A 57,671-nucleotide genomic window follows, 5' to 3' on the forward strand; every position below is an offset into this window, starting at 1 on the left:
GTCCAAAGGGCTGGGTGAGATAGCGATCGTAGGTGTGGCAGCAGCGGTCGCCAATGCTGTTTTTCATGCGACGGGTAAGCGGGTCAGGGAACTGCCGATCACGGTTGACAAGCTGATCGCATTTCTGATGCTGATCGTGTGTTTATCGGGCTGTTCGCAGAAAAAGAATGCGGCGGAAATGGATATTGACAAGACTTTCAAACAATACAATAATGCAGAGAGCCCTGGCTGTGCAATAGCAGTCGTGCAGCACGGAAAGGTCGTTTTTACCAAAGGATACGGGACTGCGAACCTGGAATACGGCATACCGATCACGCGCGCAACGGTTTTTGATATTGCGTCCGTTTCCAAGCAATTCGCGGGACTGGCCATTTCTACATTGGTCCAGGAAGGCAAGATATCACTCGATGATGATATCCGGAAATACCTTCCCGAGGTTCCGAAATTTAAGAAAACGATCACAATCGGGCACCTGGTACACCACACGAGCGGACTCCGCGACTGGCCCGAAGCACTCCGCATTGCAGGCTGGCGCTGGGACGAGGTGATTTCATTTGAAGACATTATGCGCATGGTTAGAAACCAGCGCGACCTCGATTTCGAGCCGGGTGAAAAGTTCTCCTATTGCAATACAGGCTACAATCTTCTTGCTGCAATCGTTGAGAAAGTGAGTGACCAGTCTTTCACAAAATGGACAGAGGAACATATTTTTCGGCCGCTGAATATGAAAAACACCTGGTCGCAGGACGATTATACGCGGCCCATTAAAAATGTTGCCTATTCTTATTCGAAAAAGGATGGTCAGTTCGTGAAAGTCCCGGGCTCGCTGGCGGCCTACGGTTCCAGTTCACTTTTTACTTCGGTGGAAGATCTGAGCAAATGGGTGATCCATTTTAACAAAGAAATTGCAGACGGAAATCCGGTATATACCAACATGCTCAAAGACGGGGAGCTGAATAACGGGGATAAGGTGGAATATGCGTTCGGGCTGGCGCGGGATGTGGAAGGCGGCCTGAAAACCATTTCGCACTCGGGCGGCTGGCAGGGATACCGGACTATTATCATGAATTATCCTGAAAAGCAATTGTCTGTGATCCTGCTCAGCAATTCGGACGATTTCAGTATCGGCAGGTTCGCTTCGGAGGTGGCGGCGCTGTATTTGCAGCCGGGTAAAAAAGTAGAAGAAAAGGCTGGGAATGAGCCAGATGTACGGAATATGCCTGTGGTAAAATTGGATACCGCATTAGCCCGAAAATACACGGGTACCTATGAACTGGGGCCGGGCTGGGCGGTGACATTTACACTCGAAAATGGAAAGCTGATGGTGCAAGCCACAGGCGAGCCTAAGTTTCCAGTCGAGCCGAAATCTGATTCTCTGATCTGGATCGATGCATATAGTGCGCCGATGACTTTTGTAAAAAACAGTCTTGGCAACATCAATATGCTTAAATATAAGGATATTAAGGCCAACCGGATCTATGTGCAGCTGCCCGACCGAAAAACGTTCGCGGCGCTCGCAGGTAGCTATTACAGCCCTGAACTTTTGACAGAATATAAAGTGGATATGAAAGCCGATACGCTGCGGATGCACCACATGAGAAACGGCGATTTTGAGTTGATCCCGGACCTGACAGGAAGCGGGCAGTTCAGCAGCAGGATCGGCAGTGTGAGTTTTGTGAGGGATAGCGCGCAAAAAGTGACGGGGCTTACATTTTCGGGCGGAAGGGTCAAGAATATTTGGTTTAAAAAACAATAAACAGTCTATATGAAAAACACTAAAAACCTGGCTTTACTGGCATTAGTCGGCGTGGCCGCATTGGTTCAGATCAGTTTTGTTAAAAACGATTTGTCCAAAAAAGCATTGAACTGGAAAACCGGCGTGGCGCTCTATTCCTTTAATAAATTCTCTTTTGCTGAGACGATCGAGAAAGCGGATAGTGCCGGGGCTAAGTTCGTTGAAGGTTTTTTCTTCCATAATCTGGGAAAGGATTTCAACGGTCACGCTATTCCAAACCTGAACGACGAGGAGATTTCGAAGATGAAATCAATGCTTGATAAAAAGGGCATTCAAATGAAATCGTTGTATTCGGGCAACGGGAAGAATTTGGAGGAATGGAATACCTATTTCACTTTTTCCAAGAAAATGGGTATCGAGTTCCTGACGTGCGAGCCGGAAAAGAAGGACTGGAATTTGCTCGACAGCCTGGCCGGTGCCTACAAAATGAGAATTGCGATCCACGAACACGCCAAAGGATCGAGCTATTACTGGCACCCTGATTCGGTGGTTGCCGCGATGAAAGGCCGCCCGAACATCTGGGCCTGCGCCGACCTCGGGCACTGGGTCAGAAGCGGACTTGACCCGGTAAAATGTTTGAAAACCCTGGAAGGGCGCGTCATTTGTGTGCACGTAAAAGACCTCGACGGGGCTAATAACCTGAAAGCAAACGACGTAGTGGCAGGTACCGGCGTACTCGACTATCCGGCGATTGTAAAGGAGCTTAAACGCCAGAACTTCAATGGAATGGCCTATATAGAGCGGGAAGGCAACTGGAACAACAATATGCCCGACGTGAAGCAGGCGCTCGAATACCTCTCAAAACTGTCGCGCTAGCTGCGGCCGGGGCTGCTTGTATTTTCGTCGTAAATCCTTATCATTAATCCATAAACCACAACATTCCCGTGTAGCAGTTTTCAGGAAAACGGGTTTTGGAATGGATTTTTATATTGATCAGCTACAACTAAACTAAAACCGGATCAGCATGCGCCCTCGTATCAGCATCTTCTTAATCGACGACGACATAGACGATCAGGAAATACTGGCTACTATTATGGAAGATTCTTTCGAGCATGCTGAATGCACCTTCGCCAGCGATGGAATGCAGGCGCTGCACCGGTTACAGGACGAAACGTTTTTCCCCGACGTCATTTTCGCCGATATCAATATGCCGCGGATGAACGGTATCGAATTTCTGGTGGAGTTCAAAAAAATGCCCCGCCTGGCAGAAGTGCCGGTTTTTATGTACTCCACCTCGGATGAGAAGGAGATCGTTAGTCAATGCACGGATCTCGGGGCAACCGGTTTTGTGAAAAAATATGCAGACACGGATGAGGTAAAGAGGGAGTTTCAAAAAATTATCCACACCATTACCTCACGCTCTTAATGGATCAGGTCGCGGTAACATCACTTGAATTTCTCGTTGGCGGAGGCGAAATGGGCGAACGCATACGCCGCTTTCCCTGGGATAAATCTCCGCTCGGTCCGCCGGAACAATGGCAACAGAGCCTGAAAACGTGCATTCGGATCATGCTCAGCTCCAAGCAGCCGATCTGGATCGGGTGGGGCGAGCACCTGATCAAGTTATACAATGACGCTTATGTGGATATTGTGAGGGGAAAACATCCCGGCGCATTGGGACAGCCCGCTTCCGTAGTATGGAAGGATATCTGGCGGGATATCGAACCGATGCTTTCGCTCGCAATGACCAGAGACGAAGGTACTTACGTGGAATCGCAGCTGCTTATTATGGAGCGCAGCGGCTTTCCTGAGGAAACCTATTATACATTTTCCTACACGCCCGTGCTTGGCGAAGACGGTCGCCCGGCCGGGATAATATGCTATAACACAGCCGATACCGACCGGATCATCAATGAAAGGTCGCTGCGTACGATGCAGCAGCTGGATAGTTTGGCACAGCGGAAAACGGAACAGGACGTGTATGCACAGGCGGTCAAAGCGCTGGGCAGTAACAACAGGGATTTTCCTTTTAGTGTCATTTATCAGGTAAACAGCGAATCCAATACCGCCGAAATCGCCGCGATGTCGGGTATTGGTCCTGAAAATCTTACCATTAACGCGCCTGTTGACCTTGATAACGCCCGCGAGGAAGCTATCACTGTTTCGGAAGCCGTTTTTGGGAACAAAATCGTAGAGTCGATTGACCCAAACAGGTGGCATTCTTTGCCAAAAGGGCACTGGGATGTGGTGCCGCGTCAATTTGTGGATGTTCCGATCAAATCTGCCAACCGGAAATTCCCGCTCGCGATCCTGACGATCGGTTTGAACCCTTACCGGAATTTTGATGATGCATACCGCAATTTTATACAGCTCGTAGCAGACCAGATTTCGCTCGGCGTAAATAATGCGTTGGCCTATGAGGAGGAACGCAAGCGTGCAAAAGCGCTGGAAGAACTTGACAAAGCAAAAACGCTGTTCTTTACCAATATAAGCCACGAATTCCGGACGCCGCTGATGCTGATGCTGAGTCCGCTGGAAGAACTGTTGAGCAAGCCGCTGATCGGGTTAAGTACCGACGAAAAGCATAATCTGGAAGTAACGCACCGCAATGCGATCCGGCTATTGAAACTGGTTAATACTTTGCTTGATTTCAGCAGGATCGAGAGCGGCAGGAATATGGCCACTTACGTGCTGACCGATATTGCCACGTACACCCAAAACCTGGCTGGTAACTTCCGCTCGGTCATTGAAAAAGCCGATTTGTATCTGCATGTGAACGTGCAGCCGATCAGCCAGCCCGTGTATGTCGACAAGCAAATGTGGGAAAAGATCGTTTTCAACTTACTGTCCAACGCATTCAAATATACCCTTGAAGGAGGTATTAAATTGTCGGTAGAGCAGATAGGGAACGAGGTACAGCTGGTCGTGGAAGATAGCGGTTTGGGCATTCCGGAACATGAGCTTCCGCATATGTTCGAGCGTTTTCACAGGGTCCAGAACACGACCGGCCGGACTTATGAAGGCACCGGGATCGGGTTATCGCTGGTAAAAGAGCTGGTGCAGCTGCATTGCGGCAATATAAACGTTCAAAGTGAAATAGGGAAGGGTAGCAGGTTTACGGTGACGATCCCCACAGGCAGTGCGCATCTTGATCCCGCTCAGGTATTTGCGGCAGCACCTGCTTTCGAAGAGATAACTTCCAGTTTTTTTGTTGAAGAAGCGGCTACCTTACTGCCCTCGGAAACTCCGCAGGCGAACGCTGTCTCGCTTGCATCGGCGCCCGACAGGACTGAATATGAGACGATTCTGGTCGTAGATGATAATACGGATATGCGTGAGCACATTCAGTCACTGGTTGGCCCGTGGTACAAAACGATCGGCGCGGTAAACGGGATCGATGCTTTGGAAATGATCCGGAAACACCGGCCTTCCCTTATTTTAAGTGATATTATGATGCCCGAAATGGACGGTATCGAACTCCTCAAACATGTAAAAGACACGCCAGAAAGTGCGCAGATACCGATCATTCTGATCACAGCCCGTGCAGGTGAAGAGTCGAAAATCGAAGGTTATGAGATCGGCGCTGACGATTATCTGGTCAAACCGTTCTCTTCCAATGAATTATTGGCAAGAATTAAATCGCAGCTGAAAATCGCGAAAACGCGACGCCAGTTTACAGAGGAGCTGGAAAACGAAGTGCGGAAGCGGACGGAAGAACTGACCAAGGCGAACAAGGAGCTGGAATCGTTCAACTACGTGGCAAGCCACGATTTGCAGGAGCCGCTGCGGAAAATCCAGACTTTTATTCATCTCATCGAAAAGAATAAGGAAAACCCGGAAGCAGTCGAGAAATACTTTCAAAAGATCAATTCCTCGGCCCAACGCATGAGCGAACTGATCCAGTCGGTGCTGACTTACAGTAGGTTGTCAAAGTCAGGAGAAGACTTTTCAGTTGTCGATCTGAACAAGATCGTGAAGGATATTCAGATCGATTTCGAATTGCTGATTGAGGAAAAAGGAGCGGAAGTGATTTGCGGCGATCTGCCTCAGATACGCGCCAACAAATTCCAGATCAACCAGTTATTCTCAAACTTATTTAGTAATGCCCTGAAATTCTCACAGACCAATCCGCGTATCACGATCACCTCACAGCTGGTCGCGTCTTACGAGACCAAAGATCCGCACTTGCCGGTTGACGGACGCACTTTTGTTCACCTGACGTTTTCGGATAACGGAATCGGTTTCGAGCCAGAGTTTAATGAGAAGATATTCAGTCTGTTCCAAAGGCTGCACGGGAAACACGAATATTCGGGTACCGGTATTGGGTTAAGTATTGTGAAAAAGATCGTGGAGCAGCACGACGGATATGTGTCAGCCGAATCCCGCCCGGGCGAAGGAGCGACGTTTCATATCTGGCTACCGGTTATTTGAAACGCTATCCTTCCTCTTCGGTATTCTTGATTTTCATGAGCAAAGCATAAGCATTTTTGATAACGAGCCGGGTATCTCCATTTATCCCGCCTCCTTCAATTTGCTGCTTGCCGCCGCTGATCGTTCCCGGCTTTACTTCCACCATTTCAAATTTCCCGCTTCCATTATCCGTAAAAACGTAAAAGTTATTTTCCCAGCGCACAATCGCCTCTTCGGGTACTGTTAATGCTTTGGTACCATTGATCGCCACTTCTCCGTTTACAAACATTCCAGGCACAAGCAGCGGATTGTATTTTTCAAAATGGCAATGCACCTCCGCCATCCGGTCATCGTCCAGGTTCCGGCTGATGAGTATAATTTTTGCCTGAAATTTCCGGTCAGGATCGCCATTTGTATAAGCTGTCACACGCTGACCAACGGCCAGAGTGCTCAGGTCTTTTTCAAAAACACTTAATGCAAGGTGAATATCTTTCGGGTCGACGAGCTCGAAAAGCATATCAGTAGGTGCCGTGTATTTACCCACATTCACATTGACCTTTGAAACAAAACCGTCGATCGGAGAAATGATAGAAACCGTTTTGGAGATATTATCCGGTTTGAGATTGGCGGGGTTGATGCCAATCACTTCTAGTTTTCGTGCCAGTGCGTGCGTCAAAATCCGCTGCGTTTCCATCTCTGCCCGGGCTTGCTGGAATATTTTGTCGCTGCTCGCTTTTGTCGCATTCAGGTCTTTCTGACGGTTAAACTCACTTTCTGCCAGTGTAAACTTTTCTTTCGCGGTGAGATAATCCTGTTGCAGCTGAATAAACTGCATATCTTCCAATTCCGCCAATACCTGGCCTTTCCGCACGTGCATACCGGGCAGCATGCGGGTGGACTTCAAATACCCGCCAAGCGGAAAGCTGAGGCTGATGGTACTTTGCGGCGGCACGTCGATTTTGCCGTGGAGGTTCAGTACGCCGCTGATATTTTCCATTTCAGGCTGCCCGACCTCGATTCCTACGTTTTCTAATTGTTTGGAGCTGAAAGAAACCACTTGCGCGGAGGCGGCGGAATCAGGTTTTTCGTTTTCGATATTATCTGTTTTGCTACCACACGCGGTGAGCAGCCAAACGCAAATGCCAGGAATGAGGTAAGTCTTCATATTGGTTTTCACAGATTGTTAAGTTTGAGTAACTGGATCACAGCCTGGTTGTAGCTGCTGAGTGATTGAATGTATTCGCTGCGTATTGTAATCGATTGATTGACAAGGATAACCCATTGTAAATAATCGATTTCGCCTGCCTGGAACTGTTCGTCGGCGGTGGTGATAATGGCTTCTGCGTTTTTCAGGCCCTGGGTTTCGAAATAGTCGAGGCTTTGCAGGAATTTCCGGACCTGGGTTTGTGCATTGTCGCGCTCGGTCAGGATTTGCTGCGTGAGGTATTGGATTTCTTTTTGGGTCTTTTCAAACTCCGTTTTTGCTGCTGCTGCCCGCGCTGACTGGGCTTTGAAAAATAGCGGCACTGCAATTCCTGCATTGACATAACTAAACCGGTTCTTGCTTGTATAAGTGAGTTCCTGCCCATTTACCAGCTGTGACCCTACAATACTGAGATTGTTATAACCGAGAGTCAGCTCGGGTAGCAGTCGCGCTTTTTCCGTTTTCCAGCGGAATTCGGAAGCTTGCTGCTGGCTTTTCGCAAAGTCGAGCAGAGGAAAATCTTGCAATGCGGAGTCCTGGACTGTCAACACATTTTCAATGCGCGCGCTACCGATCCTGGGCACATACTGAATGCTGTCGCGAATGAAGAGATTAAACGATCTGACCGTGACAGCCAGGTCGCTTTCCAGCATATTCAGCTGATTGCTTACTTGCTGCCGCTGTGATTGGGCTGCGGTTTTTTCCAGCACATTGGCTTCTCCTTTTTCAAAACGCAGGTTGGACTTTGTTTCAAAAAGTGTGAAAATACTATCGGCGTAAATGAGCAGTTTCCTGCGCTCGGTCAAACTGGCGTATTCATAGAACAATTGACGCAGGCTAGTGCGGATTTCAAGCTCGGTCAATCGCGTTTGCGCCTGCGCTGCTGTAAAATTAGCTTCCAGTGTTCGGCGCTGATTAGTGTAGACGGCAGGGAAACTGAACGTTTGACTCACCCCGAAACGGGTGTCGTTGTTGACACTATTAAACTTTCCGATATCTGCATTGAAATTCGTTTTGGCAATATCAAACGCGCTTTTCTGCAACTGCTCACTGCTTTTTTCACCCAGCCGCGCACTTTGTACTTGCAGGTTTCTTTGTTTGGCAATTGTGATCGCGGCCGGCAGGTCGATTGGTTTTGGCTGTGCATGGGCCAGGGTAGCCGCAAACAGTAGTGGGAGTAAAGCCAGCGACTTCGGCACCGATGCTATCTTCTTTTTACCCTCAAACAAAAGATACAAAGCCGGTAATACAAACAGCGTCAACAAGGTAGCGGTGATTAGCCCGCCGATCACCACGGTCGCGAGCGGTCGCTGCACTTCTGCCCCGGCGCCATTGCTGAGCGCCATTGGTAAAAATCCCAGCGAAGCTACGGCGGCGGTCATCAGTACCGGACGGAGGCGGTTTCGGGTGCCGGTCAATACCAGTTCCAGTGCATTGGTGATTGTGCCTTCCGTTTTGAGCCGGTTGAATTCCGAGATCAGCACGATGCCATTTAAAACAGCAACTCCAAACAATGCGATAAAGCCTACGCCGGCCGAGATACTGAAAGGCATACCGCGCATCGCCAGCGCAAACACGCCGCCGATCGCCGAAAGCGGGATCGCCGTGTAGATCAGCGCGCCTTCGCGGATTGACGAGAATGCGCAATAGAGCATGACGAAAATCAGCAGCAGCGCCACCGGAACTGCGATGATCAGCCGCGATTTTGCCTGTTGCAGGTTTTCAAAAGCGCCTCCGTAAGTAACGGTGTACCCTGGCTCGAAGCGGATCTTTCCTTCCACTTTTTGTTGCAGCTCCTCCACGATCGACTGTACATCGCGGCCGCGGACGTTGAAACCGACGATGATCCGCCGCCGCGTATTCTCCCGCTGGATCTGGTTCGGGCCTTCAATTTCCTGGATTTTGGCAACCTGATAAAGGGGTATCTGCATGCCCGAAGGCGTGGAAATCGGCAGGTTCTGCACATCGGCAATGCTCTTGCGGCCCTCACTTCCAACTCGTACTACCAGGTCAAATTTCTTCTCTCCTTCATAGATCTGGCCGGCGGCTGCTCCTGCGAATGCCGCATTGATCGTGCGGTTGATATCGTCGATATTCAATCCGTATTTCGCGATCTCGCGCCGGTTGAATTCAATGACGATCTGCGGCATGCCGGTCACCTTTTCGACGTACCAGTCGGCAGTACCTTTTACGGTTTTCGAAATAGTACCCAGGTGCTCGGCGTAGGTAGCGAGCTTGTTCAGATCTTCGCCAAAAATTTTACACACCACATCCTGTTTTGCGCCCGTCATCAGCTCGTTGAAACGCATTTGTACGGGATACTGGAAGCCGGTGGTAATGCCCGGCACCACTTCCTGGGCAGTTTGCGCCATTTTATCGGCGAGTTCGGTGAAAGTCTCCGCACTGGTCCATTCGGATTTGTCCTTTAAAACAATGATCATATCCCCGCCCTCGATCGGCATGGGGTCAGTCGGGATTTCGGCGCTGCCGATCCGGGAAACTACCTTTTCCACTTCGGGATATTGCGATTGCAATCTTTCAGAAACGCGGTTGATCGCATCTATCGTCGTACTCAGGTTGGTACCCACCAGCAACCTCGTTTCAGTCGCAAAATCACCTTCTTCAAGCTGCGGAATGAATTCTCCGCCCATTTGAGAAAATACAAAAGCCGCTATTCCGAACAATGCAAATGCAGCAACTACCATAGTCTTTTTGAAATGCAGCGCTCGGGTCAGCATGTTATGGTAACCGCCTTCGAGCTTCGCCATCATCCGGTCGGAAATGTTCGGTTTGTACGTGACTTTCTTGCCGATAAAAAGCGCGCTGATCATCGGCACATAGGTAAGCGAAAGTATGAATGCACCCAGGATTGCGAAGGCGACGGTCTGCGCCATCGGCTTGAACATTTTTCCCTCAATACCTGAAAGAGAAAGGATCGGCAGGTACACGATCAGAATGATGATCTGGCCAAAAACGGCCGCATTCATCATGCGCGACGCCGAGCCGGTGACTTCACGGTCCATTTCATCCTGTGAGATTGCCTGCATACCTGCATACTTTTTAGAGGAATGCAAGTGGTGTAAAATCGCTTCAACGATGATCACCGCACCGTCTACAATCAATCCAAAATCAAGCGCGCCAAGGCTCATCAGGTTACCGCTCACGCCGAAAGTGTTCATCATTGTGATCGCGAAAAGCATGGAAAGCGGGATCACGGATGCTACGATCAGGCCCGCGCGAAGGTTTCCCAGAAACAGTACCAATACCAGGACTACGATCAACGCGCCTTCGGATAAGTTCTTTTCAACGGTGCCAATCGCGTTATTGACCATTTTGGTGCGGTCGAGAAATGCCTCAATCTCCAATCCTTCGGGCAAGGTTTTCTGGATTTCAGCAATGCGTTTTTTGACATTTTTGATCACATCCGAAGAGTTGCCGCCTTTGAGCATCATCACAATTCCCCCCGAAACTTCACCGGTACCGGCCATAGTGAGCGCGCCGTAGCGTATCGCCGAGCCAAGCCGCACTTCGGCAATATCGCGGATCAGTACGGGCGTTCCGTTCGCGTTATTTTTGACCACAATATCCTGAATATCCGCCTGCGAACCGGCTAAACCGACGCTTCTGATGTATAAAACAGCGGGACCCTTCTCTATATACGCACCGCCGGTATTCTGGTTGTTTCGCCCCAATGCAGTGAACACGTCGCTGATCGTGAGATTGACCGCTTTCAGATTGGCCGGATTTACGGCTACTTCATATTGCTTGAGCTCGCCGCCGAAGGTGGAGACGTCGGCCACGCCGGGGGTGCCGAGGAGCTGGCGTTTCACGATCCAATCCTGGGTGGTACGCAGGTCGGCGAGTGAAAATTTCTTCTCAAATCCTGCTTTCGGCTTGATCACGTATTGATATATCTCCCCCAAACCCGTCGTAACAGGCGCTAGCTCAGGCTTTTCGGCATTTTCGTCGATCTCTACCTGGGCGAGCCGCTCGGTAACCTGCTGCCGCGCCCAGTAAATGTCGGAACCGTCTTCAAAAACGATGGTGATCAGGGAAAGTCCGAAACGCGAGAGGCTTCGGCTTTCTTTCAAGCCAGGAATGTTGCTGATTGCTTGTTCGATCGGGAACGTGATTAGTCTTTCCACGTCTTCGGCGCCCAAAGCAGGCGCGGTGGTGATCACCTGTACCTGGTTGTTGGTAATATCGGGAACTGCGTCGATTGGTAATTGCGTCACTTCATAAGTACCGTAGGCAACCCACAGCAGCATGAACAGACCAATTACCAGTTTATTATGAACTGAAAATTGTATGATTTTATTAAGCATAACCTATTGAGTATAAATACATAGCAAACAGGCTACGGGCTCAGCAAACGGCGAGCGCATAGTCGTGACAGGACAGAACTATCCTGCTGTATGTTGGTATTTAAACTCGCGGCGGGCGAAAAAGAGAGCCTAATGCGGCATTGTAATGTCCCTGTGGCTGGTCGGGACCGTAATCCGGCTTGATTGGCCAGTAGGTATTTTTGAAAGTAAAAGAATTTGAAAAGGGTACGAAAAGGAAACTGGTATGCTGGATCTCAAATTTCTTGAAAGGCAGTTGCATGTCCTTTTCGTCGTCATTATCATCCATATCATCGCCCCAGTAATGCATGGAGAGGAAATCCATGAAGCTGATATTCTGGTTCAATGCCTTATGCTCAACATAATGCCGGAATAGCGTAGGAGCCTTGAAAACCTGATACAAAGAAGTTGTATCCAGGATCAGGATCGTCAGCATGATATGTAAAATGAGCCTTTTCACGATACTAAATTAGGTCGGTATCGTGGCTTGTGCAAGGATTAGTTTTGGAAATGACATTAGCGAAAGGGTCGGGAGGCCCCAGGCTTATAATAGAAATTGCATCATTTTGGCAGGGAAACGGTATTCCACCAAAAGTTATGCAGACTTTTGAAATCGCTTTCCCAGTCCGCTATATCGACGCCTTTTACCATATATCCGTTCGCATTGTTCTGATAGCTGGCATGAATATCCCGGGGATCGTCGGAGTAGCTGAAAACGATCAGCGGGATACTGAGTAATTTGTGCATGATCAGTATTTCCCGTACCCTTTGCAGCAGATCTATCCCGGCTTCCCGACTTGGAAAATACAGATCCAGTAAAACCAGATGCGGTTTTTGCGGCATTCTCGGAAGCTCGGTCCTGAAAAAATCCAGCACTTTGGCCTCCTCGCTCATTGTAATCACTTGTACATCGGGCATGCTCTGACGGATAGCCGCACGGATCAGTAACAGATGATCTTTGTTGTCCTCAATCACCATAATACTGGTGTCTTTCAGATTCGGCTTGTCGGGAGTATCCTGAATATGGAGGTTAGAGTGCAAAAAACAAACGTCGATCGACTGGGCCAGATGTGTGAATTCGGCAGAGCTCACCGGCTTGACGATGTAGGCATTGATCCCCTCTTCGTATGCTTTCCTGACCAGCTCCTGGCTGGATGTGGTCGACATCATCAGTACTGGAATATGCTGCGTGTCGGTATCGGCTTTTAAAACTGAAAGTGCTTCCAGCCCATTGAGGCGGGGCATATTCATGTCCATCAGGATCAACTCCGAATCCGCAGAGCCTTTCTGGGAATTGATCATGGCCAGCAGACTTTCTCCATCGCTCACTTCCAGTATCCTCACGTCGTGAATGACGCGTTCGATCGCTTCGCGGATCAGCATCCGGTCGTCTTCGTCATCATCTGCCAGATATATTGTCTTCAAAATGCTCAGTGGAAAGTTAGTCGGCTGTTAGTGATTTCGCTATTTTGGACAAAATACCAAAAAATCGCGCCTGAGTAGCTGACGCTTTTACCCCCTAATATCGCCGTAAACACACCCTGCTTTTAGGTTATAAGACGCGCAAATTTGTAATATGTTACCGGTGTGCAACATACGGATTGCAAACTGCCGATAAAACGCCCCAGCCAATATTTGGAGATTCTGTCATGGCCATTTTCCCCTTTCTTACATTTAATGGCAACTGCAAAGAGGCGATGCGGTTCTACCATTCATGCTTCGGCGGCAAATTGCGGTTTACCTACCTGGGCGAAGCGCCTTTCGGTCGCGACCTGCCCGAGGATATGCAAACGCTGGTCGTGCAGGCCAGTCTGGTATCCGAGCATATTAGTCTCTTTGCGTCTGACATGAGCAGTAACGAAGGGTTGTACGCGGGGAACAGCATTTCCCTGCTGATCAGCATGAAAAGAGACGAACAGTTGAAAACGATCTTTGCCAGACTTTCCCGCAAAGGTGAAGTAACAGGTCCCTTGTCGCACGATATTCAGACAGGCGAATGGGCGACGCTGACGGACAAATACTCAGTGCAATGGATATTTGAAATACTTGACGAGTAAGGAGGGCGATTGGCTACTTTTACTTTTCAATGTTATTACAATTTCAAATGAAGCTATTACACGGATTGTTACTCCTGATTACACTATTTGGAGCTCACTTGCTGACAGCCCAAACAGTCACCGAAATTTCAAGTTTCCAGGTCGCCGAAGCAAAGCAGGCAGTGGCGGTGGACGCAGATTTCTTTTATGCGATCAACAATAGTACGATCAGCAAATACAGTAAAAAAGATGCGAAGCTGATCAAGACCTGGGATGGTGAAAAGGAGGGGATCAAGCACCTGAATAGTGGCGTAGTGATCAAAGGGAAGCTTTATTGTGCCAACACCAACTATCCTGAAATTCCGATGGCCAGCTCGATCGAGATATTCGACGTGAAGACGATGCAGCATATTGATAACCATAGTTTTGGCATTGCTCCGCACGGGTCGCTGACCTGGATTGACCAGAAAGACGGATTCTGGTGGGCGGGTTTCGCGCATTATGCGGGCAAGGAAGCCAGCGAGGGCAGGGATGTGCGCTGGACCGCCCTTGTGAAATATGATATGGAGTGGCGCGAGCTCGAATCCTGGGTGTTTCCTAAAAATCTGATCGCCCTTTTTACACCAAAAAGTAATTCCGGCGGCGGCTGGGGAAACGATGGAAAGCTCTATTGCACCGGCCACGACCGGGCTGAATTGTATGTGCTGAAAATACCTAAATCGGGCTACACCCTGGAACATCTGGCCACTTTGCCGGCGCCTGTTGAAGGCCAGGGTATTGCCTTTGACCAATCTGTAAAAAGTGGGGTGATATTGTATGGAATTAAAAGATCGGCTAATGCTGTAACTGTTTCTAAAATCAATTAAGGACATGTTTATGATTAGATTCTCTTCGCTATTAATTGCAATTCTGAGTATAAGCTTTTCTCAAAATTTTGTTTTTGCTCAAAAAGAAAAGTCCGCCGGGACGAACAGGAACAAAACACTGATCGTGTTTTTCGACGGATTGCGGCCGGACTATATTACGCAGGAGCAAATGCCGAATCTGTTCGCGTTCAAGGAAAAAGCCTGTTTTGCAAAAAATCACCACAGCGTTTTTCCGACGGTGACGCGGGTCAACTCCGCTTCTTATGCCACAGGATCTTATCCTGGTACACACGGTTTGCTGGGAAATGCGATTTACATTCCGGAGGTGGATGCGTCGAAAAGCATCGGTACCGGCTATCCGGATCTGAGTAGAATACCCGCTGCAACCGCCGGGCCGATTTTAACTGCTGCTTCAATGGGTGAAATCCTCGAAGCGGCTGGGGAAAAAATGATGGTATTCAGCTCAGGGACTACTGGACAGGCTTTTTTGCAAAACAATAAAGTGAGCGGCGGCGCGATCGTTAACCCAGATCTGATTTTGCCGGAAGCATTCAAAGCGCAGGTTTTGGCTGATATAGGCGAAATTTCCAAAGACGGGGACAAAGATTTTAACCGGCATAAATGGGTAACAGATGCATTGCTGAAATATGGATTGGCGAAAGACGGTCCGCTGGTGAGTGCGATCTGGCTCTCGGACCCCGATGGTGCCGCCCACGAACATGGGATCGGCTCGCCCGAGGCTGTGGAAGCGATCAAGTTTGTTGACGGTCAGTTTGGACGGATCCTGCAAGAGATTCAGAATAAGGAGCTTACAGAGAAATTCAATATCATTATCTCAACGGATCACGGTTTTGTGAAACAGATCGGAAGTATGAGCGTGACCGATTTCCTGATTCAGGAGGGATTGAAGAAAGACAAAGAATCGGACGATGTGATATTGGCGGAGGGGAGTATTTATGTTAAAAACCATGATCCTGAGGCAATCAGGAAGATCGTCGCAGCATTGCAGGAGGAAGAGTGGATCGGGGCGATTTTCACAAAGGCCAAGCAGGAAGGCGACGTAAATGGCTGGGTGGAAGGCACACTTTCGTTTGATGCAATACACTTTAATCACCCGCAGCGCACGGGAGATATCCTGGTAGCGCCGGCCTGGAACGATGTGAAAAATGAGGCGGGTTTTGCGGGAACCGACTATTCAAAAGGCAAGGCGGGGCACGGCGGTTCGAGTCCGCACGAAATACATATTAACCTGTTTGCCAAAGGCCCCGATTTTAAGAATGCCGCAGTGACCGAGCTGCCCACTTCCAATATCGATATTGTGCCTACGATACTCAGCATTTACAACATTCCCCAGCCTGAAAAAATGGACGGAAGAGCAGTTTCGGAGCTCTTGAAAAAGTCAGGTAAAACAATCGGCAATGCAAAAAAGGAATTGATAAAAACGGAAGTAACACATCCGTGGGGAACCTATTTTCTGTCATTGGAAATGACTGTTTTAGGTAAGTATCGTTATTTTGATTTCAGTAAAACAGAAAGGATATTTAAGAAGTAATATTACATCATTCAATTAATTAGGGCGGGCAATTTCCATTGGAAATTGCCCGCCTTTTTTTGCTATACCTTTTATTAAGTCATCGGTTGCCGTTCAATCATTATCACCGTTCGAATTACAAATAAACTTCATATTGCCGGCGAAGTAACTGCTGAATTATTTGCGAGAATAATTTATAAGCGCTGCTTATAAAATCATCATTTATCATCTAAAAAAAGAAGCCATGAATCAAACGATTGTGTACGAAAGTCAAACAATTTATGCCCGCAGCTCCGCATTAGCTGGCCTGTTTGCGGTCGATTTACATTTAAATCTTTACTGAAATGAGAAAGCTGAAATTACTATTAGTTGCTATTGCTCTGGCAAATGCAATAGGAGGGTGCAAGCCCAAGCAAATACTCCCCGAGCCAACGCAAGAGGGCCTGAACACCTTCGGAGTAAAGATCGATGGGAAGGTTTGGCTGCCGGTATATCCGTTCTCGCTATTAGGCGGTCCGCCAACCTTGCGAGCGTCTTTCAAATCCGGAATATTAGGCATTGAAGCTAGAAAGAAATTCTTCGACGAAGCTATTGTCCTGATAGTTACCGGGGTGCATTCAGAGGGTACGTATAAATTGAAAGAGGACGATTCCGGAGGTATAGGCGCATCGAAATATGACGGAGACTTGGTCGATGATAAGTACTATCCAATTCCAGGCGGGATTAACAAGCTGACGATCAGCAAATTGGATACGATCAACAAAGTCGTTTCCGGAACATTTGAAGTTCAGTTACAAGGCGAGAAGAATAAAAATTTCAAAAATTTCACAAACGGAACTTTCGATTTAAAACTATGGAAATGAACACTATCACCGCAAGATTTATTCTGGTCTTTTTAAGTTTTATCTCATGCACAGCATTTGGGCAAGGAGCTTTCCCCATTACTGCAAATATCGGTTATGCTGCTGCAATGAATGAAGTCAAGACACATTTTTCAGTACCTGGGGCGACGCCCGGCTCTCCCGGTGATCCATATTCTTATCAGGTGGCAAGCGGTAGTTATTCCGTTTACTTCGCTCCAAACAATACCTCGGGAAAAATAATGAAACCGATCATCATCTCTGAGGGCTTTGATCCAACTCAACAATATAGTTGTGACAAAGTAATTGCTTTGTTGAACGGAGCTACCGATGATTTGCAAGACAACCTCGCAGACCAATTGCGTTTGCAAGGTTATGATTTGATTGTGCTTGACTACCAGGATGGAGGCCAGCTGATACAAAGAAATGCATTCCTGTTAATGAAGCTTATCCAGCATATCAATGCAACAAAAGCTTCTGCTTGCCCTATTATTTTAGCAGGATTCAGTATGGGCGGAATTGTTTCCAGATACGCTTTGAATTATATGGAAGCGAATGCGCTGCCCCATAATGTTGGTCTTTTCTTCTCGTTTGATGCTCCTCACAAAGGGGCCAATATCCCGTTAAGTATGCAGGATATGATCGACTGGTTAGATAACAATGTAGTAACATACGGTTTGAGCACAGAAATTCAGGAGCAGGCAAGGTCCATGCATTCCTATGCAGCGCAGCAAATGCTGATTTATCATACAGATTATATTGTTGGTGATGTCGTTAATGTGAATCCAGCGTTTACATCATTTTATGCTCAAATGAAGGGTCTGATTGGCGGAAATGGATATCCGAAGAAATGCAAAATGATTGCAGCCAGCTTGGGAAACTGGACAGGGCTTGGGCAGGCATATATGAATAATGCGAACAATTGGGTGGACCATAACGGCAGTCTCCTGCCCACCAATCCGCTTGCTTTCAGCTTTTCCGGGGCTAAGAACGCACCTTTTATCGGATACGCACTATCTGGGATTGCCTCCCCACTTCCTTACAATATTACAATACCGGTTTCTGGTTTCCCTTTCGCCATCATGTACATTTCAGTAGCTAGTGCGATTTTTAATTCAAGCCACATTACAGGCTATTACAATGCGCCGATACCTGCTGATGTAATGCCTGGAAGCTTCACACCAATATTCCAATTGGTGGCAAATAGTTTGAATGGGGTAGGCGCTAATTCAAATATTCGTATGCCCAATGGATGCTTTATACCAACCGTGAGTGCGCTTGATTTTAACACAGATAACTGGTACCACAATATCGCTGCCGATGCAAATCGCCTTACGAAAACACCATTTTCATCCATATTTGCTACTGTTGGTAATTTTGATCACAGAGATCCTCTTGCGCAACATTCAGAGTTAGCAGATTGGGTTATGAATGAAGTTTCAATTTTTAATGCGACTGTCGATGCTTGTGAAGATGAGCCGCTGCCGGTGAAGTTGAGTAGTTTTCGTGCGAGAAAAGAAGGTGAAACTGCCTTACTGAATTGGAAAACGGTTTCAGAGGTGAACTTTGATCATTTTAGCATTGAGCGGAGCGGGACTGGGAAGAAATGGGATGATATTGGAAAAGTGTTTCCAAATGAAGACCTGACTTCTGAATACAGTTTTTCAGATCAAATTCCTCTTAAAGGTGAGAGTTACTATCGCCTGAAAATGATTGACAAAGACGGTTCGTTCGCGTACAGTCAGATTCAAAAGCTGGAATTTGAATTGGAGAAAACCTTCATCTATCCAAATCCTGCTGGCGGCGACGATCATATTCGCCTGATGAATGGTGACAAAATCATTTCCGAAGTTCAGATATTCGATAAAGCCGGTAGGAAAGTATACCAATTGAAGCAGCCGGACGCGGAAATTGATATCAGGGAGCTTGCAAGTGGACATTATATCATGAAGGTCATTTTTGAAAACGGATCGGAGAGTAGCCAGCTTTTTGTAAAGGAATAGTAACTTTTAACATCGACTTGATTTAAACACAAAAAGACCAGCTGCTGATCACTTTCAGGTAGCTGGTCTTTTATAATCATTATTCTCGAAACCTAAAACCAGATCACCTCGATCGGATTTTTCTGTTAATCGGTAGATTTTTTGCAGTCATTAAATACCGGATCGTCAATATTACCGGAATTCCTAATGTCAGCCAGGATAGCAGATCGTAGAAACCGTCGCCGGTCAGTGCGGATAGTAGACCAATGGCCGACAATATGCCGATGATCACAGGAAGGCCCCAGACTTTCCAAAAATTGCTTTTCATAATTTCAAGAGATTGGATTAAGCGTTTTCACTTTGCGCCTGCACGGTCAGGATTTCAGATTCGACTTTATTGATCCGGCTGATATGTGCTCTGGTCGCCTTATTTCTCGCAAACCACAGATACAAACCACTTCCCAATATCACGATCGTCGCGATATCGAACAGCGCCCAGATGATTTTCATCGGTAACCCACCGTAATCGCCGAAATGGAGCGGCTGCGAGATAAACAATGCATTTACATACCAGGGCATATCGCGCAGGTCGGTCAGCCCGCCTTTGCTTGCGTCGATCAACGCAGGTTTGATAATCCGTTTGGTTAGGGGCGTTTTGCCTTTTACAAACACTGCGTAATGATGCTGGCTGGAAAAGGGCGTTCCGGGATAAGCGATGAGCGACGGTTCCATGTCGGGTGCGGCCTGTTTGGTGAGTGCCACAGCCTGGTCAAGTGAGCTGAGCTTGCCGGTAAGCGGTTTTGCATCTTTATAAGGCGCTGTCATTTCAGAAAGCTGGCCTGTTTGCCAAAGTCCCAGCACGATTTCCGAGGCTGTATTAATAACCCCGGTGAAGCCTACCACAACGCCCCAGACGACCGTGACCACTCCGAGCAGATTGTGCAAATCCAGCCATTTCAGTCGGGTCGAACGTTCCGTGCGGACCATTCCGAAATCAAACCTTTTCATGATCGGACCATACAACATAATGCCCGAAACGATTGCCGCGATAAACAACAGGCCCATTAATCCCAGGAAAAGCTTGCCGCCGATTCCCATGAACATATCGACGTGCATTTGAAACATAATGTACATGAAGCCTTCCTGGTAGTTTGGTTCTTCCAATACTTCGGCCGTGTGATCGTCCATGATCACCGTCGTGTAGTTTTCGGGCGCCGCATTGATAGAGTCGGAAAGACTGAATGCGGTGGTATTCGGCTCGTGCTCGTCCCAGTAAATGTAACGGATAACCTTCGTAGGGTACTTGGCCAATGCATTTTCAGCCAATTTGTCCATACTCGCAACCGGTGTTCCGGCCGGGACCTGCTTTGCCAGATGCGGCTTTCCTTCCAGTTCCTCAATCTCTTCGTGAAAGATCAGCGGAAGGCCGGTAATGCAGAGCATCAGCAGGAAAGCTGTGCATATCAGGCTCGTCCATTTGTGGATATGGAACCAGGTCTGGATTTTTTTTACAGAGCTCATACTTCGAAAGGTTATCCGTTAAATTATAAGTCAATTACTCACTAATCCGGGCAAAACCTTCGATCGTGCCGTCGTGGTCTACCTTAAATACAGATGTTGCCTTGTTGCCGTCTACCATATAATATCCGTCTTCATTAACAGTGACAACAGTTCCATTCGCCGTGGTATTACGCACCCAAAGGTATACTTTGCCGTCAATTTCCGTGATCGCCTGTTCATTGGCATACGCGTAATCGTGTAGCGGCATGCCCTCGATTTTAGTCGATTGCTTCGTTGCAAAATCATAAACGAAGTATTCGAAAATACTCAAGGTAAGATTTGTATAGTCCGTTTTTAAAGGCGTTGTAGCGATTTCATAATACAACTTTCCACCTTTGATCAGGGCCATCACCACCGAGTTGCCATTTGGTGTAGTGAGTATCCACTCTTTGTCAAAATCAGTTTCTCCCTTTTTGATACGAATGATCGACGACTTTTCGAACGCCATCTTACCCAGTCCGGTCGCATAAAAATACAATGCACCGTCGTCGCCGACAGACCACATTTTGTTACCCGACGATCCCCAGCCAAGACTTCTGAAACCATCATATTTGATCGTTTTTTCGTATTTATCAGTCGCAATATCAATAACAGCTACTTCGATCGTATTGTACAGATCGTCACCGTAGCCGGCACCAGCGGTTGTTCCGTAAGTGATACCCGCGTAAAGTTTACCTTCCTTGGCCGCTAACGTATGCTGACCAACCGACTGGAATTCAACTCCTACTTTTTTCAGACTCGAAAGGTCAATTTCGCCTGTGCGCAGCATCGTGGTAGGGTTGAATTTTTGCAGTTTCAATGTCCCGCGTGTCAGGTCCAGGTAATAGCCGCTGGTTTCGCTGAGTATTAGAAATTGGGTCGATCCTGCGATAAAACCTTCGTCTCTCATGCTTCCGTCTGCATTGACCGTAAATTTCTGCAAACCCTCATCTCCGGCTGCATTGGTACGATTGAAAACCCATTTCCCGAACGTCCGGAAACCAAATGCGGTTTTCAGGCCCAAAGTTTTTTCATTTGTAGAATTCACCGTACCAGAAGGAATACCCGGGAGACCGGTCAGGTAACCGTCGCCGAAACGGGAAACGTTGGTCATCAGGACAAACTTGTTATTATCCTTAGGTCCAGGCGTTTCGCCACCATTATCGTCGGAACAGCCAGCCAGCGCGGCAACAGCAAAAAGGAGAGAAAGAAACTTAAAACGAGATTTCATAAACATGAATTGATTTGTAAAAACTATATTTTATTTGAGGGTATAATTGACTTTGAAATGCAAACTGCGGCCTGCGTTCTGAATGCGGAAATTGTCGTAAACGCGTGCATTCAGGAAGTTTTTGGCTTGGAAACCGATAGAAAAGCGATCGCCTGCAGGACTATAAGTGAAACCGGCAGAATGCAATCCCTGGTCCGGGATAATGTTGGGTGCATCGAATTTGGCACGTCCCCACAGTCCCATAAAACCGTCGGGTTCCAGCGATTTAGGCACGTAATCGAGATAATATTCCCGCACAAATGTGAAGTAATAATAGAGATTGAGCTTACCGCGACCGATGTTGCTGAGCGTACTGTTCAATCCCAGATTGGCAAAGAAATAAGGTGTATTACGCAGCCTCGATTTCTCTTTCAGCCGGTTTCCGGTGTCGAAAAGGCGGAAATCCTGGTAGGTGAAATTCCCATTTGCGCGCAGCCAGCGGGTTAGTGAAACGCTCAGGTCAGTTTCGAAACCCAGCCCTTTTACACTTTCCACATTTTGGTTTTGGGTAAATAAAAAGTCGATCGGCATGCGGAGGATCAGGTCTCTCGTGATCCTGTAAAATGAGTTTACTTCCAAACTGTAAGCATTTCTTCTTTCGGTGCGGAAGCCGAGATTGATATTGGTGCTTTTTTCAGGTTTTAACAGAAAATTGGAGCGATGAAAATTGCCGTCGCCAAACATCTCGTCCTGCTCGGGAAGCCGGGTAGCAGCCTCGGCCGAAAACCTGAAAAATGTGTTGGGTGTCAATGCAAATTTCAGCGCCTCTGCAATGCCAAAGCTATTCTCCGACGTTGCCCGGTGCGCGCCCAATGCCGTTCCGTATATATCAACATTGATAGTGGAAGTGTTATAGTGGAAAAACTTGGCGATGAGATTGTTGGTTAACCTCTCATTCAAAAAAGTAGACTGGATACCCGCCGCTGCAACGACTTTGTAGTACTTCGCCGGAAGCGACAAAATATCCTCACCGGTTTGCGGCAACTTCAGGCCAAATGGATCGCGACCGCTGCGGCCGATATTCGTTGAAACCACATTCACTTCGGCGAGATGGTTTTGGCTTATCCTGTAACCCAAATGCGTGCGGGAAGTGAAATAGGAAAATTTAATATCCGACAACGATCCCTGCATGGAAATTTCACCATTACGCGACGGGCTCGGAATAAATTTGCCGTACCAATCGTACGTGCCTTTCGCCGTATCTACCTGCGCGGTATTAATATTGCTCACGGTCAAAAACTGGTCAATACCCAGCTTTCCGAAGTTTTTCCGGTAACGAAGTGTCGGTATCACCGAATGCTGCCTGCTCACCGAAGCGCCAAAAGGTTGTGACATGGAAGCGCCGTACTGGTTTTGGCGATCGATCTGAAACCAGGTCACACCCACGCGCAGCTCGTCCACCCATTTCAGGTTGGTCAACCCGCCGTAAGCTTCGGTATAAAAGTTGGTAAATTGATTGTGGAACAAACGAACAGTTGCAGGCGTTCGTGCGGCTGTTTCCTGGTCGGTAACAATTACATCAACCTTATAATTGTTGTCTGATCTGTTTAGAAATGCATCTGCGCCCACGAAGAGGTGGCGCGTGGTATCGGTATATAATGCATTTAAAGACGCACGGTGCGTGTTAAACGAGGCAATTTCGTAAGAAGCTTCTGCGTAGCGATGGAGTGATTTTTTGGTCACCATATTCACCGCGCCGCCCAATGCGTCTGCCCCTAATGCTGTGGGCAAAACGCCTTTATAAACCTCCACACGTTCGAGCATATTCACCGGCACGAGCGAAATGTTGTATCCCGCGCCCAGGTAATCGAGCGGGATACCGTCGCGGAAATTCTTGATCGCGCGATCCTGAAAACCGTTCATCATCAATCCCGCATTCGAACCGAGCCCGCCCGTTTGCCGGATGCGGATACCAGCCGACCTGTTCATCAGTTCCACCAGCGTAGAAGGTTGTTCCTGCACCGCTTTTGTGTTAATGATTTCGGCTTTAATCGGTTGCAGTCGAGCCTGCTGCGTCTCTGTTTTGCCGGTTACCTGCACCTCCGAAAGCTGGGTATGGTCGTCTTCCAGCGTGAGAACCAATTCTTTTCTGCGTATATCCCTTTGCGAAATGGTTTGGATGAGTTTTTTGAAGCCGATATATTGAATATGGATCGTGTAAGATTCTCTGGCTGGGGCAGCGATCAGAAATTGGCCGCTGCTGTCTGTCAACGCACTTTTTTCCAAACCTTGCAGCATTACTGCGGCACCGGTCAGCAGTTCGCCGCGGCTGTCTTTCAGAGTTCCGCGCACGATCCGGGCTTCCTGGGCGTACGTATTTATTTGATTTAAAATCAGGTAGTTTATTAAAATGCAGAAGAGGAGTCGAATTCTTGTCAAATCTGTATAGTTTTGTTATTAAGACTGTTTAAAAATAATGCAAAAGTAAGGGTATCCCTTCCGCTGGGTTAACGCCAAAAGCAGTATTAATGCCGCCAAAAACAGGAGTTCGATGAAAGTTGTATTTAAATCCGAAGATTTCGCCGAGCTCAACCACGTGAGAGAGTTTGATGAAGGGTTTGAAGTGCGTGACAAATCGCAGATCAGGGAGGTGAGGGAAGAGTTTAATCACGAGGGAATGAATACCCGCACTCACCGGATATATTGTCCCGGCATGATCGTTTCAATGATCGAAGGTTCATTGGAAAAAGACCTCGTACACTTGCTGGAAAGCGATTTTCCTTATCTTCAAATGCATTTCGAGCTTTCGTCGACCGGCTGCCTGTATCACCCGCAAGCCAGAGCGGAGATCGATACGGTGATTTACAATGGATCTCACTCGCTGCTTTTTTATCCGTCGCTGAAAGGCAGGCTAAACTATCTCAAAAAGCCGCTCTCGCAAAGTGTGGAAATTGAACTTTCGCTGGATTTCCTCAGGCGCATCTTCAATAATGACCTTGAAGTACTCGAAGAATTTGGCAGGAATATCGAGAAAAATCATCCTGCGATCATGGGCGGACAGAGCTTTCCTATTACATCGGCAATGCGGCAGATCCTGGGACAGATCCGGGATTGCCAGTTTTCCGGCCAGTTGAAAAGGCTGTTTGTAGAAGCAAAAGTGATCGAGCTGCTCACTATCCAGATCAGTCAGATCAATGCGATCGAAGACAAGCGGAAAGTGCTAAAAAAGACGGATGTTGACAAGCTGCATGAGATTAAAGAGCTGTTGCTGAGGAATATGTACGACCCTTTTTCAATCGAAGAACTTTCTCGCCTGGCCGGAATCAACCGGACTAAATTACAGGAAGGGTTTCGCCAGCTTTTCGGCACCACGATCTTCGGCTACATCACCGATTCGCGGCTGGACGAAGCGCATAAACTGCTGGCTGAAAATAAATTCGGTGCCACGATAGCCGAGATTTCAGCTATTTCGGGCTATAAGAACCCACAGCATTTCACCGCCGCATTCAAACGAAAGTTCGGATACCTGCCCAAAGACCTTCGCAAATAGTTTAGGAGAATCAGGAGCCTCAGTATACACCCGGCTACTTGCCGCTTGATTTTGTAATATACGTTGTTTTATTTTTCAGATTCTAAGGTTATATTTCTCCTGATTATCAGCCTACTCTATGAAAAAACTTTTGCTTGCCTCGTTCATTCTCCTATTTATCGCCTGTAAAGAAAACAAGGTCGATATTCCGGATAAAAATATGGAGCCGATTGGTGTTGATCCATGACTTCAAGATTACGCTGACCCACACCGGAACTCTTACCCATATTTTCGACGCAGCTATTTCATTTTACCGGTTCAATATTACTAAGTTACCGGCCGGCAAATACGAAGCTTATTCCGTTGTAGGCGAGGAAGCGCCGACGATGACTGAAAAATATTATCAGATCCTCCACATTCAATAGCCAATAGCCTGAAACGATGAAAAAGCTCTTACCAGTGTTTTTGATACTATTTCTGGGTTGTAAAAAGGAAGAGTTTACGCTGGCTCCGGTTGTGAGTTATGTTGATTTTTCTATCAAGGAATTGCGGATCGCCGGGGTTCCGGATGGGAATATCAAGTTTGGAGGGACTTCCATTTTCGTTACACTGCCAGCCGATTATCCCCATGGGAATGTTCTTAAAGTAGCGATCAAAACCAATCGGGATTTCGTAGTCGAAACAGATTTGAGCAACGGCATCAACTTTGAGGCAAAAGATGTTTTGCTTTCGGTTGCGAGCCCGACTTTCAGCAATGCATCCTTTCGAATGTTTGTGAGACCGACGGCTCCATTGAAGGTAATCCCACAGGGAGCTCGTGATGTTACAGTCGGCGCAGAGGCTTATGTAAGTTTGGCTTTTCAAAATTTAGGGACTATATCACCACACGGTGCAGACTACGTGACACGAGATAAATTGAAGGTTACCCTGAAAAACGCAGCAAGTGGTGACACAATTGTGCTTGAAAAATACCAGGTGGGTCACGATTCGCTGGATCGCGGGATTGTGATGCTCAATCTGCCGGTAACTGCCTCGGCCGGCAAATATGAAGCGGAGGTTCAGTGGGGGAATCGTTTGGCAAAGGTTCCGTATCCTATCAACATTAAATACGGTAAGCTTGCATTGGATGCGAAACGCTGGTCATTCGATCGTAGCAAAACAGATAAGATATTGGTTTCAGGATATAATATTTATCCAGACAGTAAATATGAGATATTGATCGAGAACGATTTCATGCCGCTAAGGAGATACCAACTTACCCGAGACAGTTACAATTTATTAAGTCTCAAATTGCCCGGCGAGATCAAGTCTGGCAATTACAAAGCGCAGATTCTGGTTGATAATAAACCTTATCATGTTTCAACTTATGAGGGTGATCCGGCGACAAATCTGTTGATCAACTCTTCCGAAAACCAGCCCGTCATTTCCTTTGTTTCTCAGCCATCGCTATTGATATCCAGCGGGTGCAATTATTACAAACCGACGAATACCATATCCCGAACACAGGATATTGTCAGTAAAAGCTGGGCGGCTGGGGAAAGCGATATCAAGTTGAAATTGGTAAACAGGGCGACCAGGAAGGCGTTTTTGTTGACCAGCAATAACCCCAGATTTAATGTTATGTGTTTCGGCCCCACATTCGACCAGTACACAATACCAAAAGAAGTGCCAAATGGAGAATATGAAATTTACTCAGCTGTGGAATCCGCGCCGGTACGGACTAGCGAGCCGCTGGGTCAGATCATTACAATTAAATAAGTCTTCTGCAAAATGGCAAAATCAAAGTCTCAGACAATCGACGAATACATCTCGACTTTCCCAGAGGAGGTAGCTGAAAAGCTGGAACAGATCAGACAGATAATCCGCGAAGTTGCTCCCGATGCAGAGGAGACTATTTCCTACGATATGCCGACATTCAATTTGAACGGAGGCTACCTGATCTATTTTGCCGGATGGAAAAAGCATATTGCATTGTATCCGATTTCGGTACAGTTGGCCAAAACGTTGAAAGAGGAGCTGTCGGGCTATAAAGGGACGAAAGGATCAGTGCATTTCCCATTGGATAAGCCACTGCCGCTCGATCTGATCCGGAAAATCGTGGCGCTCCGGTTAGCGGAACAATAAGATGTTTATGCTTTTTTAGAATAGTTTTTCAGTATTTCTTCAATGCGCGGGTCGGGGACCAGGTCAGTGACCGCCAAAATTTTCACCCTATTAAACTCTGGATGCAGCGTATTGATCACATAATTATAAGCTTCGGGCATTACAGCAGAAGGTACCTGTAAAACAAGGGATTGCAGCATCCGAAACCAGTGATCGCCCACTGGCTGGCATCCTGAATAATCATAAGGATCTCGCCAAGCTGACCCCAGATCGTACATATTCACGGTTTTAAGTGAAAACGGCTCCGGCACTTCGAGAAACATGATCTTGAAATCTCTATTAAACCCGACACCCTGTCTTCTGAAAAAATTTTCTAGTAGTGCGAGGGGGATAGATTCAGAGGCATAGATTACTTTGCTGCCTTCCCTGTTCCACCGGCCTGCGACGCCCGAAGCCAAAAGATTTGAGCTGTAAACCCGGTGCACAATTCTGTAAACAAGCATATCAGGCAGGATATCCCTGAGCCAGACGATCCAGCTCCGCGCTGATAAACCCGACACCTCCGCTGGTGGTTAGCCAGCTCACCGGCTTCTCGGCCGAGTTCCAGGAAGGCTTCGCCAGCCAGTAATTAAACTCACTCGTATTCCCGAAAAGGAGCTCCCCCTTTTCATAAAGTGCTATCAATTTTAATAAATGCTCTCCCTGAGGAGCGTCCAGGTTCTTGCCGGCTTCGCTGTAATTGCTGATTGTTCTTGAAGACAGATTGATCATAGCTGCTAAGTTTTTTTCGGGCATTTTAATCGCTTCTGCAAACTCATAAAATACTTTCGTGTGTACACCCTTACGCGCTAAAACGATAATCGCGAAATCGCTTGATAAGTCAAGATCACTGAATATTGTTCCGACGCTTTTCATTTCCTTTTTCATTGTTGAGTACCCAAATGTATGGAATTTTTTCTGATTTGAAAATGAATTTTTTCAACTATATTTTTTCGGAACTGTCATAATTTGATCCAGCTGGGATACGAAATGCGCATAAGTAAATTAGTAATCGAGCTTTCTTTTGATTTTATCCCCAAGATATTCCTAACCTAATTGCCAGTTTATGACCTCGTTTCGCATTATTGTTGCCTTATTGATAACTGTTGCGGCGACATCAAAAATCCCTGTGGCTGCCCAAAAGTCGAAGGCTGCCGCAGCGAAGACCACCACTGCCAGACAGGACACCGGAAAGTTTGACAGGGACTTTGCATTGGAAGCGACCATGCTCGGCTTCTTCGGGCCCGACGGTGCACGAAATCCTACATTAAAGGCAAAAAAGGGAGATAAGGTACGGATCAAAATTACCAACGGCGAGCTCATGACGCATGATATCGCTTTGGAAAAACTGGGGATAAAAAGCAAGGTGATACTGGAAAAAGGATCCAGCACTACCATCAATTTTGTCGCCAAAGACAGCGATACCTATTTCTGCTCAGTGCCCGGGCACCGCGCCGCGGGAATGGTCGGGAGCTTTGAGGTAGTAGAAGGTGAGATCAACGAACAAACGGTAGCGGGTCAGCTCCCGATGAAGGACGGGCAGCCTTTGAACCTCAATTTCGAATCGGGTTCCCTGAAAGACTGGACCGCGACGGGAGAGGCTTTTGCGAATCCATTGATCAGCGCCGATCCTTCGCCGGTTCACGACAAAGATTTACACATTGGATTTGACGGTAAGTATTTCCTGAGCAGCGGCGGCAATACGAATGCAAAGCTGACAGGTACATTAATATCGGCTCCGTTTAAGATTACCCAGCCTTTCGCTGCATTTAAAGTGTCGGGCGGGGCATTGCAGGATACCCGCGTGGAGCTGGTACTTGCAGGGACGGACAGCATTATTTACCACATAACCGGGCAGGGTAGGGCCACGCTGCAACCCGCTGTGGTGGATTTGCAGAAATACCTCGGACAGGAGATTTTTATCCGCGTTATAGACAATGAAACCGGAATTTCTCAAATCCCTTACATTCCGAACGATAAATGGGCACACATCAATTTTGATGAATTCCTGTTTTACCCAAGTCGACCTGCATTTGCCAATGAATTGAAGGCGGCCGATATCATTATTCTTCCTCCGCTCGATCCCGTTTTGAATGCGGGATTATCGGGAGAGAAAGCCGCTGCGGCTATGACGCCCCCGAAAGGTTTCAAGGTTACGCTCGCAGCTTCCGAGCCGGAGATAGTTAAACCAATTGCATTCACAATCGACGCAAAAGGCAGGTTATGGGTGGTGGAAAGCCAAACTTACCCGGTGCGCGCGCCGGAAGGGCAGGGTAGGGACAAGATATTCATTATGGAGGATACCGACGGGGATGGGAAGCTAGATAGCAAAAAGCTTTTTGCAGACAAACTGAACCTGATCAGCGGCATTGAAGTGGGAATGGGCGGCGTTTGGCTGGGCTCTGCACCCTATTTAATTCTTATCCCAATTGATCCAAAAACGGATAAACCAGCTGGCCCGGCGCAGACCTTACTCGACGGCTGGGGACTGGAAGATACGCATGAAGTACTGAATAGCCTTCGCTGGGGACCCGACGGCTGGCTGTACGGCACGCACGGCGTTTTCACGCATTCGAATGTGGGCAAACCGGGTGCGCCTGATTCGGAGCGGACGAAACTGAATGCAGGTGTGTGGCGGTTTCATCCTACTACGCAGAAATTTGAGGTATTTGCAGAAGGTTCCAGCAATCCGTGGGGTATTGATTTCAATGATTACGGTCACCCGTTTATCACGGTTTGCGTGATCCCGCACATGTACCACGTGATCCAGGGCGCACGTTACCAGCGGCAGGCAGGCAAGCATTTCAATCCGTATACTTATGATGATATCAAAACGATCGGCGACCATGTGCATTGGCTGGGTGAACGCGGGCCGCACGCAGGTAACTTCCGCTCGGCGGCTGCTGGCGGCGGGCACGCACACGCAGGCGCAATGATTTACCTGACCGACAGCTGGCCAAAAGAATACCGCAATGAGATATTCATGAATAATATCAATGGCGCGCGGATGAATATCGATCGTTTTGAGAAAAAAGGGTCGGGGTATGTGGCGCAGCATCGGCCGGATTTCATGGCGATGAACGATTCCTGGTCGCAGTGGCTGAACTTTAAGTACGACGCCAGCGGCTCGGTTTGGGCGATTGACTGGTACGATAAAAACCAGTGTCACAGTCCCAATCCCGATGTGCATGACAAAACAATGGGGCGGATTTTTAAGATTTCCCACGAAAATGATAAATGGGTAAAAGTAGATCTTACAAAAGCTTCTGACCTGGAACTGGTTAATTATCAACTCAATACAAACGAATGGTACGTTCGCCAGGCGCGGACGATCTTGCAGGAAAGGGGGCCGAACAAAAAGGTACACAAAGCTTTAAAGGAGATTTTGGCTAAAAACCCGGACGCAACCCGCAAGCTGCGCGCACTTTGGACCTTGCATGTAACGAAAGGTATCGACGACAAGGAGCTTACCGAACTGCTCACAAATGAAAGTGAATATGTAAGAAGCTGGGCGATTCAATTGCTGACGGAGGACAAAAGCCTGTCTCCCGAAACACTAAAAAAGTTTGCTGAAATGGCGCAAAACGATAGTTCTGCATTGGTACGGTTGTACCTCGCCTCGGCGATGACCAGAGTTGAACCGGCGCAGCGGTGGGAAGTAGTGGAGGCATTAATGCAAAAATCAGAAGACAAAGACGATCACAATATGCCGCTCATGGTGTGGTACGCAGCCGAACCACTGGCGGCAGTTGATATGAAGCGCGCTTTGCAAATGGCAGAAAAATCGAAACTGCCCAAGATCCTGCCTTATACGATCCAGCGGGTTGCAGCGATTGGAACGGAAGATTCTAAAAAGGTTTTAAAAGAATTGAATGAAAAGCTTGGTCATGCTGGCTCGCATGAAAATCACGAAAGCCAAATGCTGATCGGCAAGATGCTGAGCGGCGGAAAATAAAGAAAGCCCGGTACGACGATTTTAGTATCGTACCGGGCTTTTATCAGTCCTTTTTGTTTTCCCGTTTCTCCTTACGTTCTTCTTTCCGCTCCGCTTTTTTCTCTTTCCGCTCTTCCTTCTTCTTCTCTTTCGTTTCTTCCTTTGCGCTGTTTTCCGGCTTATCGTCTTTGCCGAACACCTTTTGCAGGAAGGTTTTCTTATCAGCCCCGGGCGACTCTACCGAGCCGATACTGATCTCATTGTCGATCGAAGGCTGCAATGCACTGATGAAAGCATTTTGTAAAATAGTGGTGATAGCAAGCCAGATATTCGTTTTCGGGTCGTCCAGTTTGCCCTTGAAAGGAATTTTGGTTGCGACCTGATCTTTGCGCTGATTTTCGAAAAGCTCTCCGACACCTCCCGCAACTGCTTCCCACATTTTCTGGAAGAGATTGTCTTTCCGATCTTCTTTACCCAGAATGTCAAGGTTCTGGATCAAAGGTTTAATGTAACCGGTAAATGCATTATCCTTTGCGGCTACCTCGGTGTATAACCCAAATCGCCCGTCGTTCACGTCTATTTTTGCATACGCCTGGAAGAAATCATTCATTTTGACCAGGTTCGTGTTTTTTAGCTCCGCACTCATATCAAATGTCGGATCGTCGCCCAGCGGATTTAGTTTGGCATCCATGCGAAGGGTACCTTCATAAATGTCTGCCGTAGCATTGACACTAGCGGGAAGCAGTGCCGTCGAATCGTAGCTGTTGCGGAGATTAAGAGCGACCAGATCCAGGTTTGTCATGGAAATGCCCACATTCGGTTTGCTGGTGAAATCCTTGTATTCAATGATACCGTTTTGCAATTCGCAACGGTTGATACTCAGCGGCATAAATTTGTCAAGTACCTTCCGGAAATCTGCCGAATCCTGCACTACTTCTTTTGGCTCCACTTTATCCTTTGTAAACCGAAGATAGGGTCGCTCGAAAAGTACCTGTCCAACTATTTCACCCTTGAAAAGCGCTTTCCATTCAACTGCCAGGTCGATCGCCTTCGAAGCGAAAAATGGGGTTTGTTTACCTGTGATCGTATCTGCTTTGTTCAAATAAATACTATCAATCCGGTAAGCGCCGCGGATAATCGCCAGGTCGATGTCTTCGATGTGTCCGTAATATCCACTCATATTCGCCAGACTTTTATTTGCAAAATGAAGTACTACATAAGGTAAAATTAGCCGGATCGTTACGATCAGGATAAGTAGTCCTATGACGATTTGCGTGGCGCGTTTTCTTTTAGTTGTTCTGTGTTTGATTGGTTGAGTTGCCATATTCCGGGTTATTTGATCGTGTGTCGCTCGATGCTGCGAGGGATTTAAACAATCGTACCAAGGCGCTTTTGCAATGGTTTGAAATGCTTTTTGAGATAAAGCAAAGTCATTCCAACCTCACTTCGACAGATCGTGTCTTTTTTCTGTACTCAATTTCCAACTGCTACCATGAAAAAAATGCTACCTTTTCTGTTGTTATTGCTGGTAATTTCCTGCAAGGAAAAAAATCCGAATGCGGAGCTAAGTGCCTGCGGGGTAACCGATCCGGTCCGAAACCTTCCCTGGCTGCGGGACCTCGTCGAGAAAGCAAAGGCAGACAAGCAGGCGGACATCATGACGATCAAACTGGTAGAGATCGCAGGCGAGCCGGTCATCAATTATAACCTGTCTTATTTCTCCTGCATAGGCTGCATTACCTATAAATGCGACGGCAGCAGGCTGGACTGGGAAAAATATAGCCAGGAGGAGTTAAAAGAATTTCAGGAGAATATTTCGGGAGATAAAGGAAAGCACGTGGTACTCTGGCCTGAGAAATAGTTTATTTTTGCTGTCGACAAATTATTACTCAACATACGGATAGCAAATGAATCAGAACCACCTCCAAATCCGGGCAGCTACTGCCGAAGACCGTGAAATAGCTTATAAAATGATATGCGGACTGGAAAATATGGTTTTGGACCGGCATAATTTCAACGTTGTATTTGACAGAAACCTAAAAAATAATAACATACGCTACTTCCTGGCATTTTATGAAAATGTCGCTGTGGGTATTGTCAGTTGTCATATTCAGTCTCTGCTGCACCATGCTGCACTGGTTTCTGAAATCCAGGAAATGTATGTGGAGCCAGAATTCCGGTCTCAGAATATCGGCAGCGTATTGATCGCGCGGGCTATTGATTTTGCTACAAAAGCGGGTGCTGTGCAAATGGAAGTAACTTCCCGCAGCACCCGAGAGCAGGCACACCGGTTTTACGAGCAGGCGGGGTTTGAAAAGTCGCACGTAAAGCTGGTGCGTTATTTTAAAAATGAGGAATAAAAAAAGCGCCGGACCAATGATCCGGCGCTTTTTGCATTACCCTAAACCTTCAACTGCCATAAGAACTTAATATCTGTTTCTGCGCTCGCGAGCCCAGCCCTCACCCCGGCGGCTGCTCAATCTTTGCGTATCGGCCATTAATCTTTCAAGATCGTGGCGAATGATTTTTGATTCACGCGGCGACAATCTTCCGCGACGACTGAAACTGCGCTCTCTGGCCTCGATTCTTTCATATTGGCCAATTAATGCATTTGCTTCCCGGGAATTAAGTGTGCCCCGCTCTACACCCTGCGCGATCTGCTGGCGCGCCTGCCGCTGCATATAGTTGATATCCGATCCACCTCTGTTTCTGGCACTGTGATCGTAACGGTCGCGGTTGTCGTAGCGATCGCGACTGTCGTGGCGGGGACCATATTGTGCAGAAGCTGATGTGAATCCAAAAGCAAGTAATGCGACGGCAAAAAGTATCTTTTTCATGACCAATAAATGTTAAAGTTCGTGGGTTAGAGAGCCGCGAAGCACATAGGTTTAAAGTGCCGTTGTTAACAATTGTTAAGGCAAGTATACCCCTAAAAAGTCATGAAAATTGACCTCACTTTTTGATGAGTAAGTGATTGAAAACCAGCGTAGAGCAGCTAGCTGACCGTAATTCGGATTTTTTTTCTGATTTCTTCCTGCGCCTCAGCCAGGATCTCTTCAACCTTTTTTCCGGCCGGTTCAATACCCGGCAGTACTGTCCAGCTCAGGTTGGAAAAGGATTTGAGGGGGAAAATTCCTTTCGGGTTGAATGCGCCTGTTCCATCGATTGCGATCGGCACGATCAGCGCATCTGGTGCGCGTTTTAACAAGGTAGCAACACCGCCGGTCACGAATGGTCGCATGATCCCCGAGGCGGTGCGGGTACCTTCGGGGAAAATGATAACGGAAGCTTTTTCGTCCTGGATCAGCTTGCCCAGCCGGGCGATCTCGGTAACAGCCTGCTTACCGTCCTTGCGGTTGATCAGCGCCGCGCCGCTCTTCCTCAAATTGTAGGAAATCCCTGGAACACCTTTTGCAAGCTCTATCTTGGAAACAAATCTCGGGTGATATTTTCTCAGAAACCAATACACAGCTGCAATATCAAAACTGCTCTGATGATTAGCGACAAATATGATCGGGCGGTTATCGGGCAGTTCGGTGAGGTTGATCAGACTAATCCGCGCACCGGTAAGGTACAGGCCGTAGGTAAGGGAAAAATTCATGTAATCGACCACCACCTTATGTGCCTTTTTTCCGAATATATTGAAAGCAACAGCCTGGACTACGTGGAATACCAAAAGCGTCAATCCAAAATGCACGAGATAAAGACTGCCAAGGAGGTAATCGAGGATTTTTTTCATTCTTATTTTTTCTGCAAAAATAGTCTAAAACTGTTTTGTTTTATCCCAAAAATCTGGAATTCGAAATGACGGTTGTCATATAAAACTTACAGATTTATGACGTTATTTGTAAAATATAACTGAGCGTTTTAAACGAATTGACAATGGACACCGCACTTTCAGCAGAAAGGCTAGAAGTCATGAAACATTTAGGGAAAGATCTGGATGGGCTGATAGCTGAATATTTAAAACCAATCGACGAGAATTGGCAGCCTTCTGATTTTTTACCGGATTCCAGGAATGAGGACTTCGTTCGTGAGGTGAAATTGTTACAGGAAAGCTGCCGTGATTTACCATACGATTATATGGCTGTCCTGATCGGTGATACCATTACTGAGGAAGCATTACCAACCTACGAATCCTGGCTGATGGATGTGATCGGCGTGAATCAGGTAGGCGAGCCAGAATCAGGCTGGGTAAAGTGGGTAAGGGCCTGGACAGCCGAGGAAAACCGCCACGGGGACCTGCTTAACAAATATCTTTACCTCTCCGGCCGCGTGAATATGCGCGCCATGGAGGTTTCTACACAATACCTGATCGCCGACGGTTTCGACATCGGAACGGATCGGGACCCTTATCGCAACTTTATATATACCTCTTTCCAGGAGCTTGCGACCAACGTTTCACACCGGCGCACCGCTACTTTGGCCAAAAAATTCGGTAACCCGCATCTGTCCAAAATATGTGGCGTAATTGCTTCCGATGAGGCGCGTCACGCAAAAGCTTACAAAACTTTTGTATCGCGTATTCTGGAAGTGGATCCTTCGGAAATGGTCATAGCTTTGGAAGATATGATGAAAAAGAAGATCGTGATGCCTGCGCATTTCATGCGGGAATCGGGCGTAAAAATGGGGGATACCTTCGCCCATTTCTCCGACGCGGCGCAGCGTTTGGGCGTTTATACGACGATCGATTATATTGAAATACTGGAAAGCTTGCTGGTAGAATGGGAGCTGGGCACGCTAGGCGGAATCAACGAAAAAGCGGAGAAAGCACGTGACTATCTGATGGCTTTGCCTTCACGCTTGAGACGGATCGCAGACCGTACCCGTATTCCTGAACTGGCTTATGAATTCAGCTGGATCAGCTAAAAATAATATTAGATTATATAGCAACGCCCTTTCTCCGGAAGGGCGTTTTTTTATTTAATGAGAAGCACCGAACCTTTGCGGGTGATCACTTTTCCTTTCAGCGAAGTCCCTTCAATCTCCCAAACATAAGTCCCATTGACTGGATTTGCGCCTTTGTACCTACCGTCCCAGCCATTGTTGATCTGGTCTGTGTAAAACACTACTTCTCCCCACCTGTTATAGATCTTAAAATATTTGACCGTTGCCATTTCGAACAGAACAGGGAACAGCACTTCATTTTTACCGTCACCATTAGGTGTAAATACTCCAGGAATAGAGATATTCTCCGTTTTCTTGACAGACAAATTCACGGTCGCACTTCCTGTACAACCATTTGGTGCCGTCAATTCTACTGAATAGGACCTATCCTCCCGTACAATCGCAATCGGGCTCTGGCTTGCCGGATTATTCAATCCCTCGGGCGGTGCCCACGCGAAAACTGCGCCATTCAGATCCATCACCTGTGGCGACGAGGCGGTAAGCTGGAAAGGAACATTGTATTCGACCACCGCATCCGGTGTGACATTTACCTGCACCTTTGGCGCAACTGCCACAGTTACCGTGTCTGATTTTGAGCAGGAGCCTTTTATTGCTGTTACAACATATTGCGTAGTTTCCGCAGGTGCCGCGACCGGCGTTTCCGAAGCTGGATCATCGAGTCCCAGCGCCGGCGACCAGGAATATTGTTGTGCATTTCCTGTTACATTCAGGCTGATCGATTCACCAAAACAAACTGTCGTATCCGCCATCGCAGTCAATTCAATATCTCCATTGAACTCAACTACCATATCCTTTGCAATCGTACAGTTGTTCTGGTCTTTTACAAAAAAACGGTAACTCCCGATCGGTACCACAAACACGGAATCTGTCTGGTAATTGACCGAATCGATGGAATACTGATAAGGCTCAATACCTTCAAGGCCGCGGAGTGTAATGGTACCTTTTTCTCCCAGCTCGCAATTGCCCGAAACAATCGTACTCGTCAGGTCCAGACTGCTGATCACAGCCTGCTTTCGATTATAGAGCTCATTTCCGCAAGCCTCATTCACAACAGTCAGCGCCACGTTTTTTGAACCGCCGGTATCCCAGCTCACCACGTACGGGCCCATTCCTGAACCTGAAATGACTCTCGCTCCATCCCATTCCCAGTTAAAAGTGTAACCCGTTGCCGGCGAAGGCAGGATGCCGGTGTATTGTACCGTGATATTGCGAGGAAAACCGCAGCTCGGGTTGGGGGAAATAGAGAAATCAGCGTAGGCATTGATATTGGCGACGAAACAAATATCCTTGAAAGTGCTATCCACCTCTGTTTGCGCGAAGTATTTATTGGTAAATGATAAATAAGCAAAATTAGCTGTACCCGATTCGCAGGGCTTCTGCTCATCGTCCCGAAACAGGTAGATCGGCGTGCCGGCTTTACCTACATATTTACCCTGCGAATCGTCGTAGGAGGTGAAGAGCGTATTATCCACATACACATCCATGATGCGGGTCTGTCCATTTCGGGTAAAAGTCAGCAGGTAATAGGTGGATTTGTTGAAAAACGGACAAGTGCCGGTAATGCCGGAAGGGTAAAAATCGAGACAGCGATCGGTTGAGCCCGGCGTACTTTTAAAGTAAATCCCCTCATCCAGCGCACCATTGGAGAAGTCGATAATCCGCGCCCAGATGTTACCCCAGTCGGTAACCTTAATGTACATCTGGATAGAGTAAGTATCCGTGATCGCGCCTTCCGAATTAGGGTACATCAGTCCCCAGTTCATATTATTCTGATACACTTTTCGCTGCACACCGCACGGAAGCCGGTCGTCTACATAAGTCCCTCCCTGCGGATTGGTCTGGCACGAACCCAGAGCTTTCCAAGGTTCTAAGCCTGGTCCGCATTCCGGTTTTGCAACTGCAAGATCTTCGTAAAAACGGTAAGTGTGACGCACGGATTGGCCGACTGCTGCCTGAGCCAGGCAAAATATCAAAAGTAACGCAGAGTAAATGCTGAACTTCATATCACAGCCACAGCCGGTAGGAGAAATCGTGAGTAGAAAGGAGCATAAAAGTACTTGAAACGCATTGAAAATGCCTATTGCCCTTTAATTTTTTGTTTTGATTAAATAAAAAAAGAGGCCGTTGAAGACCTCTTTTCACTCGTATCGCCAGCTGGAATTATGGCGTGACAGGTGTCAGCTTGCCCGTTCTGATCATCAGGTTTCGCGGCCCCTGCAAGTTATCCCTTAATGTTTTTCTAAATGCATTCACTGTCTTGACAGCCCCGGTTCGCAGGTTTCCACTTGCAGGTACACCCATTACATCGAGCGCTTTTCGCATTAAAGTTTCATTTTCGTCTCCAAAAGGCAGGTAAGGAACTTTGGAATCCTCTACAAAATAATCGGGCGTCATACCATTCGCAGTGCCGTAATCCGACTGTCCGTTTGCATTCACAGTCCGGCCGAGCATCACGTATGCACCCCAGTTCCAGCGTTCCTGATCGTCATTGATCAGCGAGCCGAACAAATTTTTTCCGGCAGTATTCTCACCAATCGTAATTACCTCCATGTAAGGTTCCAAACCATTGATAACCAACTCGCTGGCGGAAGCAGTACCATTTGAAGTAAGCACAAATACCCGGTTCAGGTTCGCGCCAATATTGTTCGTTTCACCACTGAATTTATAGTTGAGCGCCTCGGCTCCCTTGGTGCGCTGCCAGTAAGCGTTGTACTTATCGTTCCATTCTTCTTTATAAAATACTTTTGAAGTTGAAATATTCTTCCCGATCAACGAAGCCAGCGTTTTAGCAGAACTGATATAACCTCCGCCATTAAGCCGGAAGTCGAGTACCAGCTCATTCACACCTTTACTTTTGAAATCCGCAAAAATCTGACGCAGTTCGTTGTCATATTTCTCCTCATCGGCCGCGGTTCCGGGAACAAACTGGGTATAAACAATGTACCCGATCGTTTTTCCGAAAGTCGGCCGGGAAATAATACTTGAAAACGCGACAGGATCTTCTGTCACTTCCGCTTTGGTGATCGACACAGTCTTATTAGTTGGGATAATCGAAGTGCCTTCGACAGTACCGAGCGTAAATGAGACGGTTTCGGCATTGGAGAGAAGGTTTACATAATTCGCTTCCGTGAGTTGCGTTCCATTCACTTTCAATAGGATATCGCCCCTTTTAAGTCCTGCCGCATCTGCCGGGCTGCCTTTGACAACGTGGTTCAAAAAAGCGCCGATATTCGATTTACTGTTGTCAATATAAGAAAGCGCATAGCTGAGACCGAAAACTTTACTGATTCCGTTGAATTCATTCTGAAGTGCATCGAAATCATTGGTCACACCAGAAAACCGGTCGACGGTCGCTCGCTGATAGACCAGTTTTTCGAAATATTCATTTGGATTCACATTTGCATTCAGGCTCGCTTCGGCCGGCATTTCCTTGTACCAGAAATACGCGTCGTTCATGATCTCGTACAACCAGCTATTAATCGCCGGATAATCGGAAACGGCCGTAGAATCGACTGTTGTACTCACTTCTGGCGCCACTTCCTTATCCTTGCAAGCCCCCAGCAACAGTCCCACTGCCAGGATATATAAAAAACTCAACTTATTAAAACGAAGCATATTAGTAGGTTAAAATGAAGTATAACTGCTATATCATAAGCAGGTTTGGCATTTGAAGTACATTAACGAATCTGAAATGTAATACGTATGCGCGGGAGGGAATGTGGCGGAAGAAGATCATTTTCCGATAAAGTTTGAAAACAAAAAGAGCCCCGAAGGGCTCTGAGAAAATCCAATGAGACTAGTTAAATCCCAGTCAGTCCCCTGAAAAAATTCCGGGCGATGATTGCGTATTCCAGCGGGTTTGCCTTTGCGGGGTCTTGTTCGGCTTCGAGGACGATCCAGCCGTGATAATCGCTTTCCTTGATGATCGCAAAAAGGGAAGGAAAATCAATGCAGCCTTCTGTGTCGCCCGGAACAGTAAATACGCCGTTTTTTACAGCTGTCAAAAAGCTAAGCCGCTCGTCGTGAACGCGCTGTAAAATATTCGGGCGAACATCTTTCAGGTGAATATGCGCTGTCCGGCCAATGTATTTTTGTAAAGCAACAACAGGATCTTCGCCCGCAAAATGGAAATGCCCGCAATCGTAGTTTAAAAATACGTTTTCAGGATCAGTTTCATTGAGTAACCTGTCGGTTTCCGCGATGGTCTGAATGCAGGTTCCCATATGGTGGTGGAACGCGAGTTTCATCCCGCGGTCGCGCGCAATTTTACCCAGCTCATTCAGCCCGAATGTAAAGCTGTCCCATTCGTCATTTGAATTCAGCATTCCTTTTCCTTCAAACACCGGAATGTCCATGCTCCCCTGACAGCTATTCCCCGTTTCGCCGCCACCGATCACTTTCGCTCCCATTACTTCCAGGAAATCAAGCAGTTCGGTGAAATTCTTCCGATTTTCGGCAAAGCTCTTGGTAGTCAGTTCGTAGCTGTTCCATTGGTTGCAGATCTGCAACCCTCTCAATTCTAATGCTTTTTTCAGCACATTGATCTCGCGAGGAAACTTGTTGCCGACTTCACAACCAGTAAATCCGGCCAGCGCCATTTCGCTCACGCACTGTTCAAAAGTATTCTCGCCGCCCAGTTCAGGCATATCATCGTTGGTCCAGTTAATAGGAGCAACGCCCAGTTTAATGTTTTCGAAGTTCATGATTTTGGAGGATGGAGGAAAGGAGGAAGTATTACATCCGCCCAATCTTCAACCTTATCCTTTAAGTTAAATTCAACAATAAATTCCCTTACTATACGCCCCTCTTAATTTCTCACCCCTTCCTCCTTCCTCCCTTTCCTCCCTCCTCCTTTTCCTCCCTTCCCTCCCTTCACAAAAACACCCTCTGCGTTTTCTTATTCTCGCGATAAGTTTCAAACGCCTTTTGCACGCTTTCCGATTCTGAGACTTCGGCTACGGGCACTTCCCACCAGGCGTGGTAGCCTTTGACGGTGCGGTACAGGCTGGTTTCGATGTAGATAACGGTAAGGCGGTCGGCAGTTTTGGAGGCGGCTAAGGCTGATTCCAGTGAAGTTTTATCAATTGCCCGGACCACATTTGCACCCAGACTTTCTGCATTTTTCGCCAGGTCGACGGGTAAGAAACCACCGGATAATTGTCCCGAACTTTCTTCGCGATATTGGTACATCGTGCCGAAACGCTCGCTGCCAATACTTTCCGACAATCCCCCGATACTGGCAAAACCGTTGTTATTTAAAAGCAAAATCGTGAACCGCACACCCTCCTGAATCGCAGTTACTATCTCGCTATTGTTCATCAAATAGCCCCCGTCGCCACAAATCACATATATTTCCCGGCTCGGGTCAGCCATTTTCGCTCCTAAACCTGCTGCGATTTCGTAACCCATGCAGGAGAAACCGTATTCCAAATGGAAATTCTTAGGGTCAGTCGCGCGCCATAACTTGTGTAAATCGCCCGGAGCACTACCGGAAGCATTGATCATCACGTCACGGTCGTCCATGAAACTATTTAGTGTTCCGATCACAACCGCCTGATCAATAGGAGGGGCGGTACTGTTACCGTCCAGATAGATTTGCGTTACTTCATCGTCCCACGCCTTGTTCATATCCGCAACGCGCTGGCGGTAATCTGAATCGACCTGATAATCAACCAGTAAACCGGAAAGTTCTTCCACTATTACCTTTGCGTCACCGACCACCGGCAAAGCTGCATGCTTAAAAGCATCAAATTCGCTGATGTTAATATTAATAAATCTGACGTCCGGATTTTTGAAAATGGACTTGGAAGCAGTTGTAAAATCGCTGTATCGCGTGCCGATCCCGATTACCAGATCAGCTTCATTGGCAATTTCAATCGCATATTTGGTACCCGTCGCACCCAATCCGCCGACGCAATAGGGAGCATCATAACGAACTGACCCTTTTCCCGCGAAAGTCTCGCCAACCGGAATGCCCGTTTTGGTTGCAAACTGATGTAGCGTTTCACTTGCACCGCTATAAATAGCGCCTCCGCCAGAAACGATCACCGGATTTTTGCTCGTTTTGATCCATTCCGCAGCTTTTTGAATCGTAGCCACATCAGGGCGCGGGCGACCTACGTGCCACACTCTTTTTTGAAAAAGTGTTTCCGGAAAATCGTAAGCGTGCGTTTGCACATCCTGCGGCATTGATAGGGTAACCGCACCCATTTCGGACTGTGAAGTCAAAACGCGCATTACCTCCGGTAGCGAGTAAATAAGCTGTTCCGGTCTGTTAATGCGGTCCCAGTATTTCGAAACGGGTTTGAAGCAATCGTTGACAGAAATATCCTGTGTCACTGCACTTTCAAGCTGCTGCAAAACCGGATTCGGCTCGCGGGTAGCGAAAATGTCACCGGGCAAAAGTAAAACCGGCAGTCTGTTAATAGTGGCCAGCGCAGCGCCAGTGATCATATTTGTAGCGCCGGGGCCGATAGAAGTAGTGCAAACAAACGCGCCCAGCCTGTTTTTTACTTTGGCATAAGCAACCGCAGTATGTACCATCGATTGTTCATTCCGGCATTGATAATAACGGAAATCCGGATTCTGCTGCAAAGCCTGTCCCAGTCCGGCCACGTTACCATGACCAAAAATCCCGAAACAGCCGCCAAAATACGGTTCCTCTATGCCGTCCCGCTCAATATATTGATTCTTTAAAAACGCGATTGTAGCCTGCGCTACGGTAAGTCTTCTGGTCATAATCTTGAAATTTATTCTCCCACTCAGGTTCAGGAAATGCTCGGTTTGAAGTCTCCGGCTCTGTTTGCACAGCCAAACAAATCGAATTTTTTCAGCATAAACTTTTTGTATTCTTCCATAAAAATTTTCCCTGGTGTAGTAGGCGCAAATTCTTCCGGGCGGTCCCTGAAAAACTCGCGATTTACCATTGTCCAGAGCAACCGTGTATCTGTCGCTATATTGATCTTGCAGATTCCCAGCGGAATAGCCTTTCTTATTTCATCTTCCTGAACTCCTTTTGCGTCCGTTTTCAGTTTTCCTCCGGCCGCATTAATACGTCCGATCACTTCGGGAATTACATTGGAGCCGCCGTGCAGTACGAGTGGAAAGCCAGGCAGTCTTTTCTGAATTTCTTCCAAAATCTGAAACTGTAAACCCTGTCCACCTGAAAATTTGTAAGCGCCGTGACTCGTACCCACCGCAATCGCCAGGCTATCGCAATCTGTTGCTTTTACAAAATCTTCCACCTGCTGCGGATTGGTGTAAAACGAATGCGCCGCGTCGACTGTCAGATCATCTTCAACTCCCGCCAAAACCCCCAATTCAGCTTCTACACTGATATTCTTCGCATGCGCCTTCGCCACAACCGCTTTGGTTCTTTCAACATTTACATTAAAATCATCATGCGACGCATCGATCATCACCGAAGTGTAGCCGCCTTTTTCAATTGCGTCAAAAATGTGTCCTTCATACCCATGATCCATGTGAATGGCGTAGGTTACATCGGGATAGATTCGTGCGGCGGCGCCGATCATGGATAAGAGCATTTCGGGGTGCGCATAATCCCTTGCAAAAGGCGTAGTCTGAACAATAAACGGCGCCTGAGCCTCCTGCGCCGCCGCAAACAAACCATGGATTTCCTCCATAAAAAACACATTCACCGCCGGAATTGCATAGCGGGAATAGCATTGGGTAAAAAGCTGTTTCGTGGTTAGGAGCATGTTTGGTTGTTGGCTTTTAGCTGTTAGCCTTTAGCTGTTGGCTATATTCTTCTGTTTTTAATGCGTATCAGTAATATTGGACTAAAAGCTAACAGCCCAAAGCTAACAGCTAGCGGCCAATCCCTACCAAAACACAGTATACAAAGCCGCGATCACGCCGCAAATGAGTACTGACCCGATTACGAAACTTTTGCCGGGCATAAACATGGATTGGCTGATTTCCAGACTTTTTGGATTGTTTTTACTTTTCGGATCAGCCAGTGAAATCGCAACTATTATCACGCACAGTATTACGAAAATGTAACCCATACGGTCAAGAAACGGTATTTCTGGTGCAAGAAACTTTCCCGCAGTCGACAGTGGTATAGTGAGTAACGCGGCTGTGAGCGCGGCGGCGGAAGTGGTTCTTTTCCAGAACATTCCGAGTATAAAAATCGCAAACACGCCCGGCGTAATGAAACTGCTGTATTCCTGAATAAACTGATAAGCCTGATCCAAAACCCGCAATTGTGGCGCAATCAATACCCCAATCGCCATGGCCACATATATCGTATAGCGACCGACTCTGACCAGCTGTTTCTCCGATGCATTCGGGGCAATGTATTGTTTGTAAATATCCAGTGTAAAAATCGTCGAAATACTGTTCGCTTTTCCGGCGAGGGAAGCGACGATTGCCGCCGTAAGTGCTGCAAAGGCCATTCCTTTCAAGCCCGCCGGGAGTAAGTTCAATAAGACCGGGTAAGCGTGATCAGGCTTTACAGCTCCGGTTCCGTCTAGCATTTCTTGCTGAAACATACCATTTTGATACAAAACAAAAGCAGCAATACCCGGGATCACGACGATGATCGGAATCAGTAATTTGAGTAAAGCAGCGAATAGAATCCCCTTGCGGGCAGTCTTCAAATCGGCCCCCAGGCTGCGCTGAATGATATATTGATTACAACCAAAATAGGCCAGGTTATTGATCCACATCGCGCCGATAATCACCGTTAAGCCTGGCAGGTCTTTATAAAACGGACTTTCTTTGGGCAAAATCATGTGAAAATGCATATCCGCCTGCTCTCTCAGCAAGCCCAGCGCATTGAAAATACCCGGTTTATTAAAATGCGTTGAAACCAGATCCAGCGCGAGGTAAGTAGTAGCCAGTCCGCCCAAAATGAGCACGATCACCTGCACCACGTCGGTATAGCCGATCACCTTCATCCCGCCGATCGTGATAACGACAGCGAAAACACCCAGACCGATAATCCCGTAATTAAAATTCAGGCCCGCGGTTACTTCCAGTGCCAGAGCGCCGAGATAGAGAATGGAAGTGAGGTTTACAAAAACATACAATAACAGCCAAAAAACGGCCATAATTGTCGCTACGGTAGGATTGTACCTTTCCCGCAGAAACTGGGGCATGGTATAAATCTTGTTTTTGAGATAAACCGGCAAAATGAAAACGGCCACCACGATCAGTGAAGCCGCGGCCATCCATTCATAAGAAGAAATCGCCAGCCCGATCGCAAAACCCGAGCCGGACATCCCTATAAAGTGCTCGGCGGAGATATTGGAAGCGATAATCGAAGCGCCTATTGCCCAGAATGTGAGGGAACCCTCGGCCAGAAAGTAGTCTGTCGAGCTTACTTCTTTCGCACTTTTTTTCTTGTAAATCCAGTAACCATAAGCAGAAACGCCTATCAGATAAATAAAGAATACAACATAATCCAGCGATTGCAAACCGGTTGTGGACATTCGGGTTTAGGGGATTTGGGGTTTGTTCGAACTATTCGATTTATGGTCAGGTGTTTTTATTGCTGTTCTGGGTTGTTCGAAGTTGTTTTGAAGTTGTTTTGAATTGCCGTTTGACATCGTTTACTAAAACTTAATACTCAAATCCAACAATCCCGAACCATTTCGAACTATTTCCAACATTCAATAACAACGGCCGATCATACCTTACAAGCTTAGTTTACACCTCCGCATACTGCAACACCTCACTAATCTTCACACTCCTGCCTTCTGTCAGTGATTTCATTGCTGCAATGCCGATCGCAGTTGACATTAATCCATCATGCGCGTCAACCGGCGAAGGCTTGTCATTTAGCACGCAATCTATAAAAGATTTGAGGCAAACGCGGTACGCAGTTTCATACCTTTCAAGGAAAAAATGAAGCGGAAGTGAGCTGTGGCCGCCATTATCGTCAAAATGAATCAGTGTGTCAGCCGTATTGTTTTCAGCTTTTGCCATTCCTTTTGAACCAAAAATTTCAAGCCGCTGGTCGTAACCGTAAACCGCTTTCCGGCTATTGTCGATCACACCGATCGCACCATTTTCGAATGTCAAAACGATCACGGCAGTATCAATATCGCCAAATTCCTTAATCTCGGGATGGATCAGCGCATCGCCTTTCACGAACACTTCCGTCACTTCGCTGCCTACAATAAACCGCGCCATATCGAAGTCGTGGATGGACATATCGAGGAATATGCCGCCAGAGATTTTCAGATATTCCACTGGCGGGGGCGCAGGATCGCGGCTGGTAATGCGCAGAATATGCGGGTCGCCGATCTTGTTGGCTTCCACCAGGGTTCTTACATTATTAAAATTCGCATCAAACCGGCGATTGAAACCGAGCATGAGCTTGACACCATTTTCAGTAACCGCTTTTTCTGCCTCGTGGATCGCTTCCAATGTCACATCCAGCGGTTTTTCACAGAAAACATGCTTTTTCTGACGCGCCGCAGCCACGGTGTACGGAACGTGAAACGGGGTAGGGGAGCATACGATCACCGCCTCCACATCAGGGTGGTTGATCACGTCGTACGCATCCGTAGTAACTTCTTTCACGCCCAGATTCAGTGCAAAAGCGTGGGATTCCGGCGAAACGTCGGAAGCGATAATCACCTCTGCATGAGGCATATGATGCACCAGGTTACTCAGGTGTATCTGCCCGATCCGACCAAGTCCGATCACGCCAGTCTTAAGTTTTTTAGCCATTTTGGATACCTTGCCGTCGACTTAAGTCGACGGGTATTGATTGGGTGGATGATGTTTTGTTTTCTTGATTTAGAATTTTCTGTTCCATTCTTTCAGCCAGCGTTCTATCACTACTTTGGTTTGGGTAAAAAATTCGATTGCGTGTTTGCCCTGGCCGTGGAGGTCGCCGTAAAAGCTGTCTTTCCAGCCTGAGAATGGGAATTGCGCGACGGGTGCGGCTACGCCAATGTTGATACCAATATTGCCAGCCTCTGCTTCGTGCCGGAATTTTCTGGCATTGGAGCCGCTGCTGGTGAATATACAGGCCATATTCCCGTATTTTCCTGCATTGATATAACGGATCGCTTCGTCAATCGTATTAATATGTACCAGGCTCAATACCGGGCCGAATATCTCCGTCGAGGCCAGTTCGCCGTCAAGCGGAATGTCTTCAATAATGGTTGGATTAATAAAGTTACCTTGCTCATAACCGTCCACTTTGGGGTTACGTCCGTCGACCAGTAAACGTCCGCCTTCGTTAATACCTCTTTCAATGAGCGTTTGTACGCGGTTTTTACTTTCAGCAGAAATCACCGGGCCCATTAAAACGTCGCTATCGAGGCCAAAACCGGTTTTTCTGGCTTTGGCTGATTCGACCAAACTCTCCGTAATATCCTTGTGATCACCAACTGTAATAATGGTAGAAGCCGCCAAGCAACGCTGGCCCGCGCAGCCGTACACACTGTCGATCACGATCTGGGAAGTCATTTCAATATCCGCATCCGGCAATACAATCACGGGATTTTTGGCGCCGCCCTGTGCTTGTACCCGTTTCCCGTTTGCAGCCCCTTTGGCGTAAACGTGACGGGCGACATTTGAAGAGCCAACGAAGCTAATTGCTTTGATAACAGGGTGTTCCAGTAAAGAATCCACAACCTCTCTCGCTCCCTGCACCAGATTCAATACCCCTTTCGGCAGATCCAGCTGCTCCATTAATCCCACGATCTTGGTCATCGTGAGTGGTACCTTTTCGGACGGTTTGATAATATAGCTGTTCCCGCAGGCAAGTGCATAAGGCAAAAACCAGAACGTGATCATCCCCGGGAAGTTAAACGGCGCGATACATGCACAAACGCCCAGCGGCTGCCTGATCATGTATTCGTCAATTCCTTTGGCAATGTCTTCTGAAAATTCTCCCTGGATCAAAGTAGGGGTTCCGCAGGCATTTTCCACGTTTTCAATCGCGCGGACAATCTCAGCTTTTGCCTCTATAAAAGTTTTCCCAGATTCAAGCGTGATCGTTTTTGCGATATCGTCGATGTTGTCTTCGAGTAGCGTTTTTAGCTTGAATAAATACTGTACCCGCTTCGAAACCGGCATACTTCTCCATTCCTGAAAACCGCTTTGCGCCGCCGCTGCCGCGTCAGCTACATCTTGCCTGTTACCATAAGGAACCAGCGCCAATACTTCCTGGCTGGCTGGATTAAGCACTTTTTCAAACTGATCTGAATGGCTATCAACCCACTCCCCATTAATATAATTCTGTAATTTTTCCATCCTATCTATCTGTTATCCATGGGCTGAAGCTCACGGCAATTGATTTTTGGGCTTCGCCCCTTTTTTGGGCTGAAGCCCTTTGTATTTATTTGATCATTTGCTTTTTTGATTATTTCCCCTCGCTCCCTATGAGGGCCGCCTTCCTTCCTTCCTTCCTTCCTTCCTTCCTTCCTCCCTCCCTTTCCTCCCTTTCCTCCATCCTCCCTTTCTCCATCCTCCCTTTCTCCTTCCTCCCTTCCTCCCCTCACAACCCCCCATAAGATTCCGTAAACGCCGTCACTTCTTCCAGTGTTGGCATGAAGTTGGCGCAGCCTTCTCTGGTTACGATGATTGCCCCGCAGGCGTTGCCCATTCTTACACTTTTGTATAGATCCCAGTCATTCAATAAACCATAAGAAAACCCGGCGCAAAATGCGTCTCCGGCTCCCAGTACATTCAAAACTTCGACCGGAAAGCCTGGTACCTTTACTTCTTCCTTGCCCGGCTGGAAAATGGATGCGCCGTCTTTTCCCCTTTTTACAACCAGCGTTTCTACGCCCGAAGCAAGTATTTCACTAATTCCGTTCTCGATATTTCCTCTGATCTCAGGTGCGGATATCTGCTGGTGTTTGATCAATAATTGTTCTTTATCTGTCAAAAAAGTAGCCAGGATTTCTTCTTCCGTGCCCACTACAATATTGAAACTCCCCAATGCAGCCCGGATTGTAACGCCAAATGCACGCGGGTCGAACCATTGATCGGCCCGGAAGTCAATGTCCAGGAGCCTGATCACGTCATTTTGTTTGGCCAGTTCCAATGCATAAAACATCGCTGTCCGGCTTGGATCCTTGCTAAATGCAGTACCTGAAAATGCAGCTGCTTTGAAATTCTCAAAAGGAATAGCAGCCACGTGATCGATATTCAGATTAATATCAGCGCAATTTTCGCGATAGTAAACCAGCGGAAAGCGGTCAGGCGGCTCTATCCCCAATACGACCGCAGAACTTCTGGTTCCTTCAATCACCGGTACCCACTCCGTTGAAATGCCTTCTTTATCTAAAAAGTGCTTGATAAAATTCCCAACCTGGTCGTCTCCGATCCCGGTAAGAATAGCAGTTTTCAATCCAAGCCGCTGACTACCAGTAGCAATATTCAGTGGGCAACCGCCTACGAATGCATTAAATGCTTCAATTTTTTCAAAAGGACTGCCGACATTCGCTGAATACAAGTCAATAGAAGAGCGGCCGAGGGTTAATAGGTCGAGGGGTTTCATTTGGCTTTGGGTTTTGCTGAAAGCTTTGAACTATGGCTATTAGCTATTAGCAATTAGCTTTTAGGTTTTCTGCTTTCGCTTCAAATTTTAGTATTAAATTCTTATTCATCGACTCCCAGGCCAACAGCTAATAGCTAATAGCTAACAGCCAATAGCTAACTATCCATTCATCTCCGCCGTCACAATCGGTAACCTTGGATCCGAGCCTTTCCAGGTACCGTAAATCCAGTCGTGGTCGGGGTCGGACGTGTTCGCAAGTGATTGGTCGCTGCCGGCCAGGAAGTTGAGGTAGTAAACATTGTAACCGTGGCCTGCTACTACCGGGTGGTAGCCTTTCGGAACCAGTACCGCTTCGTTGTGTTTCACTCTTACAATCTCATCCAGCGAGCGATCCTCGGTGTAGACCTGCTGAATAGCGTAGCCCTGCGGTTTGTCGATTTTATAAAAATAAATCTCTTCCAGGTTCGCTTCCAGCAAGTTGCCGTCGGAATCAACCTTTCTTTCATCGTGCTTATGCGCCGGAAATGAACTCCAATTGCCGGAAGGCGTATATACTTCTACGCAAACGATTTTGTGACAATCAAAACCAGGTTCCAGCAAACTGTTTATCTGCCGGTTAGCATTATCTCCCCCGCGGTATTCGATCGCGGCTTCTTCCGGGCGCTTCATTCTGGGTGGGTGATCTTCGTCAGAAAGCACTTTGCAGATCGCAATGTCGGTTTGAGCAGATTGTGAAGTGAGGACAAATTCTGTGTTTCTGGAAAGATACATCGCGTGGCCGATGCCGCTGAAAACGTCTTTCCGTCCATTCCGAGTATCCCAGGTTTGCCCGGCGGCTTCCACTTTAAAATTGCCTCCCAATAAAACAATGCAATATTCGTATTCTCCGGTATTGCCGGATATTTGTTCATTAACATCCAGTATTTTCGCCTCAAAGTTCAAATACGTCCAGCCCGCTTGTTCAGCTGTCAGTGAATGGTAGTTTTTGTCATTTTTCGGCTTGATCAATAAGTCACTCATCGCGGTAATCGAATAGATTTGCACAATGATAGTGTTGTATAAATTAAACACAAAATGTAAATATGTTAATATCGAATGCAAACGTTTGAAAAAATAAATAAGATTTAATCGCCTCTATCCGATCCATGAATTCCTCCCGTCCGATTACTATTAAAGATATTGCACGTCGTTTTCGCTGCTCTCCGTCCACAGTTTCAAGGGCTTTGAACGACCATCCTGCGATCAATGAAGATACCCGCAAGAACATTCAGGAATATGCCCGGGAAGTGGGTTACCAGCGGAATGAAGTGTCTCTCAGCTTGTTAAATAAGAAGACCGCGTCGCTCGGAGTCGTGGTTCCGACGATCAGTAATTACTATGAAACGGCGGTGATCGAGGGCTTGCATACGATTTTGCAGCCACTGGGTTACACGCTTAATATTTGTGTGACCAATGAAAATTATATGCTGGAAAAAGAATATCTCTCCAAACTGCTCTCCAACCGGACCGAAGGGATTTTTCTTTCAGTTTCCCAGGAGACTTATGACTCAGGCTATTACGAACATTTGGAAAGTGTAATCCAGCGAAAAACGCCTCTCATTTTTATCGACCGGGAGTATGAGGATTTTGAAACTAGTCGCGCTACGGTCGACGATTACCACGGCGCTTTTGCGGCGGTAGAGCATTTGATCAATATCGGTTACAAAAGGATAGCGCATTTAAAGGGACCAAACGGGCTCACTGTTTCTGAGCAGCGGCTGAAAGGTTATGTGGATTGTTTGAAAAAATACGATATGCCGGTTCAGGAAGAGCTGATTATCAATACTAATTTCAAAGTTGAAAGTGCGATCGTTCCTACCAAAAGATTGCTGGAAATGGCCGCTCCGCCTGATGCTATATTCGGCGTGAATGATCAGGTGGCGATCGGGGCAATGCGGGTTGTGAAAGACAAAGAACTGAAAATCCCGCAGGAAGTCGGGCTCATTGGATTTGATAATTCACCTATCTCAGCCTACACTTTTCCCTCACTCACAACCGTCAGCCGGCCCGGTCGCAAGATTGGAATGGAAGCCTCGCGGTTGTTTCTCAATCAGGTTAACGGCGCCGGTGACTTCATTCACGAGAGTATCGTCCTCCCTTCCGAGTTGGTGATCAGGGAATCGACTTTGCGGATTTAAGGTTGTAAATCTTTCAGGCAGAGTGTAGAATTACTTATCTTGGTAAATCCAAAACCTCTATTCTCCACTTCGCTTGATTTTTAATTCTACTCCTGCCAGAGTTTCCCTTTCCGCGTTTTGCCTGCTGCTGCTTGTATCTCCACTTTTTGCGGCTCCCGGTGTTCAAATTAAGCCTGCACCTGCTTGGGTTATCCCGGTCACCGCTTCCGGCAAACCGGCTTCGGCCAAAGATGTGGCGGGCGGGTACTATCTTGCCTTTTCAGATTATCAGGTAAATCTGGACGAGCAGTCTGTCTACACGCATTATACCAGACAAATCATTTCTGAAAGCGGTATTCAAAACGGATCAGATATTACCGTGGCTTTCGATCCGACTTATGAAAAACTGGATTTTCACCAGGTTACCGTTTGGCGCGACGGGAAAGGTACGTCGCAACTGCAACCGGCAGAAATTAAAATAATGCCGCTTGAAACTGACAGGCAGCGTTTCATTTACAACGGGCACTACACTGCTTCCTTAATTCTCAAAGATATCCGCAAAGGCGACCGCATTGAAGTAGCCTATTCCCGCAAAGGCTGGAACCCGGTGTTTCAGGGTAAATACTCAGATTTTCTTCATTTTGATACATTTGACTATACCCAACACCAGCATGTTGCAATTATAGCAGATCAAAAAAGGGCGCTGATTTTCAAAGAATTTAATAAACCTCTAACCCGAAAACTGACTGCCGGCAACGGTAAAAATGTGTACGAGTGGGAGTTAATGAATGTAAAACCTGTTGCCTACGATGACTTTGCGCCCGAGTGGTACAGTAAAAGTCCGTTTGTACAGGTCACTGAATTCAGGAGCTGGAAGGAAGTTGTGGATTGGGGATTAGGCTTTTACGGAGAGACAAAATTGTCGGGTCCGCTCAAAAGCAAAGTGGCCGGTTGGAGAAAAGAAGGCGAGAGCAATTCGGAGTTTATTGGCAAGGTCGTGCGTTTTGTACAGGATGAAATCCGCTATCTCGGCGTCGAAACGGGTGAAAATACGCACCGGCCGCATTCGCCCGGACAGGTGTTCCAGCAGCGTTACGGCGATTGCAAAGACAAGGCATTTTTGCTTTGCGCGATGCTGCGTGACCAGGGAATTGAATGCGATCCGGTATTGGTAAATACTTATAAAAGAGCACATTTGTCGGAGTTCCTGCCGTCGCCAACCGATTTCAATCACGTGGTTGTGCGCATTGAGGAATTTTCCGGCGTGCCGGGCAGATCGAATACTAAAATCTTCCGGTTCGTAGATCCTACCATCGCATTGCAGGGGGGAAGTTTGAGCACAATCAGTTTTCCACCTTATGGTCAGGGTTTATTGCTGCGAAAAGGACAGATCCAACCGATTTCGATCCCGTTACAGGGTACCGGAAATATTTCAATTACCGAGGATATTTACCTTCCAAAGCGCGGCGACACGCTGATGTCGGGGCATATTCAGGTGAAAACCGTTTATTTCGAGTCCCTTGCAGACGAAATACGGTCGATGTTCCAGCAGACTGTAATGTCCAAGACCGAAGACGCTTACCTGAATTACTACCGCGAAATATACAAAAACGCGGAACTGGAACTGGCCGATACGCTCACTTATTACGACCAGCGCGACGCCAATAACTTTTCGTTGCTTGAAAATTATGCGCTGAAAAACGCGTGGCAATATGATTCCGTCAGCGGTCGTGCGTATTTTGGGTTGCAGGGAAAAGTGCTTCACGACCAGCTTCGCATTTTACCTAAAAAGTCCAGAAAAGACCCGGTATCCCTGCAATATCCGTATCACAATACCTACAAGATCCGGGTACATATGCCGGAGTATTCGAATATCAAAAAGGAATCGTGGCGGATTGAGCGGGCGGCCTACACGGTTGCTTTCAGCTCGGATTTTGTTCCGAAGGAGGGCGTGTGGGAGCTTTCGTACGAATACAATGTGCTGCAAGATCATGTAGCACCTGAAAATGTAGCTGAGTTTCGGGAAGATATGTCCAGACTGACCAAAAACCTCGGTCTGGAACTCCTGGCACCAGATTCGGGGTCATCGTCAGGCAGGTCCCTCAACTGGGTGACGCTGCTGCTTGCCCTGTGTACCGCAGCCGGTTGTGCGGTGCTGCTGCGAAAACTTTATTACTTTTCCCCGCTCAAAGGCCAGGCTTCTGAACCGGCTTTACCTTTTGGCTCCTGGATTTTACTGACCGGGGTTCAAATGGTCCTTCATCCGATTGTCGCTTTCTTTAACCTCGCCTTGTCTGGCGGAATGATCTATTTCAGTACGGTTGGTTGGAATGCAATGTCTGCACAATCGGGTTTAGTGAGCTCTTTATATAAGGTTTCGCTGGTTTTTGAGATCGTCGTATCCACTGTTATCTTTTGTTTTTCAATCCTCCTTGCGATTTTATATTTCAAAAAACGCGATTCTTTCCCACAGCTTTTTTCATATTTTCTGATTGGGAATCTGGTTTTTGCGATCGTCGGACTTATTGAGGCGCAGACGATCTATGCAGAAGTCGCAGGGTTTAACGGCGATATTATTTACCAGCAATTTATCATAGCGCTGATTTCAGCGGCGATCTGGCTGCCGTATTACTATCAGTCCAAGCAGGTCGCGCAGACGTTTGTGAATACCTATCCTCCCACCGAGCCTGAGGAATATATGTATGAAGAAACGCCGGAAGCAGCAGAAAACGATCCCGGAGCAGTTCAGCGCGACGAAGCTTAAAGCGGGTTGCTTTATTCTTTGAAATGATTAATTTTGAGAATGGAGCAATTCGAAATAGTGCAACGCGCCGAGAGCCGGGCGCCGGACATATTGTTTAAGCCGGCGCAATTCAGGATTTCGGTAGTAGGAGAGGACCAATGCACATTAGCCTCGTACAACCGACGGGATTTTTATAAAATATCACTGATACTGACCGGTAGAAGCAGATTATTTTATGCTAACCGGGGTATTGAAATTGTCGCGCCTGCGCTGGTTTTTACCAATCCGCTGATTCCCTATTCCTGGGAAATGCTGCATGAAGAGCCTTCGGGTTATTTCTGCATTTTGAGCGATTCATTTCTGCATCATAACGGCCGCACGGAAAATCTGGAAGAGTCGCCGCTCTTCAAAGTAGGTGGTGATCCGATCTATCACCTGACTCCCGAACAAACCGCTTATCTCGAAAGTATCTTTCAGAGAATCAGGCAGGAAGCTGATAGTGAATATGTTTACAAGCTCGATGTGATTCGGAATCAGGTCAGTTTGATTATTCACGAAGCAATCAAAATGCAGCCGGCGCTGGCTTATTTTACACATACCAATGCATCTTCCCGTATTGCAAAACTGTTTCTCAACCTGCTGGAAAAGCAATTCCCCGTCGATTCGCCGGAGAATATGCTGAAACTGAAAAAGGCAAGTGATTATGCGGAAAACCTTTCGGTGCATGTAAATCATTTGAATGCTGCTGTACAGGAAGTTACGGGCAGATCAACCACCGCACATATCAATGACCGCCTGCTGACGGAAGCGAAATCTTTACTGCAATATACCACCTGGAGTGTGGCGGATATTGCTTTCAGCCTGGGTTTTGAATATGCTTCCTATTTCAATAATTTCTTCAAAAAGCACACAGGTAACACGCCGCTGGTTTTCAGAAAATCACTTTGAAAACTATAATTTTTGCTTTGAAACTTGTAGCGAGCCGCGAGAGTTGACCTGCTACTTTTGCTCTTGTTAATCATAAACAACAAACGCAAAATGAGAAAGATCAATTTAGGAAGCCAGGGACTAGAAGTGCCTGTTCAGGGACTGGGCTGCATGGGCATGACGACCATCGCGGGCGGCGATATATATGGAAAGGCAGATGAAAAACAGTCGATCGCGACCATTCATCGCGCATTGGAATTGGGCATCAATTTTCTGGATACAGCCGATTTATACGGGCCGCTATTAAATGAGCGCCTGGTCGCCAAAGCGATTTCCGGAAACAGGGATAAATATATTGTTGCTACCAAATTCGGTTTTGAAGTCGATGATAACGAGCAGCTTACCTGGGGTTTCAATGGAAAGCCGGATTATGTAAGAAAGTCGATCGACCGGTCGCTGCAAAATTTGGGAACGGATTATATTGACTTGTATTACCTGCATCGGCTGGATCCAAATACCCCCATTGAAGATACCGTAGGCGCGATGGCGGAGCTGGTTCAGGCTGGTAAGGTTAAGTATATCGGCTTGTCGGAAGTGTCTGCGGAAACAATACGGAAAGCACATCAGGTTCATCCTATTTCAGCTGTTCAGTCTGAATATTCACTCTTCGAACGCGAGCCCGAGGCAAATGGTGTTCTGGATGAATTGAAAGAGTTGGGGATCGGTTTCGTGGCCTATTCGCCACTTGGACGCGGTTTCATAACGGGCGAATTGAAAAGTCCCGACGATTTTGCTGCGGATGATTTCAGAAGAAGTATCCCGCGTTATCAGGGAGAGAATTTTTACAAAAACCTTGATTTACTGAAAGAAATACAGTCAATCGCTGCTGAAAAGGGCATTACGCCTTCACAACTCGCACTCGCCTGGGTAGCATCCAACAATATCGTCGCCATTCCCGGCACGAAGCGCATTAAATATATTGAAGAAAACGCTGCCGCAACCGAGGTAACATTAACCGCCGAAGAAAAGCAAAAGCTGGAATCCATCGTCCCAATAGGAGCCGCCGCAGGAACCAGATACGAAGCCTCGCAAATGGAATGGGTTAATGTTTGATTAGAAAATGCAAAGGAAAATCAATTGCCGGGGGCTTCAGCCCCCGGACTTATTGATTTTCTTTTATTAATAGCTCTCATTCTGAGACAAGTACCCAGGCAAATTCGATGCGCCGTCGATCGCGGTTTGCGGGATTGGGAAAATGCGTTTGTGGACGTCGGAATTGGTTTTTTCAGTCCATTTTCCTTCATATTTGCCGAAACGGATCATATCTGTGCGGCGCAGCATTTCCCAGTAAAATTCAAAACCCCTCTCACGGAAAAGAATATCCAGCGTCATGCTTGTGAGTGCCGGAGGAGCCAATGTGGCTGTACGCGAGGCACGCACCAGGTTCACATCTGCCAGCGCGCCGGCTGCATCACCTTTGCGCAATTTCGCTTCCGCGCGCATCAGGTAAATGTCCGCCAGACGAACGATCACAATATCCGCTTCTCCCTTGTTCCGGCCGGTATTCGACTTGCTGCTAAACTCGTACTTCGCTACGCGATAACCCGTGTTATAGTTGCTGCCCGCGGTTGTGTAGTCAATCAGTTCGGAAAAACTGACAGGCAGATCCGCACGGTTACGCGTTACATATGTGAGCTTTCCTACTTTCAATTTACCATCCGCACATCTCGTAAACGCGCCATTTACACGTAAAGCACCATATTGCTGACCTCGTAGAATACCGCGATTGATCTTGTAATCTGCATCGTTTACACAAGTGTCGGCTGCATTGGTGTAAATTGACATATTCTGCTGATAAAACCGGGGATCACGGCTTGGATCCACCGCACCGTAAGCCTGCACCCACGATTGGTAAAAATCAGAGGTAATACCCGGACCGTCGGTTCCGTTTGCAGCAGGGAATTCGGCTAGTGGAAACTGGTCTCCCGAGATAGAGAAGTACGCCATCCGGTTATGTCCGTTCAGGTCAGCGCGCTGATCCACTGCAAAAATCAGCTCATGGTTTGTGTGGTTGTTATTTGAAAAAATCGAAAAGTAATCGGCTGACAACTTGGCCTGACCCGAAGC

45 protein-coding genes (2 of these 45 cut by a window edge) are annotated in these 57,671 nt (G+C 47.3%); 21 read left to right on the top strand and 24 right to left on the bottom strand.

Going from position 1 to position 57,671, the window contains the following annotated elements:
* From LZG94_RS05450 to LZG94_RS05465, 4 genes are all read left to right on the top strand, one after another.
* Positions 1-1,756 carry the 3' end of a serine hydrolase gene (locus tag LZG94_RS05450; protein ID WP_233790916.1) on the top strand. The gene continues 2,051 nt to the left of window position 1, outside the view, so 1,756 of the gene's 3,807 nt are visible here — the last part of the coding sequence; its start codon lies beyond the left edge, outside the window; its stop codon occupies positions 1,754-1,756.
* A gap of 9 nt (positions 1,757-1,765) precedes the next feature.
* Positions 1,766-2,611: a sugar phosphate isomerase/epimerase gene (locus LZG94_RS05455; RefSeq protein WP_233790917.1), complete on the top strand. Its 846-nt coding sequence runs from the start codon at positions 1,766-1,768 to the stop codon at positions 2,609-2,611.
* Positions 2,612-2,759: 148 nt separating this feature from the next.
* Complete coding sequence (locus LZG94_RS05460; protein WP_233790918.1) at positions 2,760-3,161, top strand: response regulator; 402 nt, start codon at positions 2,760-2,762, stop codon at positions 3,159-3,161.
* Positions 3,161-6,166 (top strand): ATP-binding protein, encoded by a 3,006-nt coding sequence (locus LZG94_RS05465; RefSeq protein WP_233790919.1) that lies wholly within the window; start codon positions 3,161-3,163, stop codon positions 6,164-6,166. The genes LZG94_RS05460 and LZG94_RS05465 overlap by 1 nt, the downstream gene beginning before the upstream one ends.
* Before the next feature lie 4 nt (positions 6,167-6,170).
* Here the strand turns inward: LZG94_RS05465 and LZG94_RS05470 are convergent, their stop codons facing one another.
* From LZG94_RS05470 to LZG94_RS05485, 4 genes are all read right to left on the bottom strand, one after another.
* A complete protein-coding gene (locus tag LZG94_RS05470) occupies positions 6,171-7,322 on the bottom strand; it encodes an efflux RND transporter periplasmic adaptor subunit (RefSeq protein ID WP_233790920.1) in 1,152 nt (383 codons plus the stop codon).
* The gene (locus LZG94_RS05475) at positions 7,319-11,674 is read right to left on the bottom strand and encodes a CusA/CzcA family heavy metal efflux RND transporter (RefSeq protein WP_233790921.1); all 4,356 of its coding nucleotides are present in this window, start codon (positions 11,672-11,674) and stop codon (positions 7,319-7,321) included. Before LZG94_RS05475 ends, LZG94_RS05470 begins: the two co-directional genes overlap by 4 nt.
* A 100-nt stretch (positions 11,675-11,774) precedes the next feature.
* The gene (locus LZG94_RS05480; RefSeq protein ID WP_233790923.1) at positions 11,775-12,152 is read right to left on the bottom strand and encodes a hypothetical protein; all 378 of its coding nucleotides are present in this window, start codon (positions 12,150-12,152) and stop codon (positions 11,775-11,777) included.
* A 101-nt stretch (positions 12,153-12,253) separates the two neighbouring features.
* The gene (locus LZG94_RS05485; protein ID WP_233790924.1) at positions 12,254-13,117 is read right to left on the bottom strand and encodes a response regulator; all 864 of its coding nucleotides are present in this window, start codon (positions 13,115-13,117) and stop codon (positions 12,254-12,256) included.
* 224 nt (positions 13,118-13,341) lie between these two features.
* Here LZG94_RS05485 and LZG94_RS05490 point away from each other — a divergent pair, with 224 nt between their 5' ends.
* From LZG94_RS05490 to LZG94_RS05510, 5 genes are all read left to right on the top strand, one after another.
* Positions 13,342-13,749 carry a VOC family protein gene (locus LZG94_RS05490; RefSeq protein WP_233790926.1) on the top strand — a complete coding sequence of 136 codons (408 nt, stop codon included), beginning with the start codon at positions 13,342-13,344 and terminating at the stop codon, positions 13,747-13,749.
* Positions 13,750-13,796: 47 nt separating this feature from the next.
* Positions 13,797-14,594 (top strand): hypothetical protein, encoded by a 798-nt coding sequence (locus tag LZG94_RS05495; RefSeq protein WP_233790927.1) that lies wholly within the window; start codon positions 13,797-13,799, stop codon positions 14,592-14,594.
* Between the two features lie 10 nt (positions 14,595-14,604).
* Entirely contained in the window at positions 14,605-16,146 is a 1,542-nt protein-coding gene (locus tag LZG94_RS05500) for an alkaline phosphatase family protein (protein ID WP_233790929.1), read from the top strand.
* A gap of 323 nt (positions 16,147-16,469) precedes the next feature.
* Positions 16,470-16,988, top strand: a complete 519-nt coding sequence (locus LZG94_RS05505; protein WP_233790930.1) for a DUF6252 family protein — start codon at positions 16,470-16,472, stop codon at positions 16,986-16,988.
* Positions 16,985-18,988, top strand: coding sequence for a T9SS type A sorting domain-containing protein (locus LZG94_RS05510; RefSeq protein ID WP_233790931.1), 2,004 nt, complete (start codon positions 16,985-16,987; stop codon positions 18,986-18,988). The genes LZG94_RS05505 and LZG94_RS05510 overlap by 4 nt, the downstream gene beginning before the upstream one ends.
* 103 nt (positions 18,989-19,091) lie before the next feature.
* On the opposite strand, the gene LZG94_RS05515 is transcribed toward LZG94_RS05510, so the two are convergent.
* The 4 genes from LZG94_RS05515 to LZG94_RS05530 are packed head-to-tail and all read right to left on the bottom strand — an operon-like array spanning position 19,092 to position 24,155.
* A complete protein-coding gene (locus LZG94_RS05515) occupies positions 19,092-19,295 on the bottom strand; it encodes a hypothetical protein (protein WP_215235417.1) in 204 nt (67 codons plus the stop codon).
* Positions 19,296-19,312: 17 nt separating this feature from the next.
* Positions 19,313-20,488: a PepSY domain-containing protein gene (locus LZG94_RS05520; protein ID WP_233790932.1), complete on the bottom strand. Its 1,176-nt coding sequence runs from the start codon at positions 20,486-20,488 to the stop codon at positions 19,313-19,315.
* A gap of 34 nt (positions 20,489-20,522) precedes the next feature.
* The gene (locus tag LZG94_RS05525; protein ID WP_233790933.1) at positions 20,523-21,737 is read right to left on the bottom strand and encodes a hypothetical protein; all 1,215 of its coding nucleotides are present in this window, start codon (positions 21,735-21,737) and stop codon (positions 20,523-20,525) included.
* A 30-nt stretch (positions 21,738-21,767) separates the two neighbouring features.
* Entirely contained in the window at positions 21,768-24,155 is a 2,388-nt protein-coding gene (locus LZG94_RS05530) for a TonB-dependent receptor (protein ID WP_233790934.1), read from the bottom strand.
* Between the two features lie 112 nt (positions 24,156-24,267).
* Between LZG94_RS05530 and LZG94_RS05535 the strand changes: the two genes are divergently transcribed.
* From LZG94_RS05535 to LZG94_RS05550, 4 genes are all read left to right on the top strand, one after another.
* Positions 24,268-25,266: a helix-turn-helix transcriptional regulator gene (locus tag LZG94_RS05535; RefSeq protein WP_233790935.1), complete on the top strand. Its 999-nt coding sequence runs from the start codon at positions 24,268-24,270 to the stop codon at positions 25,264-25,266.
* Between the two features lie 134 nt (positions 25,267-25,400).
* Positions 25,401-25,670, top strand: coding sequence for a hypothetical protein (locus LZG94_RS05540; RefSeq protein ID WP_233790936.1), 270 nt, complete (start codon positions 25,401-25,403; stop codon positions 25,668-25,670).
* Between the two features lie 16 nt (positions 25,671-25,686).
* Entirely contained in the window at positions 25,687-27,003 is a 1,317-nt protein-coding gene (locus LZG94_RS05545; RefSeq protein ID WP_233790937.1) for a hypothetical protein, read from the top strand.
* 12 nt (positions 27,004-27,015) lie between these two features.
* Entirely contained in the window at positions 27,016-27,369 is a 354-nt protein-coding gene (locus LZG94_RS05550; protein ID WP_233790938.1) for an iron chaperone, read from the top strand.
* A gap of 5 nt (positions 27,370-27,374) precedes the next feature.
* Here the strand turns inward: LZG94_RS05550 and LZG94_RS05555 are convergent, their stop codons facing one another.
* Complete coding sequence (locus LZG94_RS05555) at positions 27,375-27,908, bottom strand: RES family NAD+ phosphorylase (protein ID WP_233790939.1); 534 nt, start codon at positions 27,906-27,908, stop codon at positions 27,375-27,377.
* Positions 27,853-28,275: an antitoxin Xre-like helix-turn-helix domain-containing protein gene (locus LZG94_RS05560; RefSeq protein WP_233790940.1), complete on the bottom strand. Its 423-nt coding sequence runs from the start codon at positions 28,273-28,275 to the stop codon at positions 27,853-27,855. Before LZG94_RS05560 ends, LZG94_RS05555 begins: the two co-directional genes overlap by 56 nt.
* Positions 28,276-28,453: 178 nt before the next feature.
* Between LZG94_RS05560 and LZG94_RS05565 the strand changes: the two genes are divergently transcribed.
* A complete protein-coding gene (locus LZG94_RS05565; protein WP_233790941.1) occupies positions 28,454-31,342 on the top strand; it encodes a PVC-type heme-binding CxxCH protein in 2,889 nt (962 codons plus the stop codon).
* A gap of 43 nt (positions 31,343-31,385) precedes the next feature.
* Here the strand turns inward: LZG94_RS05565 and LZG94_RS05570 are convergent, their stop codons facing one another.
* Positions 31,386-32,645, bottom strand: a complete 1,260-nt coding sequence (locus LZG94_RS05570; RefSeq protein ID WP_233790942.1) for a DUF748 domain-containing protein — start codon at positions 32,643-32,645, stop codon at positions 31,386-31,388.
* Between the two features lie 168 nt (positions 32,646-32,813).
* Here LZG94_RS05570 and LZG94_RS05575 point away from each other — a divergent pair, with 168 nt between their 5' ends.
* Together LZG94_RS05575 and LZG94_RS05580 are read left to right on the top strand one after the other, a co-directional pair.
* Complete coding sequence (locus tag LZG94_RS05575; RefSeq protein WP_233790943.1) at positions 32,814-33,182, top strand: hypothetical protein; 369 nt, start codon at positions 32,814-32,816, stop codon at positions 33,180-33,182.
* A 46-nt stretch (positions 33,183-33,228) separates the two neighbouring features.
* Complete coding sequence (locus LZG94_RS05580) at positions 33,229-33,681, top strand: GNAT family N-acetyltransferase (protein WP_233790944.1); 453 nt, start codon at positions 33,229-33,231, stop codon at positions 33,679-33,681.
* A gap of 66 nt (positions 33,682-33,747) precedes the next feature.
* Here the strand turns inward: LZG94_RS05580 and LZG94_RS05585 are convergent, their stop codons facing one another.
* Positions 33,748-34,158, bottom strand: coding sequence for a hypothetical protein (locus LZG94_RS05585; protein WP_233790945.1), 411 nt, complete (start codon positions 34,156-34,158; stop codon positions 33,748-33,750).
* 158 nt (positions 34,159-34,316) lie between these two features.
* Positions 34,317-35,060 (bottom strand): 1-acyl-sn-glycerol-3-phosphate acyltransferase, encoded by a 744-nt coding sequence (locus LZG94_RS05590; protein WP_233790946.1) that lies wholly within the window; start codon positions 35,058-35,060, stop codon positions 34,317-34,319.
* 143 nt (positions 35,061-35,203) lie between these two features.
* Between LZG94_RS05590 and LZG94_RS05595 the strand changes: the two genes are divergently transcribed.
* Positions 35,204-36,190, top strand: a complete 987-nt coding sequence (locus LZG94_RS05595; protein WP_233790947.1) for an acyl-ACP desaturase — start codon at positions 35,204-35,206, stop codon at positions 36,188-36,190.
* 50 nt (positions 36,191-36,240) lie between these two features.
* Here the strand turns inward: LZG94_RS05595 and LZG94_RS05600 are convergent, their stop codons facing one another.
* The 10 genes from LZG94_RS05600 to iolB all read right to left on the bottom strand — a co-directional run bounded on the left by LZG94_RS05600 (position 36,241) and on the right by iolB (position 50,738).
* Positions 36,241-38,232, bottom strand: coding sequence for a gliding motility-associated C-terminal domain-containing protein (locus LZG94_RS05600; RefSeq protein WP_233790948.1), 1,992 nt, complete (start codon positions 38,230-38,232; stop codon positions 36,241-36,243).
* A gap of 157 nt (positions 38,233-38,389) precedes the next feature.
* Positions 38,390-39,844, bottom strand: coding sequence for a S41 family peptidase (locus LZG94_RS05605; protein WP_233790949.1), 1,455 nt, complete (start codon positions 39,842-39,844; stop codon positions 38,390-38,392).
* Between the two features lie 185 nt (positions 39,845-40,029).
* On the bottom strand, positions 40,030-40,932 hold the full coding sequence (gene iolE / locus LZG94_RS05610) for a myo-inosose-2 dehydratase (RefSeq protein WP_233790950.1): 903 nt from the start codon (positions 40,930-40,932) through the stop codon (positions 40,030-40,032).
* A 169-nt stretch (positions 40,933-41,101) separates the two neighbouring features.
* Positions 41,102-42,967, bottom strand: a complete 1,866-nt coding sequence (gene iolD / locus LZG94_RS05615) for a 3D-(3,5/4)-trihydroxycyclohexane-1,2-dione acylhydrolase (decyclizing) (RefSeq protein WP_233790951.1) — start codon at positions 42,965-42,967, stop codon at positions 41,102-41,104.
* A gap of 29 nt (positions 42,968-42,996) precedes the next feature.
* Complete coding sequence (locus tag LZG94_RS05620) at positions 42,997-43,947, bottom strand: class II fructose-bisphosphate aldolase (RefSeq protein ID WP_233790952.1); 951 nt, start codon at positions 43,945-43,947, stop codon at positions 42,997-42,999.
* 123 nt (positions 43,948-44,070) lie between these two features.
* Positions 44,071-45,684, bottom strand: coding sequence for a sodium/sugar symporter (locus tag LZG94_RS05625; RefSeq protein WP_233790953.1), 1,614 nt, complete (start codon positions 45,682-45,684; stop codon positions 44,071-44,073).
* A gap of 217 nt (positions 45,685-45,901) precedes the next feature.
* On the bottom strand, positions 45,902-46,930 hold the full coding sequence (gene iolG / locus LZG94_RS05630; protein ID WP_233790954.1) for an inositol 2-dehydrogenase: 1,029 nt from the start codon (positions 46,928-46,930) through the stop codon (positions 45,902-45,904).
* A 69-nt stretch (positions 46,931-46,999) separates the two neighbouring features.
* A complete protein-coding gene (locus tag LZG94_RS05635) occupies positions 47,000-48,466 on the bottom strand; it encodes a CoA-acylating methylmalonate-semialdehyde dehydrogenase (protein WP_233790955.1) in 1,467 nt (488 codons plus the stop codon).
* 244 nt (positions 48,467-48,710) lie between these two features.
* Positions 48,711-49,718: a 5-dehydro-2-deoxygluconokinase gene (gene iolC, locus LZG94_RS05640; RefSeq protein WP_233790956.1), complete on the bottom strand. Its 1,008-nt coding sequence runs from the start codon at positions 49,716-49,718 to the stop codon at positions 48,711-48,713.
* A 159-nt stretch (positions 49,719-49,877) separates the two neighbouring features.
* A complete protein-coding gene (gene iolB, locus LZG94_RS05645) occupies positions 49,878-50,738 on the bottom strand; it encodes a 5-deoxy-glucuronate isomerase (protein WP_233790957.1) in 861 nt (286 codons plus the stop codon).
* A gap of 125 nt (positions 50,739-50,863) precedes the next feature.
* Here iolB and LZG94_RS05650 point away from each other — a divergent pair, with 125 nt between their 5' ends.
* The 4 genes from LZG94_RS05650 (at position 50,864) to LZG94_RS05665 (ending at position 56,657) form a co-directional block, all read left to right on the top strand.
* On the top strand, positions 50,864-51,895 hold the full coding sequence (locus LZG94_RS05650; protein WP_215235392.1) for a LacI family DNA-binding transcriptional regulator: 1,032 nt from the start codon (positions 50,864-50,866) through the stop codon (positions 51,893-51,895).
* Between the two features lie 73 nt (positions 51,896-51,968).
* Positions 51,969-54,638 carry a DUF3857 domain-containing protein gene (locus tag LZG94_RS05655; RefSeq protein WP_233790958.1) on the top strand — a complete coding sequence of 890 codons (2,670 nt, stop codon included), beginning with the start codon at positions 51,969-51,971 and terminating at the stop codon, positions 54,636-54,638.
* A 39-nt stretch (positions 54,639-54,677) separates the two neighbouring features.
* Positions 54,678-55,565, top strand: coding sequence for an AraC family transcriptional regulator (locus tag LZG94_RS05660; protein ID WP_233790959.1), 888 nt, complete (start codon positions 54,678-54,680; stop codon positions 55,563-55,565).
* A 90-nt stretch (positions 55,566-55,655) separates the two neighbouring features.
* On the top strand, positions 55,656-56,657 hold the full coding sequence (locus tag LZG94_RS05665) for an aldo/keto reductase (protein WP_233790960.1): 1,002 nt from the start codon (positions 55,656-55,658) through the stop codon (positions 56,655-56,657).
* Between the two features lie 66 nt (positions 56,658-56,723).
* Here LZG94_RS05665 and LZG94_RS05670 read toward each other — a convergent pair whose 3' ends face one another.
* Positions 56,724-57,671 carry the 3' portion of a RagB/SusD family nutrient uptake outer membrane protein gene (locus LZG94_RS05670; RefSeq protein WP_233790961.1) on the bottom strand. 744 nt of this gene lie beyond the right edge of the window, so the window shows 948 of its 1,692 coding nt (coding positions 745-1,692); the start codon falls outside the window, past its right edge; its stop codon occupies positions 56,724-56,726.

The organism is Dyadobacter sp. CY343 (assembly GCF_021390335.1).
Lineage (GTDB): Bacteria > Bacteroidota > Bacteroidia > Cytophagales > Spirosomataceae > Dyadobacter.

Excerpts from the sequence above, each read along its gene's own strand:
- LZG94_RS05635 (WP_233790955.1), bottom strand. The coding sequence starts at position 48,466 with ATGGAAAAATTACAGAATTATATTAATGGGGAGTGGGTTGATAGCCAT.
- LZG94_RS05585 (WP_233790945.1), bottom strand. The coding sequence starts at position 34,158 with ATGAAAAAGATACTTTTTGCCGTCGCATTACTTGCTTTTGGATTCACA.
- LZG94_RS05525 (WP_233790933.1), bottom strand. The coding sequence starts at position 21,737 with ATGAAATCTCGTTTTAAGTTTCTTTCTCTCCTTTTTGCTGTTGCCGCG.
- LZG94_RS05595 (WP_233790947.1), top strand. The coding sequence starts at position 35,204 with ATGGACACCGCACTTTCAGCAGAAAGGCTAGAAGTCATGAAACATTTA.
- LZG94_RS05455 (WP_233790917.1), top strand. The coding sequence starts at position 1,766 with ATGAAAAACACTAAAAACCTGGCTTTACTGGCATTAGTCGGCGTGGCC.
- LZG94_RS05520 (WP_233790932.1), bottom strand. The coding sequence starts at position 20,488 with ATGAGCTCTGTAAAAAAAATCCAGACCTGGTTCCATATCCACAAATGG.
- LZG94_RS05600 (WP_233790948.1), bottom strand. The coding sequence starts at position 38,232 with ATGAAGTTCAGCATTTACTCTGCGTTACTTTTGATATTTTGCCTGGCT.
- LZG94_RS05605 (WP_233790949.1), bottom strand. The coding sequence starts at position 39,844 with ATGCTTCGTTTTAATAAGTTGAGTTTTTTATATATCCTGGCAGTGGGA.
- LZG94_RS05650 (WP_215235392.1), top strand. The coding sequence starts at position 50,864 with ATGAATTCCTCCCGTCCGATTACTATTAAAGATATTGCACGTCGTTTT.
- LZG94_RS05465 (WP_233790919.1), top strand. The coding sequence starts at position 3,161 with ATGGATCAGGTCGCGGTAACATCACTTGAATTTCTCGTTGGCGGAGGC.
- LZG94_RS05620 (WP_233790952.1), bottom strand. The coding sequence starts at position 43,947 with ATGCTCCTAACCACGAAACAGCTTTTTACCCAATGCTATTCCCGCTAT.
- iolB (WP_233790957.1), bottom strand. The coding sequence starts at position 50,738 with ATGAGTGACTTATTGATCAAGCCGAAAAATGACAAAAACTACCATTCA.
- iolG (WP_233790954.1), bottom strand. The coding sequence starts at position 46,930 with ATGGCTAAAAAACTTAAGACTGGCGTGATCGGACTTGGTCGGATCGGG.
- LZG94_RS05515 (WP_215235417.1), bottom strand. The coding sequence starts at position 19,295 with ATGAAAAGCAATTTTTGGAAAGTCTGGGGCCTTCCTGTGATCATCGGC.
- LZG94_RS05510 (WP_233790931.1), top strand. The coding sequence starts at position 16,985 with ATGAACACTATCACCGCAAGATTTATTCTGGTCTTTTTAAGTTTTATC.
- LZG94_RS05460 (WP_233790918.1), top strand. The coding sequence starts at position 2,760 with ATGCGCCCTCGTATCAGCATCTTCTTAATCGACGACGACATAGACGAT.
- LZG94_RS05575 (WP_233790943.1), top strand. The coding sequence starts at position 32,814 with ATGAAAAAAATGCTACCTTTTCTGTTGTTATTGCTGGTAATTTCCTGC.
- LZG94_RS05625 (WP_233790953.1), bottom strand. The coding sequence starts at position 45,684 with ATGTCCACAACCGGTTTGCAATCGCTGGATTATGTTGTATTCTTTATT.
- LZG94_RS05495 (WP_233790927.1), top strand. The coding sequence starts at position 13,797 with ATGAAGCTATTACACGGATTGTTACTCCTGATTACACTATTTGGAGCT.
- LZG94_RS05580 (WP_233790944.1), top strand. The coding sequence starts at position 33,229 with ATGAATCAGAACCACCTCCAAATCCGGGCAGCTACTGCCGAAGACCGT.
- LZG94_RS05500 (WP_233790929.1), top strand. The coding sequence starts at position 14,605 with ATGATTAGATTCTCTTCGCTATTAATTGCAATTCTGAGTATAAGCTTT.
- iolE (WP_233790950.1), bottom strand. The coding sequence starts at position 40,932 with ATGAACTTCGAAAACATTAAACTGGGCGTTGCTCCTATTAACTGGACC.
- LZG94_RS05535 (WP_233790935.1), top strand. The coding sequence starts at position 24,268 with ATGAAAGTTGTATTTAAATCCGAAGATTTCGCCGAGCTCAACCACGTG.
- LZG94_RS05660 (WP_233790959.1), top strand. The coding sequence starts at position 54,678 with ATGGAGCAATTCGAAATAGTGCAACGCGCCGAGAGCCGGGCGCCGGAC.
- LZG94_RS05570 (WP_233790942.1), bottom strand. The coding sequence starts at position 32,645 with ATGGCAACTCAACCAATCAAACACAGAACAACTAAAAGAAAACGCGCC.
- LZG94_RS05545 (WP_233790937.1), top strand. The coding sequence starts at position 25,687 with ATGAAAAAGCTCTTACCAGTGTTTTTGATACTATTTCTGGGTTGTAAA.
- LZG94_RS05565 (WP_233790941.1), top strand. The coding sequence starts at position 28,454 with ATGACCTCGTTTCGCATTATTGTTGCCTTATTGATAACTGTTGCGGCG.
- LZG94_RS05475 (WP_233790921.1), bottom strand. The coding sequence starts at position 11,674 with ATGCTTAATAAAATCATACAATTTTCAGTTCATAATAAACTGGTAATT.
- LZG94_RS05490 (WP_233790926.1), top strand. The coding sequence starts at position 13,342 with ATGGCCATTTTCCCCTTTCTTACATTTAATGGCAACTGCAAAGAGGCG.
- LZG94_RS05665 (WP_233790960.1), top strand. The coding sequence starts at position 55,656 with ATGAGAAAGATCAATTTAGGAAGCCAGGGACTAGAAGTGCCTGTTCAG.
- LZG94_RS05560 (WP_233790940.1), bottom strand. The coding sequence starts at position 28,275 with ATGAAAAAGGAAATGAAAAGCGTCGGAACAATATTCAGTGATCTTGAC.
- iolC (WP_233790956.1), bottom strand. The coding sequence starts at position 49,718 with ATGAAACCCCTCGACCTATTAACCCTCGGCCGCTCTTCTATTGACTTG.
- iolD (WP_233790951.1), bottom strand. The coding sequence starts at position 42,967 with ATGACCAGAAGACTTACCGTAGCGCAGGCTACAATCGCGTTTTTAAAG.
- LZG94_RS05550 (WP_233790938.1), top strand. The coding sequence starts at position 27,016 with ATGGCAAAATCAAAGTCTCAGACAATCGACGAATACATCTCGACTTTC.
- LZG94_RS05505 (WP_233790930.1), top strand. The coding sequence starts at position 16,470 with ATGAGAAAGCTGAAATTACTATTAGTTGCTATTGCTCTGGCAAATGCA.
- LZG94_RS05590 (WP_233790946.1), bottom strand. The coding sequence starts at position 35,060 with ATGAAAAAAATCCTCGATTACCTCCTTGGCAGTCTTTATCTCGTGCAT.